The sequence below is a fragment of the Williamsia soli genome (genome assembly GCF_017377795.1).
Classification (GTDB): Bacteria; Actinomycetota; Actinomycetes; order Mycobacteriales; family Mycobacteriaceae; genus Williamsia; species Williamsia soli.
Genome location: NZ_JAFRDR010000011.1, coordinates 1 through 56,857, shown reverse-complemented (window position 1 = coordinate 56,857; position 56,857 = coordinate 1). Strand labels below are relative to the sequence as shown.

At 65.3% G+C, this 56,857-nt stretch carries 57 protein-coding genes and 3 tRNA genes (1 of these 60 cut by a window edge); 34 read left to right on the top strand and 26 right to left on the bottom strand.

What is annotated here, in order from left to right; translation table 11 throughout:
* From recF to J3S28_RS23860, 8 genes are all read left to right on the top strand, one after another.
* Positions 1-377, top strand: partial view of a DNA replication/repair protein RecF gene (recF, locus tag J3S28_RS23895; protein ID WP_207843456.1) — the 3' end only. Its footprint begins 787 nt before the window's first position; 377 of the gene's 1,164 nt are visible here — the last part of the coding sequence; its start codon lies off the left edge, out of view; it ends in the stop codon at positions 375-377.
* Between the two features lie 2 nt (positions 378-379).
* Positions 380-925 (top strand): DUF721 family protein, encoded by a 546-nt coding sequence (locus J3S28_RS23890; protein WP_207843455.1) that lies wholly within the window; start codon positions 380-382, stop codon positions 923-925.
* 398 nt (positions 926-1,323) lie between these two features.
* Positions 1,324-3,378, top strand: a complete 2,055-nt coding sequence (gyrB, locus tag J3S28_RS23885; protein ID WP_372436068.1) for a DNA topoisomerase (ATP-hydrolyzing) subunit B — start codon at positions 1,324-1,326, stop codon at positions 3,376-3,378.
* Between the two features lie 41 nt (positions 3,379-3,419).
* Positions 3,420-5,927: a DNA gyrase subunit A gene (gene gyrA, locus J3S28_RS23880; protein WP_207843453.1), complete on the top strand. Its 2,508-nt coding sequence runs from the start codon at positions 3,420-3,422 to the stop codon at positions 5,925-5,927.
* Positions 5,928-5,987: 60 nt separating this feature from the next.
* Positions 5,988-7,013, top strand: a complete 1,026-nt coding sequence (locus J3S28_RS23875; protein ID WP_207843452.1) for a DUF3566 domain-containing protein — start codon at positions 5,988-5,990, stop codon at positions 7,011-7,013.
* A gap of 66 nt (positions 7,014-7,079) precedes the next feature.
* Positions 7,080-7,153: transfer RNA gene (locus tag J3S28_RS23870), tRNA-Ile, on the top strand.
* Positions 7,154-7,323: 170 nt separating this feature from the next.
* A tRNA-Ala gene (locus J3S28_RS23865) sits at positions 7,324-7,396 on the top strand.
* A 62-nt stretch (positions 7,397-7,458) separates the two neighbouring features.
* Complete coding sequence (locus tag J3S28_RS23860) at positions 7,459-8,385, top strand: LLM class F420-dependent oxidoreductase (protein WP_207843451.1); 927 nt, start codon at positions 7,459-7,461, stop codon at positions 8,383-8,385.
* A gap of 34 nt (positions 8,386-8,419) precedes the next feature.
* On the opposite strand, the gene J3S28_RS23855 is transcribed toward J3S28_RS23860, so the two are convergent.
* Genes J3S28_RS23855 through cwsA form a run of 3 tightly spaced genes read right to left on the bottom strand, consistent with a single transcriptional unit; the run spans position 8,420 to position 9,953 of the window.
* Entirely contained in the window at positions 8,420-8,935 is a 516-nt protein-coding gene (locus tag J3S28_RS23855) for a DUF1707 SHOCT-like domain-containing protein (RefSeq protein ID WP_207843450.1), read from the bottom strand.
* Between the two features lie 49 nt (positions 8,936-8,984).
* Positions 8,985-9,608, bottom strand: a complete 624-nt coding sequence (locus J3S28_RS28835; protein WP_307797387.1) for a DUF4190 domain-containing protein — start codon at positions 9,606-9,608, stop codon at positions 8,985-8,987.
* Positions 9,609-9,611: 3 nt separating this feature from the next.
* The gene (gene cwsA, locus J3S28_RS23845) at positions 9,612-9,953 is read right to left on the bottom strand and encodes a cell wall synthesis protein CwsA (protein ID WP_207843449.1); all 342 of its coding nucleotides are present in this window, start codon (positions 9,951-9,953) and stop codon (positions 9,612-9,614) included.
* A 124-nt stretch (positions 9,954-10,077) separates the two neighbouring features.
* On the opposite strand from cwsA, the gene J3S28_RS23840 reads away from it, so the two are divergent.
* Positions 10,078-10,617 carry a peptidylprolyl isomerase gene (locus tag J3S28_RS23840; protein ID WP_207843448.1) on the top strand — a complete coding sequence of 180 codons (540 nt, stop codon included), beginning with the start codon at positions 10,078-10,080 and terminating at the stop codon, positions 10,615-10,617.
* A 10-nt stretch (positions 10,618-10,627) separates the two neighbouring features.
* Positions 10,628-11,506, top strand: a complete 879-nt coding sequence (locus J3S28_RS23835; RefSeq protein WP_307797385.1) for a rhomboid family intramembrane serine protease — start codon at positions 10,628-10,630, stop codon at positions 11,504-11,506.
* Positions 11,507-11,524: 18 nt separating this feature from the next.
* Here J3S28_RS23835 and J3S28_RS23830 read toward each other — a convergent pair whose 3' ends face one another.
* Positions 11,525-11,989: a PH domain-containing protein gene (locus tag J3S28_RS23830; RefSeq protein ID WP_207843447.1), complete on the bottom strand. Its 465-nt coding sequence runs from the start codon at positions 11,987-11,989 to the stop codon at positions 11,525-11,527.
* A 102-nt stretch (positions 11,990-12,091) separates the two neighbouring features.
* Entirely contained in the window at positions 12,092-12,382 is a 291-nt protein-coding gene (crgA, locus tag J3S28_RS23825) for a cell division protein CrgA (RefSeq protein ID WP_207843446.1), read from the bottom strand.
* A gap of 99 nt (positions 12,383-12,481) precedes the next feature.
* Between crgA and J3S28_RS23820 the strand changes: the two genes are divergently transcribed.
* Positions 12,482-13,177, top strand: coding sequence for an aminodeoxychorismate/anthranilate synthase component II (locus J3S28_RS23820; protein ID WP_307797384.1), 696 nt, complete (start codon positions 12,482-12,484; stop codon positions 13,175-13,177).
* Between the two features lie 10 nt (positions 13,178-13,187).
* Positions 13,188-13,835, top strand: a complete 648-nt coding sequence (locus tag J3S28_RS23815; RefSeq protein ID WP_207843445.1) for a TetR/AcrR family transcriptional regulator — start codon at positions 13,188-13,190, stop codon at positions 13,833-13,835.
* Between the two features lie 8 nt (positions 13,836-13,843).
* Here the strand turns inward: J3S28_RS23815 and pknB are convergent, their stop codons facing one another.
* From pknB to J3S28_RS23780, 7 genes are all read right to left on the bottom strand, one after another.
* Positions 13,844-15,751 carry a Stk1 family PASTA domain-containing Ser/Thr kinase gene (pknB, locus tag J3S28_RS23810; protein ID WP_207843444.1) on the bottom strand — a complete coding sequence of 636 codons (1,908 nt, stop codon included), beginning with the start codon at positions 15,749-15,751 and terminating at the stop codon, positions 13,844-13,846.
* A complete protein-coding gene (locus tag J3S28_RS23805) occupies positions 15,751-17,118 on the bottom strand; it encodes a protein kinase domain-containing protein (RefSeq protein WP_207843443.1) in 1,368 nt (455 codons plus the stop codon). Before J3S28_RS23805 ends, pknB begins: the two co-directional genes overlap by 1 nt.
* A gap of 4 nt (positions 17,119-17,122) precedes the next feature.
* A complete protein-coding gene (locus J3S28_RS23800) occupies positions 17,123-18,625 on the bottom strand; it encodes a peptidoglycan D,D-transpeptidase FtsI family protein (protein WP_207843442.1) in 1,503 nt (500 codons plus the stop codon).
* Positions 18,622-20,052, bottom strand: coding sequence for an FtsW/RodA/SpoVE family cell cycle protein (locus tag J3S28_RS23795; protein ID WP_207843441.1), 1,431 nt, complete (start codon positions 20,050-20,052; stop codon positions 18,622-18,624). Before J3S28_RS23795 ends, J3S28_RS23800 begins: the two co-directional genes overlap by 4 nt.
* Positions 20,052-21,530 (bottom strand): PP2C family protein-serine/threonine phosphatase, encoded by a 1,479-nt coding sequence (locus tag J3S28_RS23790; protein WP_207843440.1) that lies wholly within the window; start codon positions 21,528-21,530, stop codon positions 20,052-20,054. Before J3S28_RS23790 ends, J3S28_RS23795 begins: the two co-directional genes overlap by 1 nt.
* On the bottom strand, positions 21,527-21,991 hold the full coding sequence (locus tag J3S28_RS23785; RefSeq protein ID WP_084892605.1) for an FHA domain-containing protein FhaB/FipA: 465 nt from the start codon (positions 21,989-21,991) through the stop codon (positions 21,527-21,529). The genes J3S28_RS23790 and J3S28_RS23785 overlap by 4 nt, the downstream gene beginning before the upstream one ends.
* A 178-nt stretch (positions 21,992-22,169) precedes the next feature.
* Entirely contained in the window at positions 22,170-23,537 is a 1,368-nt protein-coding gene (locus J3S28_RS23780) for an FHA domain-containing protein (protein ID WP_207843439.1), read from the bottom strand.
* 315 nt (positions 23,538-23,852) lie between these two features.
* Between J3S28_RS23780 and J3S28_RS23775 the strand changes: the two genes are divergently transcribed.
* A tRNA-Leu gene (locus J3S28_RS23775) sits at positions 23,853-23,938 on the top strand.
* 91 nt (positions 23,939-24,029) lie between these two features.
* Positions 24,030-24,734 (top strand): hypothetical protein, encoded by a 705-nt coding sequence (locus tag J3S28_RS23770; RefSeq protein WP_237342033.1) that lies wholly within the window; start codon positions 24,030-24,032, stop codon positions 24,732-24,734.
* Between the two features lie 13 nt (positions 24,735-24,747).
* On the opposite strand, the gene J3S28_RS23765 is transcribed toward J3S28_RS23770, so the two are convergent.
* Entirely contained in the window at positions 24,748-25,386 is a 639-nt protein-coding gene (locus tag J3S28_RS23765) for a vitamin K epoxide reductase family protein (protein ID WP_207843438.1), read from the bottom strand.
* A gap of 123 nt (positions 25,387-25,509) precedes the next feature.
* Between J3S28_RS23765 and J3S28_RS23760 the strand changes: the two genes are divergently transcribed.
* Positions 25,510-26,463, top strand: coding sequence for a ketopantoate reductase family protein (locus tag J3S28_RS23760; protein WP_207843437.1), 954 nt, complete (start codon positions 25,510-25,512; stop codon positions 26,461-26,463).
* Here the strand turns inward: J3S28_RS23760 and J3S28_RS23755 are convergent.
* Positions 26,447-27,595 (bottom strand): 3-isopropylmalate dehydrogenase, encoded by a 1,149-nt coding sequence (locus J3S28_RS23755; protein WP_207843436.1) that lies wholly within the window; start codon positions 27,593-27,595, stop codon positions 26,447-26,449. The two genes, J3S28_RS23760 and J3S28_RS23755, sit on opposite strands and share 17 nt — an antisense overlap.
* A 185-nt stretch (positions 27,596-27,780) precedes the next feature.
* Here J3S28_RS23755 and J3S28_RS23750 point away from each other — a divergent pair, with 185 nt between their 5' ends.
* A complete protein-coding gene (locus J3S28_RS23750) occupies positions 27,781-28,554 on the top strand; it encodes an SHOCT domain-containing protein (protein WP_207843435.1) in 774 nt (257 codons plus the stop codon).
* 46 nt (positions 28,555-28,600) lie between these two features.
* Positions 28,601-28,954, top strand: coding sequence for a DUF2834 domain-containing protein (locus tag J3S28_RS23745; protein ID WP_207843434.1), 354 nt, complete (start codon positions 28,601-28,603; stop codon positions 28,952-28,954).
* Positions 28,955-28,977: 23 nt separating this feature from the next.
* Here J3S28_RS23745 and J3S28_RS23740 read toward each other — a convergent pair whose 3' ends face one another.
* Both J3S28_RS23740 and J3S28_RS23735 read right to left on the bottom strand, forming a co-directional pair.
* Entirely contained in the window at positions 28,978-30,342 is a 1,365-nt protein-coding gene (locus J3S28_RS23740) for an MFS transporter (RefSeq protein ID WP_207843433.1), read from the bottom strand.
* A gap of 25 nt (positions 30,343-30,367) precedes the next feature.
* The gene (locus tag J3S28_RS23735; RefSeq protein WP_207843432.1) at positions 30,368-31,258 is read right to left on the bottom strand and encodes an alpha/beta fold hydrolase; all 891 of its coding nucleotides are present in this window, start codon (positions 31,256-31,258) and stop codon (positions 30,368-30,370) included.
* A 101-nt stretch (positions 31,259-31,359) separates the two neighbouring features.
* Here J3S28_RS23735 and J3S28_RS23730 point away from each other — a divergent pair, with 101 nt between their 5' ends.
* Positions 31,360-31,866: a DUF6328 family protein gene (locus J3S28_RS23730; protein ID WP_207843431.1), complete on the top strand. Its 507-nt coding sequence runs from the start codon at positions 31,360-31,362 to the stop codon at positions 31,864-31,866.
* Between the two features lie 44 nt (positions 31,867-31,910).
* Here the strand turns inward: J3S28_RS23730 and J3S28_RS23725 are convergent, their stop codons facing one another.
* Positions 31,911-32,462 (bottom strand): GrpB family protein, encoded by a 552-nt coding sequence (locus J3S28_RS23725; RefSeq protein WP_207843430.1) that lies wholly within the window; start codon positions 32,460-32,462, stop codon positions 31,911-31,913.
* 18 nt (positions 32,463-32,480) lie between these two features.
* Between J3S28_RS23725 and J3S28_RS23720 the strand changes: the two genes are divergently transcribed.
* From J3S28_RS23720 to J3S28_RS23710, 3 genes are all read left to right on the top strand, one after another.
* On the top strand, positions 32,481-32,951 hold the full coding sequence (locus tag J3S28_RS23720) for a guanosine-3',5'-bis(diphosphate) 3'-pyrophosphohydrolase (protein WP_207843429.1): 471 nt from the start codon (positions 32,481-32,483) through the stop codon (positions 32,949-32,951).
* Between the two features lie 84 nt (positions 32,952-33,035).
* A complete protein-coding gene (locus J3S28_RS23715; protein ID WP_207843428.1) occupies positions 33,036-33,902 on the top strand; it encodes an SCO6745 family protein in 867 nt (288 codons plus the stop codon).
* Positions 33,903-33,922: 20 nt separating this feature from the next.
* Entirely contained in the window at positions 33,923-34,324 is a 402-nt protein-coding gene (locus J3S28_RS23710; RefSeq protein WP_207843427.1) for a nitroreductase/quinone reductase family protein, read from the top strand.
* Between the two features lie 24 nt (positions 34,325-34,348).
* Here J3S28_RS23710 and J3S28_RS23705 read toward each other — a convergent pair whose 3' ends face one another.
* A complete protein-coding gene (locus J3S28_RS23705; protein ID WP_207843426.1) occupies positions 34,349-34,765 on the bottom strand; it encodes a YccF domain-containing protein in 417 nt (138 codons plus the stop codon).
* Positions 34,766-34,866: 101 nt separating this feature from the next.
* Here J3S28_RS23705 and J3S28_RS23700 point away from each other — a divergent pair, with 101 nt between their 5' ends.
* A complete protein-coding gene (locus J3S28_RS23700) occupies positions 34,867-35,082 on the top strand; it encodes a hypothetical protein (RefSeq protein ID WP_207843425.1) in 216 nt (71 codons plus the stop codon).
* A gap of 1 nt (position 35,083) precedes the next feature.
* Here J3S28_RS23700 and J3S28_RS23695 read toward each other — a convergent pair whose 3' ends face one another.
* Complete coding sequence (locus J3S28_RS23695; RefSeq protein WP_207843424.1) at positions 35,084-35,728, bottom strand: response regulator; 645 nt, start codon at positions 35,726-35,728, stop codon at positions 35,084-35,086.
* On the bottom strand, positions 35,719-36,834 hold the full coding sequence (locus tag J3S28_RS23690) for a sensor histidine kinase (RefSeq protein WP_207843423.1): 1,116 nt from the start codon (positions 36,832-36,834) through the stop codon (positions 35,719-35,721). Before J3S28_RS23690 ends, J3S28_RS23695 begins: the two co-directional genes overlap by 10 nt.
* Before the next feature lie 218 nt (positions 36,835-37,052).
* On the opposite strand from J3S28_RS23690, the gene J3S28_RS23685 reads away from it, so the two are divergent.
* Together J3S28_RS23685 and J3S28_RS23680 are read left to right on the top strand one after the other, a co-directional pair.
* A complete protein-coding gene (locus tag J3S28_RS23685) occupies positions 37,053-39,200 on the top strand; it encodes an MMPL family transporter (RefSeq protein WP_207843422.1) in 2,148 nt (715 codons plus the stop codon).
* Positions 39,201-39,245: 45 nt separating this feature from the next.
* Entirely contained in the window at positions 39,246-40,562 is a 1,317-nt protein-coding gene (locus tag J3S28_RS23680) for a sigma-54-dependent transcriptional regulator family protein (protein ID WP_237342032.1), read from the top strand.
* A gap of 20 nt (positions 40,563-40,582) precedes the next feature.
* Here J3S28_RS23680 and J3S28_RS23675 read toward each other — a convergent pair whose 3' ends face one another.
* The 3 genes from J3S28_RS23675 to J3S28_RS23665 are packed head-to-tail and all read right to left on the bottom strand — an operon-like array spanning position 40,583 to position 43,219.
* Positions 40,583-41,371 carry a UbiA family prenyltransferase gene (locus tag J3S28_RS23675; protein WP_307797381.1) on the bottom strand — a complete coding sequence of 263 codons (789 nt, stop codon included), beginning with the start codon at positions 41,369-41,371 and terminating at the stop codon, positions 40,583-40,585.
* A gap of 20 nt (positions 41,372-41,391) precedes the next feature.
* Positions 41,392-42,561, bottom strand: coding sequence for an alkaline phosphatase family protein (locus J3S28_RS23670; RefSeq protein ID WP_207843421.1), 1,170 nt, complete (start codon positions 42,559-42,561; stop codon positions 41,392-41,394).
* A gap of 4 nt (positions 42,562-42,565) precedes the next feature.
* Positions 42,566-43,219: a hypothetical protein gene (locus J3S28_RS23665; RefSeq protein WP_207843420.1), complete on the bottom strand. Its 654-nt coding sequence runs from the start codon at positions 43,217-43,219 to the stop codon at positions 42,566-42,568.
* 181 nt (positions 43,220-43,400) lie between these two features.
* On the opposite strand from J3S28_RS23665, the gene exaC reads away from it, so the two are divergent.
* From exaC to J3S28_RS23640, 5 genes are read left to right on the top strand one after another with little or no spacing between them, the layout of a single operon-like run.
* A complete protein-coding gene (exaC, locus tag J3S28_RS23660; protein WP_207843419.1) occupies positions 43,401-44,924 on the top strand; it encodes an acetaldehyde dehydrogenase ExaC in 1,524 nt (507 codons plus the stop codon).
* Between the two features lie 53 nt (positions 44,925-44,977).
* Complete coding sequence (locus J3S28_RS23655) at positions 44,978-45,388, top strand: DUF779 domain-containing protein (protein ID WP_084837940.1); 411 nt, start codon at positions 44,978-44,980, stop codon at positions 45,386-45,388.
* 2 nt (positions 45,389-45,390) lie between these two features.
* Positions 45,391-45,987 (top strand): DJ-1/PfpI family protein, encoded by a 597-nt coding sequence (locus J3S28_RS23650; protein WP_207843418.1) that lies wholly within the window; start codon positions 45,391-45,393, stop codon positions 45,985-45,987.
* A 42-nt stretch (positions 45,988-46,029) separates the two neighbouring features.
* Complete coding sequence (locus J3S28_RS23645) at positions 46,030-47,262, top strand: glucose-1-phosphate adenylyltransferase family protein (protein WP_207843417.1); 1,233 nt, start codon at positions 46,030-46,032, stop codon at positions 47,260-47,262.
* A 45-nt stretch (positions 47,263-47,307) separates the two neighbouring features.
* Positions 47,308-49,179: a glycoside hydrolase family 15 protein gene (locus J3S28_RS23640; protein WP_207843416.1), complete on the top strand. Its 1,872-nt coding sequence runs from the start codon at positions 47,308-47,310 to the stop codon at positions 49,177-49,179.
* 38 nt (positions 49,180-49,217) lie between these two features.
* On the opposite strand, the gene J3S28_RS23635 is transcribed toward J3S28_RS23640, so the two are convergent.
* The gene (locus tag J3S28_RS23635; protein ID WP_207843415.1) at positions 49,218-49,709 is read right to left on the bottom strand and encodes a carboxymuconolactone decarboxylase family protein; all 492 of its coding nucleotides are present in this window, start codon (positions 49,707-49,709) and stop codon (positions 49,218-49,220) included.
* Positions 49,710-49,755: 46 nt separating this feature from the next.
* Between J3S28_RS23635 and pdxR the strand changes: the two genes are divergently transcribed.
* Complete coding sequence (gene pdxR / locus J3S28_RS23630) at positions 49,756-51,177, top strand: MocR-like pyridoxine biosynthesis transcription factor PdxR (RefSeq protein ID WP_207843414.1); 1,422 nt, start codon at positions 49,756-49,758, stop codon at positions 51,175-51,177.
* An 8-nt stretch (positions 51,178-51,185) separates the two neighbouring features.
* Here the strand turns inward: pdxR and J3S28_RS23625 are convergent, their stop codons facing one another.
* Together J3S28_RS23625 and J3S28_RS23620 are read right to left on the bottom strand one after the other, a co-directional pair.
* Positions 51,186-52,580, bottom strand: a complete 1,395-nt coding sequence (locus tag J3S28_RS23625; protein WP_207843413.1) for a glucose-6-phosphate dehydrogenase — start codon at positions 52,578-52,580, stop codon at positions 51,186-51,188.
* Between the two features lie 62 nt (positions 52,581-52,642).
* Positions 52,643-53,869 (bottom strand): MFS transporter, encoded by a 1,227-nt coding sequence (locus J3S28_RS23620; protein WP_372436067.1) that lies wholly within the window; start codon positions 53,867-53,869, stop codon positions 52,643-52,645.
* A gap of 84 nt (positions 53,870-53,953) precedes the next feature.
* On the opposite strand from J3S28_RS23620, the gene J3S28_RS23615 reads away from it, so the two are divergent.
* The 4 genes from J3S28_RS23615 to J3S28_RS23600 all read left to right on the top strand — a co-directional run.
* Positions 53,954-54,844, top strand: a complete 891-nt coding sequence (locus J3S28_RS23615; RefSeq protein ID WP_207843412.1) for a LysR family transcriptional regulator — start codon at positions 53,954-53,956, stop codon at positions 54,842-54,844.
* Between the two features lie 112 nt (positions 54,845-54,956).
* Positions 54,957-55,163 (top strand): DUF4287 domain-containing protein, encoded by a 207-nt coding sequence (locus J3S28_RS23610; RefSeq protein WP_207843411.1) that lies wholly within the window; start codon positions 54,957-54,959, stop codon positions 55,161-55,163.
* Positions 55,164-55,393: 230 nt separating this feature from the next.
* Entirely contained in the window at positions 55,394-55,696 is a 303-nt protein-coding gene (locus J3S28_RS23605) for a lipopolysaccharide assembly protein LapA domain-containing protein (RefSeq protein ID WP_207843410.1), read from the top strand.
* A gap of 167 nt (positions 55,697-55,863) precedes the next feature.
* On the top strand, positions 55,864-56,857 hold a 994-nt coding region (locus tag J3S28_RS23600), incomplete at its 3' end, for a DUF222 domain-containing protein (protein WP_207843409.1).

Here is a 56,857-nt window from a genome sequence, read left to right as displayed (position 1 = left end):
TGCGTCAGAAGGAGATCGACCGCGGCGTATGTCTGGTGGGACCCCACCGCGACGACATCGAACTGCTGCTCGGGACGGAGACGGCCAAGGGATTCGCCAGCCACGGGGAGTCGTGGTCGCTGGCACTGGCGCTACGACTCGGTTCCGTGGAACTGGTGCGCTCGGACGGGGTGGAACCGGTACTCCTGCTCGACGATGTCTTCGCCGAACTCGACGCCCGCCGACGTGAAAAACTGGCAGATGTCGCCGGAACCGCCGAACAGGTCCTCATCACCGCGGCGGTCGCCGACGACATACCCGCCTCGATCGGTGGCCGGACGGTCTCGGTGAACATCATCGAGGCAGATGGCGTCCGCACGTCGGAACTGGTGAGCTGAACATGGTTGAAGAACCCGAGTCCACACAACAGGGCAGCGGATACGACATGGCCCGCAAGGCGCTCGAAGACGCCCGCGCGGCGGCGCGCGCTGCGGGAAAATCGGTCGGTCAGGGGCGCGCGTCACCCAGTAAGAGGACATCGGCACCCCGGCCTGCCGCACGACGGGGCTGGACCGGCGCTGGTCCCGACGTCCATGATCCGCAACCCATGGGAAGGGTCGCGGGCAACCTCGCAGGTCGCCGGGGCTGGAACTCGAAGATCTCCGAAGGCACCGTGATGGGTGCCTGGGATCGCATCGTCGGGGATGAGATCGCTGCTCGTGCGCAGCCCAAGATGTTGCGCGACAAGGTATTACACGTCACTGCCGAATCGACTGCCTGGGCGACCCAGCTGCGGCTGATCCAGTCACAGATCCTGGCAAAGATCGCTGCGGTGGCCGGTAACAACGTGGTGACCAGTCTCCGGATCACCGGCCCGCAGAGCCCCTCATGGCGCAAAGGTGAACGCCATGTGAAGGGGCGCGGACCGCGTGACACGTACGGCTGAGACAGAGTGCTCCGGCGCGACGTCCCAACAGGCGATGAATCCCGTCAGAGCGGCAACGGCGTGCCGAGGGCGTCGGTCGGACTAGGTGCAAACCGAAAAAATCCGTCTGCGGAGACATCAGGGGTGTTGCAGGGGTATTCCTCGTCGCATGACCCAGTAGTATGTAGGGAGTTGCCCCGAACCGGGGTAGACCGCCACGTCGAGGGCCCCGGACTCAGCAGCCGATACCGTGCTGCCCGGTGCCTCACGCGTGCGCGACTGAAATGGCGATGTAAGGAGCGGACGCACTCGTGGCCGACAGCACCGAACCCCAGCAGCCGGAACAACCGGACAAGCCGGAACCCACCAAGAAGGTCCCGGCAAAGAAGAAGGGGAACCCCGAATACGGTGCCGATTCGATCAGCATCCTCGAGGGACTCGAAGCGGTTCGTAAACGCCCGGGTATGTACATCGGTTCCACCGGTGAGCGCGGACTGCACCATCTGATCTGGGAGGTCGTCGACAACTCCGTCGACGAGGCGATGGCGGGTTACGCCACTCGCGTCGACGTCACCCTACGGGCCGACGGTGCGGTGCAGGTCGTCGACGACGGTCGCGGTATCCCCACGGGAATGCACAAGACCGGCATCCCGACCGTCGAGGTCGTCATGACGCAGCTGCACGCCGGCGGAAAGTTCGATTCCGATTCCTACGCGGTGTCCGGCGGTCTGCACGGCGTCGGCATCTCCGTGGTCAACGCGCTGTCGAAGACGGTGGAGTTGGAAATCAACCACGCGGGCTTCGAGTGGCAGCAGACCTACACGAATGCTGTGGCGGGTGAGCTGAAGAAGGGCTCGCCGACCAAGAAGACCGGCACCACGGTCCGGTACTGGGCCGATGAGAAGATCTTCGAGACCACCACCTACAACTTCGACACCATCGCGCGGCGACTGCAGGAGATGGCCTTCCTCAACAAGGGCTTGACCATCACGCTGACCGATGAGCGGCCTGCCACCATCGAGGCGGGCGACGCCGAAGACGTCGAGGTCGCCGAAGCGCCGAAGTCCGAGGACGAACTCGCCGAAGAAGTGGCGAACACCGAACTCGCCGACGACGTCGATGTCCCGGTGGACGCCGAGGGCAAGCCCGAAGGCCGCAAGTCCAAGAGTCGTAGCCGTATCTATCACTACCCGGGTGGACTCGAAGACTTCGTGCGCCATCTCAACAACGGCAAGACCGCGAGCAAGACCGCGATCCACAACTCGGTCATCAGCTTCACGGCAAAGGGCACCGGGCACGAGCTTGAGGTCGCAATGCAGTGGAACAACGGTTACTCCGAATCGGTGCACACCTTCGCGAACACCATCAACACCCACGAGGGTGGTACCCACGAAGAGGGATTCCGCTCTGCTCTGACGGCGACGGTCAACAAGTACGCCACCGAGAAGAAGCTGGTGAAGGACAAGGGCGACAAGCTCACGGGCGACGACATCCGTGAGGGCCTGGCCGCGGTCATCTCGATCAAGGTCTCGGACCCGCAGTTCGAAGGACAGACGAAGACAAAGCTGGGCAACACCGAGGTCCGTAGCTTTGTGCAGAAGGTGAGCAACGAACACCTCGCGCACTGGTTCGAGTCGAACCCCGCCGAGGCGAAGATCATCATCCGCAAGGCCGTCGAATCCGCCAACGCCCGGATGGCTGCCCGCAAGGCGCGAGAGTTGGTGCGCCGCAAGAGCGCCAACGACATCGGTGGCCTGCCGGGCAAGCTGGCCGACTGCCGCAGCAAGGATCCCGCCAAATGCGAGGTCTACATCGTGGAGGGTGACTCGGCCGGTGGCAGCGCCAAGTCCGGTCGCGATTCGATGTACCAGGCGATCCTCCCGATCCGCGGCAAGATCATCAACGTGGAGAAGGCGCGCATCGACCGGGTTCTCAAGAACACCGAGGTCCAGTCGATCATCACCGCGTTCGGCACGGGCATCCACGACGAGTTCGACATCGCGAAGTTGCGCTACCACAAGATCGTGTTGATGGCGGACGCAGACGTTGACGGACAACACATCTCGACGTTGCTGATGACGTTGCTGTTCCGGTTCATGCGACCGCTCGTGGAGCACGGTCACGTGTATCTGGCCCAGCCGCCGCTGTACAAACTCAAGTGGCAGAAGGGTGCCGCACCGGAGTTCGCGTACTCCGATCGCGAGCGCGACGGGTTGCTCGAGGCAGGTGCGCAGGCCGGCAAGAAGATCAACAAGGACGACGGGATCCAGCGTTACAAAGGTCTCGGCGAGATGAACGCCAAGGAACTGTGGGAGACCACGATGGATCCTTCGGTTCGGGTACTGCGGCAGGTCACTCTCGATGACGCCGCCGCCGCCGACGAACTGTTCAGCGTGCTCATGGGAGAGGACGTGGTGGCACGGCGGAGCTTCATCGCCCGCAATGCCAAAGACGTTCGCTTCCTGGACGTCTGACGTCCTCGCACCCGCCGACCTGATACGACGAAAGTGAACTGATGACCGACACCTTGCCACCGGACAGTGGCGCCGGAGACCGCGTCGAACCGGTCGACATCCAGCAGGAGATGCAGCGGAGCTACATCGATTACGCGATGAGCGTCATCGTGGGCCGCGCCCTCCCCGAGGTCCGCGACGGCCTCAAGCCGGTGCATCGCCGGCTGCTCTATGCGATGAACGATGCCGGCTTCCGGCCGGATCGCAGCTATGTGAAGTCTGCGAAACCTGTTGCGGAGACGATGGGTAACTACCACCCACACGGCGACACCGCGATCTACGATGCGCTGGTCCGCCTGGCTCAGCCGTGGTCGATGCGGTATCCGCTCGTCGACGGTCAGGGCAACTTCGGTTCGCGCGGCAACGACGGCGCGGCGGCGATGCGCTACACGGAAGCTCGCCTGACGCCGCTCGCCATGGAGATGTTGCGTGACATCACCGAGGAGACAGTAGATTTCACTCCGAACTACGACGGTAAGACCCAGGAACCGACGGTCCTGCCGTCGCGGGTGCCCAACCTCCTGATCAACGGCTCGAGCGGTATCGCCGTCGGCATGGCGACCAACATCCCGCCGCACAACCTCGGTGAGGTCGCCGACGCGGTCTTCTGGGCGCTCGACAATTACGAGGCCGACGAAGAGACCACCCTCGCGGCGTGCATGGAACGGGTCAAAGGACCCGACTTCCCCACGCATGGACTGATTGTCGGCGGCCAGGGTATTCGCGACGCGTACACCACCGGCCGCGGCAGTGTCCGTATGCGCGGTGTGGTGCGGATCGAGGAGAACAAGGGTGCGACCACCCTCGTGATCACCGAATTGCCGTATCAGGTGAACCCGGACAACATGATCCAGTCGATCGCCGAGCAGGTGAACGAGGGAAAACTCAAGGGCATCAGCAGGATCGACGACGAGTCCTCGGACCGGGTCGGTATGCAGATCGTTGTCACACTGCGCCGCGACGCCGTGGCCAAGGTGGTGCTGAACAACCTCTACAAGCACAGCCAGCTGCAGACCAGTTTCGGTGTCAACATGCTGTCGATCGTCGACGGCGTGCCCCGCACCCTGCGGCTCGACCAGATGATCCGCTACTACGTGGAGCATCAGATCGACGTCATCATCCGGCGCACCCGCTACCGGTTGCGCAAGGCAGAAGAGCGGGCGCACATCCTGCGCGGTCTCGTCAAAGCCCTTGACGCACTGGACGAAGTGATCGCCTTGATCCGCCGGTCTCAGACCGTCGACATCGCCCGCACGGGATTGATCGACCTGCTCGACGTCGACGAGATCCAGGCAGACGCCATCCTGGCGATGCAGTTGCGCAGACTCGCGGCCCTCGAGCGGCAGAAGATCGTCGACGAGTTGGCCGAGATCGAGATCGAGATCGCGGACTACAAAGACATCCTCGCCAAGCCAGAACGTCAGCGCGCCATCGTGCGTGACGAGTTGGCCGAGATCGTCGAGAAGTTCGCCGACGAGCGTCGCACCAAGATCATCGCCGCCGACGGTGATGTCTCCGACGAGGATCTGATCGCCCGCGAAGACGTGGTGGTCACGATCACCGAGACCGGATATGCCAAGCGCACCAAGACCGACCTGTACCGCAGCCAGAAGCGGGGCGGTAAGGGTGTGCAGGGAGCAGGGCTCAAACAGGACGACATCGTTCGGCACTTCTTCGTCTGCTCCACCCACGACTGGATCCTGTTCTTCACGACCAAGGGCCGCGTGTACCGCGCGAAGGCGTACGAACTGCCCGAGGCGAACCGGACCGCCCGCGGCCAGCACGTCGCCAACCTGCTGGCCTTCCAGCCGGAGGAGCGGATCGCGCAGGTCATCCAGATCAAGAGCTACGAAGATGCGCCCTACTTGGTGCTCGCCACCCTCGGGGGCCTGGTGAAGAAGTCGCGTCTGGTCGACTTCGACTCCAACCGGTCCGGCGGCATCTTCGCGATCAACCTGCGCGGAGAGGACGAACTCGTCGGTGCTCAGCTGTGCAGCGCCGAAGACGATCTGCTGCTGGTCTCGACCAAGGGCCAGTCGATCCGATTCTCCGCGACCGATGACGCGTTGCGTCCGATGGGCAGGCAGACGTCGGGTGTCCAGGGCATGCGATTCAACGACGAGGACCAGTTGTTGTCGCTGAACGTCGTGCGAGATGACACGTACCTGCTCGTCGCGACGTCCGGTGGTTATGCGAAACGCACTGCGATGACCGACTACCCGGTTCAGGGTCGCGGGGGCAAGGGCGTACTGACCATCCAGTACGACAAACGCCGCGGAGCACTGGTCGGAGCCCTGATCGTCGACGACGACAGTGAGCTGTACGCCATCACCTCCGGAGGCGGTGTGATCCGCACCGCCGCGAAGCAGGTCCGCAAGGCCGGTCGCCAAACCAAGGGCGTCCGCCTGATGAACCTGGGCGAAGGAACTACGCTCTTGGCTATCGCCCGTAACGCCGACGAACCGGATGAACTGGTCGAGACGGACAACGGGCCTGCCGGCAAGAAGTAGCACCAAGCAAGCGGAGCCCGATCAACGCTCCTCCTCACCGGAGGCGAGGCAAAGGAACGCATGAGCACACCCAACGAGCCGAACAAGCCGACTCAGACCCCCGGGGGTCAGGCGCCCAACGGGCAGCCTGGGAGTGGCGACCAGGAATCCGGTAACGGATCCCGGCCCACGGTCTCCGTGCAGGAGTCGGCCGCGCGTTCCGGTGACAGCACGCCTCCCGCGGGACAGGCAGGCCCCACCCGCCCTGTCGGCAACGGACAGGGTCCGGGCGGGGTGCCGCCCTGGCAGCGGGCGTCGGGTCCAGGCAGTCAGGGTCCTGGCAGTCAGGGTCCTGGCAGTCAGGGACCGGGCAATCAGGGACCCGGCAACGCGGGCGCCCAGGGACCGCAGGGCGGACCGGGTAAGCCGCCCCCACCCGCGGGTAGCCAGCCGCCCCCGGGATCGGGTGGGGGGCAGCAGCCCGGTGCGCCGGGGCCCGTCCGGGGTCCCTCGGGTCCGCCGCAGGGTCGCGGTCAGGGGCCGGGGAACGTGTCGACGAGTAAGCGCCCGGTGATCACAGGCACCGCCGCCCCGAAGCCGATCGACGGACCCACGCGGAACATCGATCGCCGGGACCTGCCCCAGGAAGAACTGCCGGATCTCGACGCCATCCATCACCCCGAGGTGGCCGCGAGTGGCCCGTCACGGTCGATCGAGGCCGTCCCGTCGCCAGGTGCGATGGGGGCGCTCCGGGCGTCGGTGCAGTTGCGCCGCATCGACCCGTGGTCGGCTTTCAAGGTCTCCGCCGTGCTGTCGGTGGCCTCGTTCTTCATCTGGATGATCGCTGTCGGTGTGTTGTATCTCATCCTCGACGGTATGGGTGTGTGGGATCAGCTGAACAACTCGTTCGGGACCCTGGTGTCGAGTGACACGACCACCGAGTCGTCGTTCGAGATCAGTGCCGGGGGAGTGTTCGGGATCGCGGCCCTCATCGGCGCGGTCAACGTGGTGCTGTTCACCGCACTCGCCACTGTCGGATCCTTCATCTACAACCTCTCCTCCGACCTCGTCGGCGGAATGGAGATCACCCTTGCGGACCGCGATTAGAGCCCGATCTGACCAGGCGTTTTGTCGCCTGGGCATGCGGTCGGGTAATCTCTGACTTCGGTTCACGGGCCTATAGCTCAGGCGGTTAGAGCGCTTCGCTGATAACGAAGAGGTCGGAGGTTCAAGTCCTCCTAGGCCCACCGTGACGACGAGCCAGAGAGCAGCAAAACCCCCCGAAAGGAGGGCGCGATGAAGACAGGTCTGATCATCGCAGCCGCACTCGCACTCATCGTCGCAGGCTTGCTCACAGAGTCTCGACGCAATATCGAGGTGTGGCACGGCCTACCCGAAGACCAGTGAGAACTGGCACGGGGCCTTAGCTCAGTTGGTAGAGCGCTGCCTTTGCAAGGCAGATGTCAGGAGTTCGAATCTCCTAGGCTCCACAAGTTTTTCCTTGTTCCGGGCGCGTTTGGCAAACGTGAGCCCGCCGCGCCAGAGTAGTTGCATGGAACTTCGCATTTTCGTCGAACCCCAACAGGGTGCCACCTACTCAGACCAGCTGGCGGTCGCCCGCACGGCAGAGACCGCAGGATTCGGAGCCTTCTTCCGGTCGGATCATTATCTCGCCATGAACGTCGAGGGAAGCCCGGGACCGACGGACACCTGGACGACGCTCGCGGGTCTGGCCCGCGAAACCAGCACGATCCGACTGGGCACACTCGTCACCTCGGCTACCTTTCGGTATCCGGGACCGCTGGCGATCGCGGTCGCCCAGGTGGACGAGATGTCGGGTGGCCGCGTGGAGTTCGGATACGGCGCAGGTTGGTTCAGCGCAGAGCACGAGGCCTATGCGATCCCATTCCCCTCGCTGGGGGAGCGATTCGACAAGTTGGAGGAGTCGCTCGCAGTGATCACCGGGCTCTGGAAAACGCCTCTGGGAGAGACGTTCTCGTACTCAGGTGAGCACTACACCGTGAAGGACTCCCCGGCGTTGCCGAAGCCGGTGCAGACACCGACGCCGCCCATCGTCCTCGGCGGGCAGGGCAAGAAGCGGACCCCGGCACTCGCCGCGCACTATGCCGACGAGTTCAACGTCCCGTTCATCTCCGCGGGAGAGGCCCAGCAGGCCTTCGATCGGGTGCGCCAGGCCTGCGAAGTCCGTGGGCGCGACGCCGAGGACATGGTCTACTCGGCCGCGCTGACGGTGTGCGCCGGCGTCGACGACGCGGAGGTCGCCCGTCGCGCGACGAACATCGGACGTGACCTGGCTGATCTACGCAAGGACGGCCTGGCGGGGTCGCCGGCCGAGATAGTCGACAAGATCGGCAGCTACCGCGAGATCGGGGCGTCGAGGATCTATCTGCAGGTGCTCGACATGTCCGACCTCGGGCACCTCGAGTTCATCGCCGACAAGGTGATGCCCCAGCTCTGATGCCCCAGCTCTGATCGGAGCAGTCGGTGAACTCTCAGTAGCCGAGTTCGCCCCGGCGGCGTGATTCGATGTCACGTCGTCGCTGCTGCTCGTCGGCGTCGAGCCCCGGGGCACCGGTGTTGCCCGGGCCTGCCCAGATCCGGATGGCGCCGAACAACAGCGGGAGCACGATGAACACCAGCCACGCCATCGGTACTCCGAGTGCCAGGAGCAGAAGGAAGACCAGCACCGTGCCGCCGGAGGCGAACAGGTGCAGCGTCCGCATCACCTTGTCCCGGCGTCCGGGAATGGGAACCGGGGCAGACGCGGCCCGGGCGGCAGGGGTCATCGCAGAGCTGCCGTCACCGGGACCGAACGGCGTCGGCTCCGGCAGATCCATGAACAACTCCGACAACTCTGATCGCGTGTGTGCCGTGGTGACCGCATCGACGCGCTCTGAATACTCGGCGTTGTCGAGTCGCCCGCTGGTGTAGTGCTCACCCAGCGCCTCGAGTGCCGAGGTGCGCTCGGCATTGCCTATCCGGATCTCGCGAGGCTTTTCTGAATCCATGGGTCAATTCGACCACGGACGGGCGGTTGTCGACAGACGTGCGGCGGGTTCAGCTTCCCTTACCGACGATGTAGAGGTATCCGCCGAGAACCAGGACCCCCGCCGCGAGATAGAGATAGCCGACCCAGAGGGCGGCCACCGCGAACGATGCACCCTGCTCGCCGGTACGACGAATCTGTGCGCGGGCGACGTGACCGCAGACAATGCCAATCAGAAAGGTCAGTCCGATCACCGACAGGATCAGAGCGACGATCGCGGTGACGTTGGTCTTGTTGGTCCGGCGGGCCGGTGCGGGACTCATCTGCGCTCCGGACTCCTCATCATGGCCGTATGCGTGCTGCGGCTCGTCGTTGCGGGTGTCGGCGGGGTCCGCGGTCTGAGAGTAGGCATTCGAATTGGTGGAGGGACCGGGGTGTGCTCCGATTCCGGCAGCGGGTCCACTCAGTGGTGCGGGCGAGTACGGCGGCGGTGGCCTGCGCACAGGGGGAGCCCCCGGCCCACCGCGGCCGGGAAATGGCGATTGGCCGCCTGGCCCCTGTGGTGGGAGACCGGCCGGACCTTGCGGGGCAGGCCGGTACGCGGGGGCAGGCCCGGTGGACCCGCCCCGCTGCTCCCAGGCCGGAATCGGTTCGACATCTCGCCGCCGGCGGCCCTCACCACTGTCATAACTCACGAGTCACACGGTACCTGCCGCCTGATCCGGCGTTCTGGCCTCTTCGCCGGCCACGGGCACGTCCGCCAGGCGCGGCGGGGCTGCGGCGACGCTCGGCGGTTGCGGCCGGGTTCGCCGGGTGATGGAGAAGGCTGCGGCCCCCGCGGCGAGCACTCCGACCGAGACCAACGCGATCTTGAGCCGGCGCCGTGATGCAGGCCGGGTGCGGACCGGGAGGAGGTCGGAGCCCTGAGCGGTGAGGTTCTTGGCGCCGGACCAGAACGTCGTCGCTGCGCTCTGTGCCGCGGCATTCAGCGCGACGGCCCGGTCGCGTACTACCTTCAGTTCGGATTCGCTTCTACTCACGTATGCCTCCTTGTGTGGAGCGCCGACTCGCTCGCGCCCGGGTGGTCTGGGCTCAGATGACTCCACCCTAGTGCCCCCGAGTGCCTATACCCGATGGACCGAGGTCCTTCGACCAGGTGGCACCATGGAGGTCGTGACCACAGCATTGAAAACCGCAACCGCGATCCTGCACACCAACAACGGTGACATCAGGATCGCCCTGTTCGGAAACCACGCACCCAAGACGGTTGCCAACTTCACCGGCCTGGCCGATGGCAGCAAGGACTACTCCAAGCCGAACGCTTCCGGCGGCGACGCGGGACCGTTCTACGATGGCGCGATCTTCCACCGCATCATCTCGGGCTTCATGCTCCAGGGCGGCGACCCCACCGGCACCGGCATGGGCGGCCCGGGATACGAGTTCGAAGACGAGTTCCACCCCGAGCTGACCTTCAGCCAGCCGTACCTGCTGGCCATGGCGAACGCGGGGCCCGGCACCAACGGCTCGCAGTTCTTCATCACCGTCGGCCCGACTCCGCACCTCAACCGCAAGCACACCATCTTCGGTGTGGTCGAGGACGACGAGTCCAAGAAGGTCGTCGACAAGATCGAGGCCGTCTCGACCGACCGTCGTGACCGCCCGCTCGAAGACGTGATCATCCAGAAGATCACCATCGAGTCCTGATCGGTTCTATGTGACATTCCAGCCCCCGGTGCCCGGGCGTCCGTCGCCCCCGGCCCAGGTGTGTGTCCGGCATCCCGACCGCCCGACGGGTCTGTCGTGCAGCCGGTGCGGCCGTCCGGCCTGCCCTGAGTGTCTGCATCCGGCCGCAGTCGGCCAGCATTGCGTCGACTGCGTCCGGGCGGCGGGGAACCGGGTCCCGCGTGCCCGCACCATCGGTGCAAGCAGGCCGTATGCCACCTACACCCTGCTCGCGGTGAACCTCATCATCTTTGCGATCACCGCCCTCCAGGCCGGCAGCGTCACGGAACTGCGTTCCTCGGAGGTGTTCACCGAAGGCGCCCTCTGGGGGCCCTTCATGGCCTCGGGCGAATATTGGCGTGTGCTCACCGCCGGGTTCCTGCACTTTTCGTTGATCCATGTCGCGGTCAACATGTTCTCGCTCTACATCCTCGGCCGCGATGTCGAGATCACCCTCGGCACGGCACGATTCGTGGGGATCTATATGACCTCACTGCTCGGTGGCAGCGCGCTGGTGATGCTCTTCGAGAACCCACTGGCGATCAACGCCGGCGCTTCGGGTGCGATCTTCGGTCTGATGGGTGCGACCCTCGTGGTGGTTCTCAAGGCGAAGATCCCGGCCGGCATGGTCCTCGGCGTCATCGGTATCAACGTGGTGCTGTCGCTGACCATCCCGAACATTTCCTTGTGGGCCCACATGGGTGGCCTGTTCTTCGGGGCGGCCGCCGCCGCCGGAATCCTCTACGGCCCCGAACTGCTGCCTGCCGGCAAGAAAACCGCCCGCAACGCCGCAGCGATCGGATGGATCGTGATGGGCGGCCTCATCCTGCTTGCGCTGGTGCTCAGTGTCGCCCGCGCCCAGACCCTGTAGATCCCGAAACCGGGATGGTCACTTCCGTTCCTGTATCGCCAGCCCGGCCTCCCGGAGCGTGTCGGCGACGTCGAGTGGGTTCGCCCCGAGATCCCAGCGCCCGAAGATCACCAACCGCTCGCCGTCGTGGGCGGTCGCGTCGTCGATGTCGAACTCCAGATGCGGCACCCGCCTGCCCAGTCGTGGGTAGCTGATCACCTGGGCTCGGCGCACCTCGTCAAACGCATAGCGCCGGACACCACCGGTGAGCGTCCTGATCGCCAGGGTGTGGGTGTCGACCACCGCCAGTCGCGGGCGGACGCGTAGTCCGATGGCGCCGAGTACGAGCAGCAGCACCGCGGCGATGACCATCAGCAGGACACCTGCCGGATCGGGCCCCGCGATCAGCGCAGCGCCGCCCAAGAGGACTCCGCCGGCGACCATGACGCCCGCCATCGCGGGAGGTGTCGACCACGACAGGGTCGACGAAGCAGAGTTATCCACAGGCCTTATCCACAATGGGGACTAGTTACACACATGTTGTTCCACAGCTGTGGATGAATTACACACATGTAGTTCGGGTGTTCACAGGTGTCGAGGAGGAGGTCAGCGCCACTTCATGGTCATCAGCAGTCCGGCGACCATGAAGCCGAATCCGATGAGGAAGTTCCACGGACCGAGCTCGTACATCCAGTTCAGGATCTTGCCGTCGGCGCCGAGCGATTCGGGGGTGGCGACCAGGTAGAAGACGATCAGCCACAGCAGTCCGAGCAGCATCAGGCCGAGCATCGTCGCGACGTAGACCGTGCTCGACGGTCCGGTTTTCACCTTGACCGGAGTGCGGCTCGCCGGGTTGATCGTGTAATCGGTCTTCTTGCGGACCTTTGACTTGGGCATAAAATTCCTCGGTTCGCGGGCAAAACGTGTCACTACAACCTAGCTCACCAGGCAATAGAGATGTGAAGCCGCAGCGTCGTCCCAGGTAGCCTGATCGTTGTGACCGACCCGATCCACGCCTCGACCGAAACGATCGACCAGGGGCAGGCCCCCGCCCGCATCCTCGTCGTCGACAACTACGACAGCTTCGTCTACAACCTCGTCCAGTACCTCGGACAGTTGGGGGTGCATGCCGAGGTGTGGCGCAACGACGACGCCAGGCTCGCCGACCCGACCACCGCGATCGTTGACTTCGACGGGGTGCTGCTCTCGCCCGGACCCGGCACGCCCCAACGGGCCGGTGCCACGATGCCTCTGGTCGGGGCGGCCGCCACGAGCGCAACACCGTTGCTCGGGGTCTGTCTCGGGCATCAGGCGATCGGCGCGGCGTTCGGTGCCACTGTCGATCGTGCCCCGGAGTTGCTGCACGGCAAGACCTCCCTCGTCTCACACGACGACGACGGTGTCCTGGCGGGTCTGCCGAATCCGTTCACAGCCACCAGGTATCACTCGCTGACCGTTCTCCCGGAGACGATCCCGGCCGAGTTGGTGGTCACCGCTGAGACCGGCACCGGCATCGTGATGGCCATGCGCCACCGCGAACTGCCGATCCACGGGGTTCAGTTCCACCCAGAGAGTGTGCTCACCCAGGGCGGGCACCGGATGCTGGCGAACTGGCTGACGGTCTGCGGGATGATCGTGCCCGATGGTCAGGTACGCATCCTCGAAGACCAGGTCGCCGCCGCACTGGGCTGAGGAGTACGTCATGGGTTCGGACACCGAGCGGTCCACCCGGTCGGCTGCGACCCGCGACCTGATACTGGTCGCGGCAGAGCGGTTGTTCGCCGAACACGGGTTGTACGCAGTGTCGAATCGCCAGGTGAGTGAGGCGGCCGGACAAGGGAACAACGCCGCCGTCGGTTACCACTTCGGGACCAAGACCGACCTGGTGCGCGCGATCGTGACGAAGCACGCGGAGCAGATCGAGAAACTGCGCGCCGCGGCGCTGCGCTACATCGAAGGTTCGACTGACGTCCGCGATTGGGTCGCGTGTCTTGTGCGTCCGTCGACGGAGCATTTCGCAGCGCTCGGCACCCCCTCCTGGTACGCCCGCTTCAGCGCCCAGGTGATGACCGATCCGTCGTTGCGCGTACTCGTGTACACGGAGGCGTCCGCCGCCTCGCCGAGCCTGGCGAAGTTGGTGTCCGGGCTCGGGAAGACCCTGGACGATCTGCCCGAGGGTATTCGTCGCGTGCGGGCCGACATGGGCCGGTCGCTGATGGTCCACATGTGTGCCGAACGAGAGTTGCGGCTCGCCGGCGAAGGCGATCCCGAAACCATCGGCTGGCACGATTTCGGGACCGACCTGATCGACGCGATCGTCGGTATCTGGACCGCGCCCGTGACCCGCTGACCCTGCTACTAGGGCAGCAGGCTTGCCCGGCCCACGGTGATCGAGACCGATCCGTCCTTGCGGACGAGACCGCCTGCGGCGGGTGTCTGGTCGAGGATCTTCTCGTCGTCCGGACTGCCGAGGGGAACATTGCGGGGAACCGTGGTCAGCGTTGACCTCTCCCACCCGGCGGCGACCAGCGCGGACTGCGCCTGCGCGGCCGTTTGCCCCCGCAGATCGGGCATGGTGAACATGTTGCCGCGGCTGATGGTGATCTGGACGATGCTGCCCTCGTCGACCTCCACGCCTGCCTCGGGCGAACTGCTGATGACGGTGCCCTCGGGTAGTTCGGAGTCCGCCGCGACCACCGCTGGATTCAGTTTGAGCTGATCGAGGTTGGTACGCGCCTGCGACTCCCGCTGCCCGGTGAGGTCGGGGACGGAGACCCGGCGAGGGCCGGTACCGACCTGAATGGTGATCAGCGCTGTCACCGGTTGGGTGCTGCCCGCAGCGGGTGTGGTGCCGACGACTTTGCCCTTGAGCGCGGCCGTCGACGCGACGTCCACCGGACGTACGTTCCCGAAGCCCAGATTGCTGAGCTCGGTGGTCGCATCCTCCGGTGTTTTGTTCCTCAGGTCCGGCACCTGCTGTCGTTGCGGTCCCGCAGAGACGTACAGGGTCACCCGGGATCCCTTGTCCACCTTCACGCCTTCGCCCGGCGTCGTCCTGGTCGGCGCGCCGGCGGGAACGGTCGGACTGGGTTCGTCGAGCTGGTTGACGCGGAATCCCATCTTCTCCAGCTCGGCGCGGGCCTGTTCCGTCGACATCTCGGTGACCTGAGGTATCGACACCTGTGGGGTCGCCTCGGACGCCCAGGGACGTACGAGCAGCAGGGTCACCCCGACGATCAGCAGCAGGGCCAAGGCTCCGAATCCCGCGACCTTGAGGGCGGTGCGGTTCTTGGGCGGTGGATCGTCGTCGTTGTCATCGCGACGATGCGAGCCCGACGGGCCGACGCGAGCGACCCGGGCGCGGGGCCCGGTGTCGATGAGGGCGGTACGGTCCTCGTCACTCATCACCATCGGCGCGCTCGGCTTGCCGCCGGCGAGCACCTTCATCAGATCCGAGCGCATCTCCGCCGCGGACTGATACCGGTTGGCGGGGTTCTTGCTCATGGCCTTGAGGACCACGGAGTCCAGTTCGGCGGGCACTCCTGCGAGCACCGACGACGGCGTCGGAGGGTCCTCCCGGACGTGTTGATACGCCACCGCCACCGGTGAATCGCCGGTGAATGGAGGTTCGCCGGTGAGCAGTTCGAACAGCACGCAACCCAGCGAGTAGACGTCGCTGCGGGCATCGACGCTCTCGCCGCGGGCCTGCTCGGGCGAAAGGTACTGCGCGGTTCCGATGACGGCCGCCGTCTGGGTGACGGAGTTGCCGGTGTCGGCGAGCACCCTGGCGATACCGAAGTCCATCACCTTGACGGCACCGGACTTGTCGATCATCACGTTCGCCGGCTTGACGTCCCGGTGAACGATGCCGTTCTGATGGGAGAAGTGCAGAGCCGCAGCCACGTCGGCGATCCACGTCATCGCCTGACGCGGCTTGACATGACCTTCCGCACGCAGCACGTCGCGCAGCGTCTCGCCGTCGACGAACTCCATCACGATGTACGGCAGCGGGCCCTCGGGGGTGGTCGCCTCGCCGGTGTCGAAGACCTGGACGATCGTCGGGTGGTTCAGCGCCGCCGCGTTCTGTGCCTCACGCCGGAAGCGGAGGTAGAACGTCGGGTCGCGCGCGAGGTCGGCACGCAGCACCTTGATCGCGACGTCGCGGTGCAGGAGGAGGTCCCGCGCGAGGTGGACCTCGGACATGCCACCGAAACCGAGCGTCTCGCCCAGTTCGTAACGGTCAGAGACCTGTCGGGGGTCAGCCATCAACCACCGTCCTGGGGTCCGGGCTGTTCGCTTTCGCTCAGCTCGTTGTCGTTGCCCTGATCATTGTCGCTCTCGCGCGCCGGCAGGCCCGGAATCTGGATGCTCGGCAGCGTCGGGAACGTCGGACCATCGTTTGTGGTGGTCGTCGTGGTCTCCGGGGTGGTGGTCGTGGTCGTTTCCTCGGTCGTCGTGGTGGTCGTCCGAGTGGTGGTCGTGGTCGTTTCCTCTGTGGTCGTCGGAGGCGGAGTGGTGGTCGTGGTGGTGCTCCGCGTGGTCGACGACCTCGGCGTCGGCGTATCCGAGTCACCGGTCGAGCGCATCAGCAGGAAACCGACGAGCACCAGTGCGCCGATCAGCAGGATCACCGCAGCGGCGGCCAGTGCTTTCTGTCCCGCGGACCAGCCCTGCTGATCGTTCGGAACCGGCGGTTGCGGCCGGGGCTGCGGCGCCGGCGCCGGGCGTGGCGCGACGACGGGCGCCATCATGGCGGTGGCCGGTCGGGGCCCGGTCGCCGAACCGGGCTGGGGAGGGCGCCGTCCGGCGCGGACCGCTGCCACGGCGTTGGCGAACTCTCCTCCATCGGAGTATCGCTGCGTGGGGTCCTTGGCCATCGTGATCTCGATGAGCTCGCGCACGTTCACCGGCAGATCCGTCGGCAGGGGCGGCGCCTCTTCGCGGATGTGTTTCATCGCCACGGTGATCGCCCCATCACCGAGGAACGGCCTCCGGCCCGCGATGGCCTCGTAGCCGACAACACCGAGCGAGTACACATCCGACGCGGCCGTGGCGTCCTCACCGAGGGCCTGCTCCGGCGAGATGTACTGCGCTGTCCCCATGACCATGCCGGTCTGCGTGACGGGCGCGGCGTCCACCGCCTTGGCGATACCGAAGTCGGTGATCTTCACCTGACCGGTCGGCGTGATGAGGATGTTGCCCGGTTTCACGTCGCGGTGCACCAGACCGGCGTCGTGGGCGGCCTTGAGCGCGCGGCCGGTCTGTTCGAGCATGTCGAGGGCATTGTTCAGGGAGAGCCTGCCCACCCGGGTGAGCACAGCGTTGAGCGGCTCTCCGTTGACGAGCTCCATGACGAGGTAGGCGACGTTGCCGGCGCCTGGGTCCTGGGCCTCGCCGTAGTCGAAGACGTTCGCGATGCCGGGGTGATTGAGCATGGCGGTGGTACGGGCCTCGGTGCGGAACCGTTCGAGGAATTCGGGGTCGTCGGAGAATTCGGCCTTGAGGGCTTTGACGGCGACGCGACGATCGAGCCGGGTGTCCATGGTCTCCCACACCTGGCCCATGCCACCGGTCGCGATCAGTCGCATCAGCCGATACCGGCCTGCGATGGTCGTGCCTCCCTGCAAAGTCACCCGGTCACTCCTCACCTGCGAGCGCGTTGATCACTGCGCGCCCGATCGGAGCGGCTGACGAGCCGCCCGTTGCCTGTAGTCCTCCATCGCCGTTCTCGACGATCACCGCGACCGCCACCTGGGCGTTGCTCGACGGACCGAACGCGATGTACCACGCGTACGGTGTCTCGTCGGTGCCCTGGGTATCGGAATGTTCGGCGGTACCGGTTTTCGACGCGATGGGTACCGGGCCGCCGGAGCCACGAGTGTTGCGTTCTGAATCGATCATCATTCCGGTCAGCGTCGCGGCAGTCTGGGAAGAGATCGGCTCGTTCAACGACTCGGGGCGGGTCGTGTTCAGTGTCTTGAGATCGGGACCCTGCAGTTTATCCACGAGATAGGGCTGCATGCGAACTCCCCCGTTGGCGATGGTCGCCGCGATCATCGCGTTCTGGATCGGGGTGAACCGCACGTCGCGCTGTCCGATGGAGCTCTGGCCGAGGGCGGCCAGGTCGGGGACCGGGCCCATGGTCGACTCCGACACCGGCAGCGGGATGTCCGGGAGTTGGGTGTCGACGCCGAACGCGTTCGCCTGGTTCTTGACCGAGTCGATGGGGTTCTGCAGCTTCTCGGTTGCGAGTTGGACGAAGGCGGTGTTGCACGAGTACTCCAGCGCCTGGTGCATCGTCACCTGTCCGCCGCTCGAATCCGGGCAGGTCTCGCCGCCGTAGTTGGTGAGGCCGGTGGTGGTCTGCGGGAGGTCGATGCTGCTGGCCGCGGTCAGCCGGACGTCTTCGGTGACCCCCTGCTCGAGGGCCGCAGCGGTGGTGATGACCTTGAATGTCGAACCCGGAGGGTACGTCTCGTTGAGCGCGCGGTTGAGCATCGGCTGGAAGCCGGTCGAGGTCTCGGTGGGATTCCACTGGGCCCAGGCGTCTTCGCGGACGGTCGAGTCGTGATTGGCCAGCAGGTTGGGGTCGTAGCTCGGGGTCGAGACCATCGCGAGGATTGCGCCCGTACTGGGCGCGATGGCGACGACGGCACCGCGGCAGCCACCGTTGCATCCCTTGCCCATCTCGTCGAATGCCACCTTCTGCAGCTTCGGGTTGATGGTGGTGATGACGTTGCCGCCACGGGGATCCCGTCCGGAGAACATGTCGGCGAACCGCTGACCGAACAGCCGGTCATCGTTGCCGTTGAGGATCGAGTCCTCGGCCTGCTCGAGTCCTGAGCTCGCGTACTGGAACGAGTAGAAACCGGTGACCGGGGCGAACGCATCCGCCCATGGGCCGGGATAGGTACGCAGGTACTTCAGCCGGTCGTCGGTGGGCACCGATTGCGCGATGACCTCTTGGCCGGCGGTGATCTGCCCACGCTGACGGGAGTACTCGTCGAGCAGCACCCGCTGGTTGCGTGGGTCTGCGCGCAACTCATCGGCCTTGAACACCTGGACGTAGGTGGCGTTCAGCAGCAGGGCAAGGATGATCACCATCACCGCGATGACCACACGGCGGATCGGAATGTTCATGTGCGCTTGACCATCTCGGTGGGTGCGTCGGCGATGGGCGTCGGCTTCTTCTTCGTGGGGTCTGGTTCGCGCGCAGAGTTGGAGACGCGGATGAGCAGCGCCACCAAGATGTAGTTCGCGAGCAAAGAGGAACCACCGTACGACATGAACGGGGTCGTCAGACCTGTCAGCGGGATCAGTTTCGTGACGCCGCCGACCACCACGAAGATCTGCATCGCGATGGTGAACGCCAGGCCGGTGGCCAGCAGTTTGCCGAAGCTGTCGCGCACCATGATGCCGGTCCGCAGCCCTCGCACGATGAGGATCAGGTAGAGCAGCAGGATTGCGGCCAGGCCGACCAGGCCGAGCTCTTCACCGATGGTGGCGATGATGAAGTCGGTGTTGGCGAACGGCACGATGTTCGGCCGGCCCGAGCCAAGACCGGTGCCGAACAGACCTCCGGTGGCCAGCCCGAACAGACCTTGGCCGACCTGATAACCCTGGCCGTAGAAGTCGTTGAACGGGTCCTGCCAGATGCTCACGCGCACTTGCAGATGCGAGAACAGCTGATAGGCGACGATGGCGCCGAGGGCGAACAGACTCACACCGATGATGAGCCAGCTGACCCGTTCGGTGGCGACATAGAGCATCACCAGCATGGTCGAGAAGATCAGCAACGAGGTTCCGAGATCGGCCTCGAACGCCAGTACGCCGATCGAGATCACCCAGGCGGCCAGCAGGGGTCCCAGGTCGCGGGCCCGCGGTAGGTCCATGCCGAGGAAGTGTTTGCCTGCCGTGGTGAACAGATCGCGCTTGGACACCAGCAGCGACGCGGTGAAGATGATGATCAGGATCTTCGAGAACTCACCGGGCTGGATGTTGAACAGCGGGGTTCGGATCCAGATCTTCGAGCCGTTGATCTCCGACATCGACGCCGGCAGGATCGCCGGGATCGCCAGGAAGATCAGACCGCCGAGTCCGAGGATGTAGCTGTACCGCGACAACGTGCGGTGGTCGCGGATCAGGATCAGTACCGCCGAGAACGCGACGATGCCGAGCACCGCCCACAGGACTTGCTGGTCGGCGTCGTGGGTGCGTTCGATCGGGTTCGCGGTCTCGCCGTTCTGGCCGGTGCCGAGGTCGAGGCGATGGATGAGGACCAGGCCGAGCCCGTTGATGGTCGCGACGAGCGGAAGGATCAGCGGGTCGGCGTAGGGAGCGAACCGGCGCACCACGAGATGCGCGAGCCCGAACAGCACCATGTACGCGACGATGTATTTCGCCAGATCCCAGGTCAGACTCTGTGATTGAGCCATCTGCACCAGGATCAGGGCGACGGCGACGATGATCGTCGACAACCCGAGCAGCAGCAGTTCGGAGTTGCGGCCGGTATAGCTGCGGGCCGGTCCGGCGGCCGGGGCCTGTGGGGTGACCGCTGCCTGTGACATCAGCGCCCCCGACAGTTGGCCGGTTGGGTGACCGGTGGGGTGGTGGTGGTGCTGGTCAACGGCGGCTGCGTGCTCGCGGTCCCGGATTCCGGGGGTGGTGCGGGTTGGCCTGACGTGGCAGGAGGCGCAGGGGATCCGGGCGGTGCGGGGGTGGCCGGGGCGGGCGTGACGCCCTGCGCCGACGCCGAATCCTCTTCGGGACACAACGGCAGCAGATTGTTCATGAGGGTGCGGACCTGGCCCTCGGCGTCGTCGAGCGGCACCGGGTCGCGTCCCTCGAGGGACGCGGGAGCGGTTCCGGTCAGGTCGGACACCTTGAGGGGAACGCAGTCGGCGGGCCGGTTGTCGAAGTCGACGAGGTCGACGGTCGGTTGATCGGTGTCCATCCCGTGGGTACAGGTGATCTTGCTCAGCTCTTGCAGGTCGAGTCCGAGGAACGAGCCCTGCATGCCGCGGTAGAGCACCACTTCACCGTTGTTGCTGCTGACGTAGTAGTTGGACCGGACGATCGCGCGACCGACGAACACGCCTGCCACCAAGATCACGATGATCGCGATCGCAACACCGCCGATGATCCACTTGCGCCGCGGATGTGCCTGCGGCGGTTCGGGTTCGGGGGTGTTGATCGTCGGCCTGCGAGGCGACTGCGCGGGAGGACGCAGGGCCGCTGCCCTCCCCGCGGAGGTGCGCGGGTCCGGGACGTACTCCTGGTCGTCGCCACCGGCCGCCCCGCCCAGGATGGGCTGACTGTCTCCGTAGTCGACATCAACGACGTCGGCCACGACGACGGTGACGTTGTCGGGCCCACCGCCGCGCAGCGCGAGCTCGATCAGTCGATCGGCACAGTCCTTGTGGTTGGCGACCGACGACATGGTGTCGGCGATTGTCTCCTCGCTGACCACGTCGGACAGCCCGTCGCTGCAGAGCAGGTACCGGTCTCCGGCGCGCGCTTCGCGGACGGTCAGGGTCGGTTCGACCTCGGTCCCGGTGAGCGCACGCATGATCAGGGATCGCTGGGGGTGGGTGTGCGCCTCTTCGGCGGTGATGCGGCCCTCTTCGACGAGGGTCTGCACGAACGTGTCGTCGCGGGTGATCTGCGTGAGCTGGCCGTCGCGGAGGAGGTAGCCGCGGGAGTCGCCGATGTGGCACAACCCGAGGCGCGAGCCGGCGAAGAGGATGGCGGTGAGGGTGGTGCCCATACCGTCGAGTTCTGGTGCCTCGGCCACCTGATCGGCGATGGCCTCGTTGCCATGGCGGGTCGCGGCGTCGAGCTTGGCGAGCAGGTCGCCGCCTGGTTCGTCGTCATCGAGGGGGCGCAGCGCCTGGATGACCAGCTGGCTGGCGACCTCGCCCGCCGCGTGGCCGCCCATGCCGTCGGCCAAGGCCAGCAGGCGGGCACCGGCGTAGACGGAGTCCTCATTGTTGGCGCGGACCAATCCGCGGTCGCTACGCGCGATATAGCGCAACACCAGGGTCACGGGCGCAACTCAATCACGGTTTTGCCCACGCGTACCGGAGTTGCGAGCGGGACGCGAACAGCAGTGGTCACCTTTGCGCGATCAAGATAGGTGCCGTTCGTCGAACCGAGGTCTTCGACGTACCAGTCGTCGCCTCGGCGCACCAGGCGAGCGTGTCGTTCGGAGGCGTATTCATCGGTCAGCACCAGCGTGGAGTCGTCGGCACGGCCGAGTAGTACCGGCTGGGTGCCGAGTGTGATGCGGGTGTTCGCCAACGCTCCGTGCGTGACTATCAGATATCTCGGGCCACCTTTGACCCGCGCGGGGGTCCCGCCCCTGTTACGGCGTTCGTACCGCGTGAGCGGCCGCTGGCCGGTCGCGGCGTACACATCGCTGCGGATGACACGCAGGACGGCCCAGATCATCAGCCACAAGAGCAGCAAGAAGCCGACACGCGTCAGCTGCAGCACTATGCCCTGCACGTATTTTCACCTCCCGGGCCAGCCAACAACGTCCTGTGCATCTTATGGCCCAGTGGCGGCCCGATAGGTATTCGGATGTGTCACTTGTGTATCGGACACCCGATTCTGGGTGGATCGAATACCTCTGGGTGACACCTGGGCGGGTGGGCCTACCTGGCGGTGCGGTCCGCGGGAGACGTCACTGGAACCGGACGGTGATATCGGAATGTCCTACGCGGATCCGGTCCCCGTCGGCGAGTTCCCAACTGCTGACCTGGACGTCGTTGACCGTGGTGCCGTTCGTCGAGTTGAGGTCGTTGAGCAGCGCGCTCGAGCCGTCCCACCGGATTTCCACGTGTCGGCGCGAGACGCCGGTGTCCGGCAGCCGGAACTGGGCATCCTGGCCGCGGCCGATCACGTTCGAACCATTGCGGAGCTGGAAGGTCCGGTTGCTGCCGTCCTCGAGCAGAAGGGTGATGGCAGTCGGTGCGTAACCGGCGGGCGCCGCGTAACCGCCGCCTGCGGCGTAGCCGCCCTGGTCGTAGCCGCCGGGCTGGTCGGCGTAGGCGCCTTGCTGGTCCGCGGCGTACGCGCCCTGGTCGTATCCGCCACCACCCTGCTGGTAGCCCTGGCCGTAGCCGGGCTGCTGCTGATCCGGGGCGTAAGCACCACCCTGGTTGTAGGCCGCGGGTTGCTGGTCGTACCCGCGGTCGTAGCCGCCCTGCTGCTCGGGCGCGTAGCCACCCTGGTTCTCGTAGCCGCCCTGCTGGTAGCCCTGGTCGTATCCGCGCTGGTCGTAGCCCTGCTGATCCGGTGCATAGCCGGGTTGCTGGTAGCCGCCCGCCTGGTAGCCGGCTGGGTCGTACGCGCCCTGCTGGTCGTATCCGCGCTGGTCGTAGCCCTGCTGGTCGTAGCCCTGCTGGTCGTAACCCTGTTGGTCGTAGCCGCGCTGATAGTCCGATCCGCCCTGCTGGCTGTACGCCTGGGGCGGTCCGTCCACCGGAGCCTGATTTTGACCGTCGTACGGCTGCTGGCTGTACGCGGCCGCCGGTGGGTAGGAGCCCTGGTCGTATCCTCCGCGCTGGTCATATCCGGAGTTCTGCGTCATGGGGGTGGCTCCTGCTTCTCGGTTGCTTGGTGATGCGGGGGGCGGGGCGTTGGGCGGTTGCGGAGGCGGAACAGGCATCGGACGTGCGTCCGGGTTGATCGAGCCGCGAGCCCGGAACTGTCCGGTGTGCAGCGTCGGAGAGTGCGCGAACTCCACGACCACGTCACCGTATGTTTGCCAGCCGTTGTCGCGGATGAAGTTCTCGAGATGCTTCGAGAAAGTCTTGCGATTCAGCTCGTACTCGGCGGCCATCTCCTGGTGGTCGGTCGAGCTGACCACCAGCGTGTAGGCGTTGGGGGCCAGCTTTCCGCCGTCGCCGAGGTCCTCGAGGCTGTCTTCGGCCTCACGCTGGAGAGCGTTTTCGACCTCCTGCGGAGCCACCTTGCCGCCGAACACCCGGGCAAAGCCGTCGTCCACAGCGCCCTCGAGTTTGCGCTCGATTCTCTGAAGTATTCCCATGGCCAGACGACCTCCCTCCGGATTGTCAGCGTGTCGGCGTGCCAATCGTGCTGTTTGATGATAGCGACTCCGGCCCTGCGATGGCACTCCAGGGAGAACTTCTGCAACGCCAGCCCCAGTCGTCCCAGGTGACGTGAGTCGAAAGTCGTCTGAATGAACGGTAGGCCAGTGACGCCCGATTTCAGAATGACGGTGGTGGTTACAGGGAGCCGACCAGCTCTAACGTGGGGGCCGGATATGGATTTCAGGACCCACGGGTGCTCGTGTTACCGTTTTCCGGTTCCGTTTCGAAGCACTTCGACGCGGAGCAGCCACGGGCGAGTGGCGGAATGGCAGACGCGCTGGCTTCAGGTGCCAGTGTCCTTCGGGACGTGGGGGTTCAAGTCCCCCTTCGCCCACCACGAGCGGTACAGCTCACATGCGAGACAAAGGTCAGGTTGCAGATGCGCAGCCTGACTTTTTTGTATTCGATCGGGAGACGGAACCCCTGGCATGCTGGAGCGGGTGGATGCCTTTTGGGACTTCGTCGGCAACTACTGGTGGCTGGTGTTCGTCTTCGGCGGCACGGTCGGCGGTGCGTTCAAGGCGGTCGGCGCCGCCAACGAGCGGCGGGCGCAGCGCCGGCAGGAGCGGTACCGGCTCAAACAGCAGGCAAAGATCGCCGAAGCCGAGGCTGTGGGCAAGCGCCGCGTCGACGTCGCCGCGGTGAAGCGGGACATCGCCAAGTCGATGGATGAGCACAATCAGACCGACGCGCGGTGGTTCGCCTACGAGACCGATGCCGCGACACTCTTGGACTATCCGATGATGATCGATCTGCGCGACCCGTTGACGATCGATTTCCACCGGGCCAAACGTCGCGCCGATCTGTTGCGGCCGGAGCAGGTCGACGACCTTGTGGACGACCACGAACGCCAACGCGAATATCGAGATGTGGTGCACGACTACGCCACTGCTTTCGATGTCGCCGAGACCGAGGCGAAGAGGCGCCGTAGATCCGGCTTCAGCGTCGACGAGCAGGAACGCCTACTGCGCGCTCAGCGTCTGATCAATCTTGCGCAGGACCCGGGTGCCAGCCCAGGGGAGCGGCGCAGCGCGTACGCGAAAGCGCGCAAAGAACTCGACGGCCTGATCGTGTTGCCGGTGGCCACCACCGAACAGCTGGAACAGCGCGTCGCCGGCCAGCTGGAGAGATGACGGCGCCCGAGCGTCAGAGCAGCGTCGACCAGTAGTACCAGAACCGTTCCGTGATCAACGCGATCACGACGAGTACCCACAGCACCGGGATGACGGAGTGGACGGAGATCAGTCGGTCGACCACTCGCCGGGCACGTTCCGTCGTCGCGAAATGGTCTGCGGTGCGCAGACTCACGTACCAGAAGGCCAGCACCACCGCGACCCACACCGCCATGCAGTACGGGCACAGCGCACCGATGCGGTAGAAGCTCTGGAAGATGAGCCAGTGGACGAATACGAGGGCGGCGGTCAACCCGACCTGCAGGCCGATCAACACGAATCGCTGCGGGGTCCGGCCCATCATGACCGCGACAGCGAGCAGCGCGGCAAAGCCGGCGATACCGAGCAGTGAGTTCGGGAATCCGAACACCGCCGCCTGGGAGGTGTCCATGATGGAGCCGCAGTTGACGACCGGATTGATACTGCACGACGGGACGTAGTCCGGGTCTGATGCCAGCTCGAACTTCTCGACCGTCAAGGTGAAGGACGCGATCAACCCGATCGTCCCGCAGATCCCGAGCAGCCATGGCAGGAGTTTCGGGAACAGGACCGGGGTGTCGAGGTCGACCGGCGCCCCCGAATCGGGCGTCTCCGAGTCGAGCACTGCCGCCATCTACTCCTCCTGAACTGCCCCTACTTCGCCCCAGTAGTTTACGCGGGCCCCGGTCTGCCTGAGCTGAGCGATTGCTTAGTGTGATCCACTGGATGCCTCTCCGGTGCAAAGAAGGACACGAGCATGGCCAAGGTGGCAATAGTCGGTTGTGGCGCAATGGGTTCGGTGTATGCCGGCCTGATGCAAGAGGCGGGCCACGAGGTGCACGGCGTCACTCTGTGGACCGACCACGTCGCTGCGGTGAACGCCGACGGGCTGCGCGTGTATGGCGATTCCGGCGACCGGACCGTCCGGCTGGCGTCCATGTCGACGACTGCCGGCGAGATCGGCGTATGCGACCTGGTCATCATCGCGACCAAGTCATTCGACGCCGAGGCGGCCGCGAAGTCGGCCGTAGCACTGATCGGGCCCGACACCGTGGTGCAGACGATTCAGAACGGCCTCGGTTCGCCGGAGGTCGTCGCGCATTCCATCGATCCCGACCGGATCGCGGTGGGGGTCGTCGGCGGTTTCGGGGCGTCGGTCCCGACTCCGGGTCAGGCGCACCACAACGGCCGGGAGATCACCCGGTTCGGGGCCTATCGCGGACTGCCGCGCGAACGCCTCGAGTTCGGGGCACAGGTGTGGTCGAGCGCTGGTTTCAAGGTCGCGCTGTTCGACGACATCGATCAGATGGTCTGGGAGAAGCTGCTGATCAACGTCGCATTCTCGGGATCGTCGTTCCTGACGGGGCTGACGATCGCGCAGATCATCCACGACCCCAAGGCGTGGCGGGTGGCTTCTGCGTGCGCCCTGGAGGCACTCGACGTCGCGAACGCTCTGGGTGTGACGATCGACGTCGGTGACCCGATCGAGTACATCCGCACGCTGGGCCTGCGCATCGGTGACGCGAAGCCATCGATGCGTCTGGATGCAGAGCTCCGCCGCCGCGCCGAGGTCGATGCCATCAACGGGTCGATCGTGCGTGTCGGGGCGCAGGCCGGTGTGCCGACGCCCGTGAACTCGGTGGTGGTCGATCTGGCGCACGCAGCAGAGTCCGCGTACATCCACGAAGCGGACGTCACCCGGATCGGCTGAGGCGGCTTCCCGCTGAGGCGTGCTGCGGAGCCAGTGACGCGAGGGTCTGCATCAGCGATCCGCTCGTGGTCGGGACATCGATCTCGGCCACCCGTGTCGCGATGCGGGCACTCACGTCCGCTGTGTTCACCTGTTGTCCGGCCTTGTCGCCGCCCTCGGCCAGCACGGAGGCCGCTGCGGCCTCGAGCGTCAGAGCAGCTTCGCGTTCACCGAGTCCGGCCAGGCACAGCGCCGCGGACAGCACTGCGGCGGTGGGATTCGCCCGGCCGGTACCGGCGATGTCCGGTGCCGAACCATGCACCGGCTCATACATACTGGGCGCCGATCCGGAGACGTTGAAGTTCGCACTCGCGGCCACGCCCAGGCCGCCTTGCACGACGGCTCCGAGGTCGCTGATGATGTCGCCGAACAGGTTGGGTGTCACCACCACGTCGAATCGGCCCGGGTCGAGGATCAGGTGTTGGCACATCGCATCGGCGTGAACGTAGTCGTGTTCGACGTCGGGGTAGCGCTCGGCGATCTGGTCGACGATCTCTTGCCACAGCCGGCCGGTGTAGAGCAGCACGTTCTTCTTGTGACACAGGGTCAGCCGCTTCCTCCGCGCCGAAGCCATCCGGAAGCCGAACTCCACGATCTCCGACGTCGCGGGGACGGTGGTGATCGAATGCTGGATAGCGATGGCGTCGGGCGTTCCGTCTTTGACCATCACGCCGCCGCCTGTGTAGATGCCCTCCGTGTTCTCCCGCAGGATCACCAGGTCGCAGTTGTCCGAGCTCACCTCGGTCACCGGGCTGATGACACCCGGGTAGAGCCGGACGGGGCGGATGTTGACCGACTGATGGAACAGGGTGCGTAGGGCCACGATGAGGCCTCGCTCGAGGACTCCGGGATCCACGCGCGGATCCCCGACGGCACCGAGCAGGATGGCGTCGTAATCACGCAGTTGCCCCGCGACCGCGGCCGGGAGGGCCTCACCGGTACGCAGGTACGCCTCGGATCCGAGGTCGAAATCCGTTGTGAGAAGCTCGAATCCGAACCGATCGGCGGCGACGTTCATGGCCGCCAACGCCGACGCCGTCACCTCGGGTCCGATTCCGTCGCCGCCGATGACTGCGAGATTGTGTGTGCTCAAGCGAGTGTCCTTCTACGACTGGCTGCCGACCACCGGAAGCTCATTCTCAATTGTTGCAAACATCATTTACGTTGGCCAGGGTGGTTCTGTTACGGTCGGCGCGGAGGGCGGTTTCTCGAGGCCACCAGTGGCGCCGGGGTGCGTTAGGCTGCGGTCATATCCGCCACGACGAAAGATCCACGACTATGAGGGCAGCGGTCACCCCCGAAGCCGAGCGGGCCATCGCTGACATCGCGCAGCGCTACTCGCTATCCCAGGATGCTGTGTCCACCATGCTGGTCGCCGTCAACAACGGCGGCGGCACGATGGCGCAGTTCTCCATCCCCGAACTGGGTGGGTCAGGGCAATGGATGCGCGGCGGCATGACGATGGTCGGCAACATGTTCGACAACGGACTCAAGGCCCGGGTCGACGGCCTGTGCCGTGAGCTCTCGCAACTCCTCGCCACCACCACGGTCTTTCCCCCGATCACCACCGACACCCAAGGCGGCTTCTCGTCGAACAACTGGTGGCCCGCCGACCTGGGCAACCCCAGTTCCTCCGGCGCGCAGAACGACACGCGCTACGCGATCTTCCCGAACGCACGACGGCTCGCGATTCACGCCGGGGGCGTGACCAAGGTTTACGACACCGGCGATCACCGTATCGGTGGGGTGCAGCAACAGCAGGGTGGTCCATCCGGCTCCGTGAACTTCACCAGCCAATTCGGGACCTTCGACGTATCGAGTCTGTCTGAGATCGGCTCGCAGCCGGCCCCCGCGCACGCTCCGGAACCCTCATACGCGCCGCCCCAGACGCCCCAGTCGCTGCAGACGCCTGAGCAGCAATCCTCCGGCGCGATCGGCGACGCCGACGCCATCGTGGCAGCCATCGAGGCGCTGGCGGGCCTGCACCAGCGCGGTATCCTGTCCGACGAAGAATTCTCCTCGAAGAAGGCGGAGTTGCTCGGCAGGCTCTGACTGACGGGGTTGACTGGGCTCACACCCACCAACCCGAGGAGCAGCCATGCCGGAAACCACGATCGATACCTGGCGCCGCCGATCACTGGCCGCGACGTTCGTCGCCGCGTTCGTGACGCAGAACGCCATCGCCGTGCCGTACGTCAAGGAGAACGGTCCGAAGTCGGTGCTGGACTTCTTCGTCGGAGACATCCACAAGACCGTCCCCGGCCGATTCGCGATGGTCGATCTGCTGTATGTGGTTGTGGCGTTTCATCTCTGGGCGGTTGTGGAAGCCAAGAAGCTCGGCATCATCCGATGGTGGGTCGCGTCGTTCGTGATGACGTTCGGCGTAGGGATCGCCACCGCCATACCTTTCTTTCTGCTCGCCAGGGACCTCGCGGTCGAGCGACGCGGCTGAAGGTACGACGCAGTAGACGGGCCTCAGCGCACTTCGCGCGGCGTCAGGATCCACGCCCCGACGCCCGCGAGCGCAAAGACCGACGACATCGTCAGCAGCGTCAGGACGAAGCCGTGATCGCCGCCGCCGTAGACCGCCACCAGGGCGACACTGGCTGCGCTGCCGACGCAGAAGCCGAGATACCGCAGCACGGTGTTGAATGCCATCGCACTGCCGGTCTCCTCCTGCGGGATGTGGGGCACGATCAGAACGGCGAGTGAGGAGAAGGTGAAGCCGCTGCCGAGCCCTCCGACCCCGGTCCAGATGAGCACCAAGACGATGCTGCTGTGGGAAAGCGCCAAGCCGACTGTCGAGCAGATGAACACCGCGCAGCCGATCGGCAGGATGATCCTGGGGCCGAGTCGTCGTGCAGCGGCGAGTGCGAATCGGCTCCCGGTCACGCTCATGATCGAGTAGGGCAGCAACGTCAGGCCGGCCATGATGATCGACCGCCCCAGTCCCCATTCCTCGTTCTGCACCATGACGATGGTCAGGGTCACCAACGTGTACATCGCGAGCCCGGCACCGAATGCGATCAGATTCGGTGCAGCGACTCCGGGCTTGACGGACAATCGGAGGTCGACGAGCGGATGACTGCTGCGCAGGGTCCAGATGACGAAGACCACGACCAACAGCACCCCGGCCACTGCGAGTCCGATGGTCAGGGCCGATGCCCAGCCCCAGTGATCTCCCTGACTGACGGCGAGCAGGACCCCCACCATCCCGAGCGACAGCAGCAGCGCGCCCCACCAATCAACGCGCATGCGGGTTGCCGCGGTCGATGCGGGGATGAAGCGAAGCGCCATCACCAGGGTGAACGCACTGAGTGCCGCGCCCATCCAGTAGGCCACCGACACGCCGAGATATTGAGCGACGGTGGCGGTCAGCGGATAGCCCAGACCCGCACCGGCGACCACCGCGACCGAGAGCATCGAGACCGCGGACGGCAGCCGGCTCGCCGGAAGTACCTCCCGCGCGACGGCCAGTGCCAACGGAACCAACGCGAGGCCCACACCCTGCATGGTGCGTCCCACCACCATCACGACGAATCCGACCTCTACGGCGGACAGGACGGATCCGATCGTGACGATGACAAGGCCTGCCAGGATCGTGGGCCTACGCAGCGGGCCGGCGCCCAGACGCCCGATGATGGGCGTGGCCACCGCAGCCGTGAGAAGTGTTGCGGTCAAGGCCCACTGAGCCTGAGTGATCGCGATGTCGAAGTCGTCCGCGATCGCGGGGATGAGTGGCGCGCCGAGGCTGCTCACGATGGCTGTGATCGTGGTCAGCAGGCCCAGCGTGAAGAGCAGGATCGGGTAGCGTGGCGGCCGGGCGGCGTCCGGTGTCATCAAAGTGCCGGCGCGAACACGATGTTCACGTCCGACTGTCCCACTGCGCCAACACTGTTCGTAGGGTCGCGACCAACGGCAGGGGCTGATCCATCATGGGATGGTGACCGGCATCTGCGAGTTCGACGACGGTCGCAGGCCGCCCGAACAGTCCGGCGATCTCAGCGCTCATCTCGGGACTGACCATCCCGAGTTCGCAGCGGATGTAGATGGCAGGGACCTGTACGTCGGGGAGCAGCTTGCGTAGTTGTACGCGGTCCCCGCTCTCGTGACGCTTGCGAAACATGTCCGGATCGAACTTCCAGATCCACCCCGCTTCGGTCTGGCGCACCGATTCTTCGGCAACATGCCGTGCTACATAAGGCAGGAGAGTGTCCTGCCTCGGTTCTGTCCGAAAGCGGCTCAGAATCTCGTCTCTGGTCGGGTGAGCCCGGGATTTGCGGTTGAGTTGCCGAAGGATGACCTCCTCCGGTGGTTCGTCGAACAACGGTGAGTCGATGATCACCAGGCCTGCCGCGTCGGTCGCCCGTAGCGCCCCGACGGCAGCGGTCACCCACCCGCCCATGCTGTGCCCGACGACGTAAGGTTTGCCCGAGATACCGCCTGCCTCTGCGGCCGCGACGACCTCGTCGGCCCAGACGCCCAGCGGATACCGTGACCGCACATCGCTGTCCCCGTGCCCCGACAGATCGAGTGCCACCACGCGGTGCGACGCCGCGAGCAGCGGCGCGATGTGGTCCCACCAGCCAGAATGAGCCGATCCGCCGTGAACCAACACGACGCCGGGAGTGTTCTCGCGGCCCCAGCAACGCAGTCGAATCGACGCCCCGGCGACCTCGACCTCCAGGCGCTCGGGCGCCTGCTCGATGGCGGCCCGGAACCACCGGGGTGCCGTAGCAGCCACGTCCGCTGTCATCACCATCTCCTCGTCCGCCGGCTCGTCCCTCTCCTTGGACCATATCCATCACCGATCTCCGGTCGCTTGCCAGTGGGGTCGAACGAGAAGACGATGATCAGGTGGAATACAACCTCGGCGACGATGACTGGGATCGACGCGAGCGCAACGAGACTCCGACCCAGCGTCTCGACCGCAACTGGTCTGGCCTCCTGCAGGAACTCCGGGTGGTGCAGACCGGTGTACAGCTGCTGACCGGATTTTTGCTGACGGTACCTTTCCAGGACCGATTCTACATGCAGGACAACATTTTTCAGTCGATCTATCTCGTGACCGTGAGCGCTTCGGTAGGGGCGACGGTGCTGTTGCTGGCGCCTGCCTCCATGCACCGGATCCTCTTCCGGCGACATCGACTGAAGACCCTCATCGACGCGTCCCAGCGGTGTGCCCTCGGCGGGCTCGTACTCCTGGGGATCGCACTGACCGGCGTGATGATGTTGGTGTTCGAACTCGTCATCGGACGAACAGCGGGCTGGATCGCCGGCGCCGTGACGGTCGTACTCTTCGTCTCGTTCTGGTTTGCGATCCCGTGGCGCTATCGCGAGCTCGGCCCCGCCGAGGAGACGTGAGACGAACCGTCCTGAAACGGCATACCCGCGTTGCTTGGCGCAGATCAGACCCGCCAGCCGGTGCGCTGAGCCCACTGCTCGGCCCGGTCGGTGATCTCCCCGATGAGTGGACCTTTTGCGGCGGCGTACTCGTTCATGTCCGACCATTCCTGCGCGGCCAGGCACTTCTTCAAGGCTTCATACGTGGCACGGTCGGCGACGTTGTGTCGCAACCAGTCCCGGAACAGCAGATGTCGGCGTTGCCAATCGCTGCCAGGAGCGCACACGTGCACGTGTACATCGAGTTCCGGGGTCCGGACCATGCGATGGCCGGGCTCGCGAACCCGCAGCCGGTACCCGGCGGACTCCAGGGCGGGTAGGTAGGCGACCTCGTCGTCGGGATCGCGCACGGTGAGATTGATGTCGATGATCGGTTTGGCCGACAGACCGGGAATCGAGGTGGAGCCGATGTGGTCGATCCGGATCGCCGCTTCGCCCAGAGCAGACTCGATCCGGCGCTGTTCGCGAGCGAAGTCCGCGGGCCACGCCGGTTCGTAGGGCACCAGCACGATCGCCCGCTGCTCGATTCCACCGATCAACTCGACGCCGGGATCCATGTGTGCCAGCCTAAAACCATGACAGCTGCCCTGAGCGGTCAAGAGTTGATCGGCGTTGCCGACGCCATCGCCGAGCGCGCGCACAGCGGCCAGGTCGACAAAGTCGGTGGGGAATACATCGTCCACCCGCGGTCGGTCGCGGCCCGGGTCGCGCCGCGCGAGCCCGAGTACATCGCGACGGCACTGCTGCATGACGTCATCGAGGACACGTCGTACACCGCCTCAGACCTGCTGAAGGCGGGGATCCCGGAAACGGTCGTCATCGCGGTGACACTGCTGACCCGCAGGGACGACGTGGCGCCCGTCGACTATTACGCCGGTATCAGGACCGATGAGATGGCGCTCGCTGTGAAGCTCGCCGACCTCGCGGACAACACCGATCCGGTACGCCTGGAGCGGCTGCCCACCGACACGCAAGATCGGCTTCGCTCGAAATACCGGCAGGCGTACTGCGAGCTGGGGGCCGCGGAGCTCGCTGCCGCTCTGTAGAAGCCGACGCCAGGACGCGCCGACATCGGATCCGCCGTCGCGCAACCATGTCGTGACCACAGCAGCAGTGGCATCCTCGAACGCATGGCCATCGACCTGCCCACCGCGCGGCGCCTGTGGAAGCTGCTGGAACCAATCCACGCCGTCACGTACTTCTCCGACGAGACCCGCGAGGCACTGTCGGCGGCCGGTTACCGCGGCTTCTGGATGGGTTACTTCGCCGGGCGGTCCGCGCCACTCGGCCCGGTGGGGCCGGAGATCGTCACGGCACTGTTCTACAACTTTGCGCCCGACCACATCGCGCGGGCGATCCCGGACGCCTGGACATGTGCACCGCCGGAGACAGCGTTGGTCGTGCGGCAGGAGGCGGCGGTCGCAACCCTGCAACGCATGCTTCCGGCGCACATCGAGACCATCGACCGGGTCGTGGCCCGGCTTCGTCCGGTGGCACAGTCGGCAGATGTCGGTGGACGTGCCCTGTTCGCCGCGAACGCGGCCCTGCCGTGGCCCCGCGGGGGCCACGGAGCGCTGTGGCACGCGGCCACCCTGTTGCGAGAACATCGTGGAGATGGGCACGTCGCCGCGCTCACCGTCGCCGGGGTGACGGGCCGTGAGGCAGGAGTGCTGCATGCCGCTGCCTCGGCTCTTCCCCGTCAGTTGCTGGAGACCAGCAGGAAGTACACCGAGAACGAATGGTCGACGCTCACAGCCGACTTGGCGCGGCGCGGTTTCCTGGAGGAGTCCGGCGCCATCACGCCGGCGGGGCGAGCCCTCAAGAGCGACATAGAGATCACCACCGATCGTCTGGCGGCGCCGGCGTACGGGTCCCTGACCGATCAGGACGTCGCCGAGTTGATCGCAGACCTCACAGAACTCGCGAAGGTCGTGATCGCCAGTGGCGAGATTCCCTCCCAGACCCCGATGGGTCTCGATCTCGATAGTGTCGGCTGATCAGGGATTAGGATCGCACCATGGGTTTCAACGACGACATCATCGCGGAGTTCCGGGCCAACAACGGCAAGGTCGGTGGCAATTTCGAAGGCGCCCCGCTGTTGCTTCTGCATCACAAGGGCATCAAAAGCGGCAAGGACTACGTGGCGCCGCTCGTGTATCTCGAATCCGACGGCAAGCGATACATCTTCGGCAGCTACGCCGGCGCTGACTTCGACCCACAGTGGTTCAAGAACATCAAGGCCGAGCCGTCCACCACGATCGAGGTCGGTTCCGAGACCGTGCCGGTGACGGCCACCGAGGTCACCGGCGCCGAGCGCGACCGGCTGTTCGCAGCGCAGGTCGAGGTCATGCCGGGATTCGCCGATTACGAGAAGAAGACCTCGAGGGTCATTCCGGTCGTCGAACTGGTCCCGGCCTGACCTGCCACGTGGCGCCGGACCGGCTCAGTACGCGGTCTGGCGGGGCGGCGGCGCGTAGATCCCGCCGCCGTCGGTGTCGATGATCTCTGCGCCCAGCGGGAGCAGTGACACGGGGATCATCTTGAAGCTCGCGATGCCCAGCGGGATTCCGATGATGGTGAGGCACAGAAGGATTCCGGTTGTGATGTGACCAATCGCGAGCCAGATCCCTGCGAAGATCAACCAGATGACGTTGCCGATCGCTGAGCCGACTCCCGCCGTCGGCTTGCGGACCACGGTGCGGCCGAATGGCCACAGCGCATAGGCGGCGATGCGGAATGACGCGATCCCGAAGGGGATCGTGATGATCAGGATGCAGCAGATGATCCCGGCGGCGATGTATCCCAACGCCATCCAGAAGCCGCAGAGCACGAGCCAGATGACATTCAGAATGGTCTTCATTCGTTCATTCTGCCAAATGTGACGCGAGACGCACGGATGAATGGTTTTCGCACCCATGTTTGTTTGACAAGGTGGGGATTTATCACATTTGAGGTGCAGAGATGAAGTTCGGACTTCGCGAGACGCTGTGGTCGGTCGGGGTCACGTTGATCGTGGTGACCAGGGTCGTCACGACCCTGAGCACGGCGCTGTTGGTGATGGGGTGGGTTGTGGTCGCATTCCGGTCGGATCTGCTCAACGACTGGCTGTGGCCGACCGTGATCTCCGGCGTGTTGCTCGCGGGCAGCACCCTGCTCTACAACGTGGCCAGAGGTTGACTCAGACCCCGAGGTAGGCGAGCACGGCGAGTACCCGGCGGTTGTCGTCCGCCGAGACCGGTAGATCGAGTTTGGTGAAGATGCTGTTCGAGTGCTTGCTGACGGCCTTCTCCGACACGAACATCGCTTCTGCGATGGCCGCGTTGGAACGACCTTCCGCCATGAGCGCCAACACTTCTCGCTCGCGGGCAGATAGGCGTTCGAGTGGCCCGTCGGCTCGTTGCCCGGTCAGCAACTGCGACACCACCTCCGGATCGAGCACCGTACCTCCCGCGGCCACCTGCCGGACCGCGTCGATGAACCCGGCCACGTTCGCGACCCGATCCTTGAGGAGATACCCGATCGCACCCTCGCCGCTCTCCAGCAGTTCCCGCGCATACAGCTGCTCGACGTACTGGGACAGCACGAGGACGGGAAATCCTGGCCGGCGGCCGCGGATCTTGATGGCAGCGCGCAACCCCTCGTCGGAGAATGTCGGCGGCATCCGGACGTCGAGCACTGCCACGTCCACTGTCTTGTCCGTGAGGGCGACGTCGAGTTCGGTCGCATTGTCGACCGCCGCGACGACCTCCATCTGGTGCGCGGTGAGGATTCTGGTCAGGCCGTCGCGCAACAGCGCGTGATCTTCACCGATGACTACCCGCACGGGACCTCCATCGACACGATGGTGGGGCCACCAACGGGACTGTGTACGAACATCTTCCCGTCGAGGGACGCGAGCCGCTGGGAGACGCCGTGCAGGCCGGATCCCGACGCCGCCGCGCCGCCTATCCCGTCGTCGCCCACCTCTACGCGCAGCACGCCGTCGAAGATACCCATGGCGATCCAGGCGTTGCGTGCGCGGGCGTGCTTACCGACGTTCGCGAGGGTCTCGGCCACCGCGAAGTACACCGCATTTTCCATCGCCGCCGGAAGCCGCTCCCGGACACCGAGGTTCAGTGTGATGGGAAGTGGCATATCGAGTGCCAGGGCCTCGACGGCAGCACCGACCCCGCGGTCGGCAAGGACCGGTGGATGGATACCGCGCACGACCGAACGCAATTCGCTGAGCGCAGCAGTCGCAGACCCCCTCGCCTCGGCCATCAGTTGCTTGGCGGCGACGGGATCGCTGTCGATCTGACTCTCTGCCAGGCCGATGGTCATGCCGAGAGCCGCCAGGCGGGCCTGTGTTCCGTCGTGCAGATCCCGCTCGACCCTGCGCAATTCGGCTGCTGCGGAATCAACTATTGCGGTCCGGGATTCGGTCACCTGCTGTACACGCGCCTCCAGCATTTCGGTGTGGCTTCGGTTCAATGCCCAGAGATCCATGGTGGCGCGCGCTTTCATGAGAGGTTCGACGAAGGGGATGAGGACCAGCGTCGCGGTGAAGATGACACCGACGAGCGAGACCGCGAAGCCGACGGTCGACGCCAGGAACAACCATCCGAGGTCGCGCCACCGCAGTGAGTCGGAGGTCCATACGTAGAGCAGGTGCAGAATGCTCCTGCCGTCGCCTGGTGTGTAGTCGCCTCGTTGCGCGGGCCGGTCGAGCATGCCGGCCGCCATCCGCCGATGCAGATCGCAGAGGGCAGCGGTCAGTGGCACGAACAACCACAGGACCAACGCCCCGACCGTCACCAGCACCAGCGGGATCGCCACCACCACCACGACGAACAGCACCAGCGTCAGCGGAAAGGCCAGGGTGGTGACGAGCGCGTACATCGCCGCCCGCAACCAGCGGATGGCGAGGCTCGGGCGCTCGTCGGGGTTCACAGTGGGCCTCTCTCGATGGGGATGAGGACTTCATGATGACCGCATCTGCCGGGAGAGAACAGTAGTGCCAGGTCTACCCCCGCGGTCGGATTATTCACCTATAGGTGGGGGGCTGACGCTCCTGACCGGCGCCGCCGCACCGAGCAGCCTTGAGCACAGCCCGGAGTCCACCGGGTGTCCCACCGAGGCGGACACCGCCTCATGCACGAGGAGCTCACATGGGAAGAATGACGCGGGGACCCCAGGCGGTGGCCCGGTGGAGCGCGCGCAACCCTTGGCGCGCAATTGGTTTGTGGCTGGCGCTGGTCATCGTGGCGGTGGGGTTCAGCGCACTGATTCCCACCCAGAACGCCGGCGACGCCGACTACCGGGTCGGTCAGTCCGGCCGAGCGGATCAGATGATCCACGAGGCGGGGCTCGCCGCGCCCGACACGGAGTACGTACTGATCACCGGGGACCGCGAGGAAGCAGTGGCCGCCGCGGACCAGCTCGAAGCGGAACTCGCCGGTTCGGTGGAGGTGCAGGAAATCTCGGCGCCTGTGTTCTCACCCGAGGGAACGCTGTTGTCGTCGATATCGCTGCGGGCACCGCCGGGTGACGAAGAACCGGCCATCATCGACATCAAGGCTGCGGTCGAGACAATCGCGGCCGATCACCCAGAACTCACCGTCGGTCAGTTCGGCGATGTCTCGGCCGACGAGGCCATCAACGAACGCGTCGCGGAAGATCTGCTCTCGGCCGAGATGATCAGCATCCCGATCACGCTGGGCATCATGCTCTTCGCCTTCGGTGCGCTCATCGCAGCCGGTATCCCCGTGCTGCTGGCGATCACCTCCGTCGTCGCAACGATCGGGATCTACGCGCCGATCTCCTACCTGGTGCCGTCCGAGATGACCGCGTCGTCGGTGGTGATGCTCATCGGTATGGCTGTGGGGGTGGACTATTCGCTCTTCTACCTCAAACGTGAACGGGAAGAACGTCGTAAGGGCCACGACACGATCGACGCGGTCGAGATCGCCGCGGCAACGTCGGGCCACTCGATCATCGTCTCCGGGGTTGCCGTCATCGCGTCGCTGGCCGGTGTCTATGTGCTCGGCAGTGCCACCTTCAACTCGCTCGCGACGGCCGCGATCATCGTCGTCGCAGTTGCGGTGGTCGGATCGCTGACCGTGCTGCCGGCCCTGCTCGCCAAGCTGGGCAGGTGGGTAGACCGCCCACGGGTGCCCGTGCTGTGGCGGGTCAACAACCGGATCGGGGAAGGTGGCATATCCTCACGCATCATCGGGCCCGTCATCCGCAGGCCGATGACCGCGCTGCTCGCCGGACTGGTGGTGATGATCGCCCTCGCGGTGCCCGCCTTCTCGATGACGTTGCGCGGCGCCGGACTCGACACCCTGCCTCAGGACTTGCCCGAGGTCCAGGTGGCCCAGCAGATGAACGAGCAATTCCCATCCGAAGGCCCCTCTGTGCGGGTCGTCGTCAGCGGGGGCGATACCGCCGCGGTCTTCGAAGCCCTCAGTTCCGTCGGCGCCGACGCCACCGAGACCGGTGCCTGGACCGTCACCGGACCTGTCACCACCTCTGCCGGCGGCACCACCAGCGTGCTCGACCTGGCCAGCACGTATCCGCCCAACGATCCGAAGACCGACGACGCGCTGCTTGCACTTCGCGACTCGGTGGTGCCCGACCAGGTCGACGTCGTCCCCGGGGCGGAGTTCGCAGTCGGCGGCGACGTGGCCGAGCAGTACGACACGACGAAGGTGCAGGCCGACGGTCTGCCGGTCGTCGTCGCGGTGATCCTGACACTGACCATGTTGATGCTGGTCGCGACCTTCCGGAGTCCGGTGATCGCGGTGGTCTCCACGGCACTGAACCTGATGTCCGTGGGAGCCGCGTTCGGAGTGCTGGCGCTCGTGTTCCAGCACACCTGGGCGGAGGGCTTCCTCGACTTCACCTCCAACGGCACGGTCGTCGAGTGGATCCCGATGTTCATGCTGGCGGTGCTCGTGGGCCTGTCGATGGACTACCACGTGTTCGTCCTGAGCCGGATCAAGGAAGGCATCGACAAGGGACTGCCGCCGACGGTCGCGGTGCGGGCTGGGGTCACCCAGACCGCCGGGGTCGTCACCAGCGCGGCGTTGGTGATGGTGTCGGTGTTCGCGCTGTTCGCGGCGCAGAGCATGGTCGAGATGAAGCAGATGGGGGTCGGGCTGGCGGTTGCGATCCTGATCGACGCGACCATCGTCAGATTGCTGCTGCTGCCCTCGATTCTGGTGCTCCTCGGCAACCACGCCTGGTGGCCGCTGCGGACCCGGAGCGATCAACCGATCGCACCGGAACGACAGGTCGTGCCTGCCCAGGTGTGAGGTGGTGCACAATTGAGGTAGGACACGGCTCGAAAGGAAGCACCGATGGGCGAGACCGCACCCACGCGGGACTTCTGGACCGCGCTCGGCCCCGGTGAAGATCCCGCGACCAGGCTTGCGCAGGTCCGCCGGGCACACGAGTTGTTCGTGCAGACCGGAACTCTCGCCCCCGCCACCGGCCCGACCTCGGTGCGGTCCGTGGTCCGCGATTCGTGGATGCGCTCGGTCAAAGGCGGCGTCAACCCGTCGGGCATGGTCGACGACGGCGACATGTCGTGGAACGACTTCCTCGAGTACCGCGCTCGCCATCCCATGGCGGCCGCCTACCCGTTGGTGCGGTCTCTCATGCTCGATGAGGTCTCCGACTCCGGCGTGGTGGTGGCGCTCACCGATGACGTGGGTCGACTGTTGTGGGTAGAGGGTGACCACACAGCGAGGGACCAGGCAGGCGACATCAACTTCGTCGAAGGAGCGTTGTGGGCCGAGCGTGTTGCCGGCACCAACGCTCCTGGTCTGGCCCTCGAGGTCGATCATGGCGTGCAGATCTTTGGCGCCGAACACTTTTCGGTTCCGGTTCAGGAATGGAACTGCGTTGCGGCGCCGGTGCACGATCCGGTGACCGGCGCGGTGATCGGGGTCATCGATGTGACCGGTGGTGAGCGAGTGGCGGCGCCGTTCGCCCTGTCGATGGTGAAATCGGTGGTCGCGGCAGTCGAAAGTGAGCTGAGGATCCGGACCCTCACCGCGCCCGGACTGGCGATCCCCGCACCCGCAGGTCCGACGTTGCTGGTCCTCGACGGTGACCGCTACTACTGGCGCACCGGCGACGGCCCCGCCTTGCGTTTGTCGCGTCGGCACGCTGAGATCCTGGTGCTTCTCGGCGAGTACCCGGACGGCCTCGGCACCGAAGAGATCGCCACCATGCTCGCCGAGGACGGGATCGATCCGGTCACCGTGCGCGCCGAGATCTCCCGCCTACGCCGTGACCTCGGCGCCGACCTCGTCGCGTCCAGGCCGTATCGGTTGACGCTGCCGGTCGACTCCGACATCAGCCAGGTCCGCCGCATGCTCCGGACCGGGGACGTCTCCGGAGCGATCGAGAAGTTCGGCCGTGGTGGTCTGCTCTCGGCGTCGCTGGCCCCGGGTCTCGGTGACCTCTTCGAAGAACTCAAAGAAGACCTGCGGTCGGCTGTGCTGACCGCCCGCGATCCGGAACTGTTGCGGGCCTGGACGGCGTCCGTTCACGGCCGAGAAGATCTCGCCGCCTGGCGGCGCTGGGCACAGACCCTGACCCCGGGGCACCGCGACGAAGCCCTCGTCAAAGGTCGCGTCCGACTCCTCGACCGCCGCTTCGGTATCTGACGTCCCCAGCCGCTCCGAGGTCAGGCGAGGAGCAGCATCGCCACATTGATCGCTGCGACGACGATGGCGCCATAGAACGGTGCGCGGCGGCCGGGTACCCGCATCGAGACGCCTGAGATCACCACGACCACCGCCAATCCCACCCACAGCCACCAGGTCGATGAGTTGGCGACGACGAGAATCCCTGTCGCGGCGATCATCAGCGCGGCAGCAACCATCGGTATCCGCCGCGCGCCGAGACGGTGGGGGAGGCCCTCGATGCCGGTCGCGGCGTCGTCGTCGAGGTCGGGCAGGGCGTTGAGCAGATGTGCTCCCACGCCCAGCAGCGCCGCCACTGCCACCATCCAGGCGGGCGGCAGCTCTCCGGGGTGCGCTGCGAGCGAGGCGACGACGGGCAGTGAACCGAACGCGATGAAGTACGGAACCCAGGACAGCACAGTCGCTTTGAGGACCGCGTTGTAGGCGAGCCCGGATCCCACACCCAGCACGAGGTGGACCGCGCCTGCGGCCCATCCACAGGCAAACGAACTCACCACGCAGATCGCGGCCGCGGCCGCGATCGCCACGACCACCGTGCGGGACGTGAGTTCGCCTGTCGCCAAGGGTTTGTCTGTTCGGCCGACCCGACGATCCCGACTCCGGTCGAGAAAGTCGTTGCTCCAGCCGATGACGAGTTGGCCACTGAAGATGGCCACCACGATGGCGATCAGCGTCCACACGTCGGCGTTCTCGGCGACAGCGAGCAGTCCGGTGAACAGGGTGACCGCGACTGCGGGGACCGCGTGTCCGGCGCGGACCAGTGCGATCACGCTGGTGGACCGTCGCGGATTCACCGGGTGCCGCGGATGACGATGGCCGGTACGAGTTGTTCGGCGGTATCCCAGGAGCCGTGATTGCCGATGAGCGCGGATTCGAGGGGTTCGGCCACCGAGCGGACCATGGCGGTGTCGCCGCGGGCGGCAGCGACCACATCGCCGATCCGAACCCGATGGTCCCCGGCCACGGCATTGCCGAACCACCCGGCGTCGATGGCGTCATCGCGACCCAGCACCGTGGCCCGGTCGCCGAGCATGGTCGTCCAGGTGTCGAGGACGTCGCCGGCGGCGCCTGCTTCGGAGTACACGTGCCGGACCCGGGCCTCTCCGGCGATGGCCGTCACGCCGGCCGCCAGTTCATGGTGGAGATCGAGGTCGAAACGGCCTGCGGACGTGTCGATCATGCCGTGGTCGCCGGTGACGATCACCTGCCGACCCGCGGGCATTGCGTCCGCGAGGGCGCCGACCATGGTGTCGATGAGGCGCAGCTGCTCGCACCACGCCTGCGAACCCGGACCCTCGAGGTGGCCGGCGAGATCGAGGCCTCCGTAGTACGCGTAGGCCAGGGTCGGCGCCGGCGTCATCATCTCCGCGAGGATCGACGCCTGCAGTTGACCGAGGTGATCGGCCGGGGTCGTCCTGTTCGCGCCGCGCCACGAGGCGCGGGTGAGCCCGGATCCCTCGTGGTACCCGGGCACGATCGCGACGGTGTCGAACCCTTGGGCCCGGCACCGCTCGAAGATTGTCGACTGCGTCTGAAAGTCTTCGGGAACAACGACTTTGCGCAGGTCATGATCGTGGTTGCCGTGCATACACCAGCGGAGCGTGTTCAGAACAGGCGTCGCGACACCGCTACCCCCCGCTCGGAATGTGTACCCCATGATGCCGTGGGTGCCTGCGGACCGACCGGTGGACAGGCTGGTGATGCTGACGGCTGTGGTGGCGGGAAACCCCGCGGCGACCGTTGTGGAGTCGGCGAGACCCGCCGCATTGAGGTGAGGTGCATCGTGAGGATGGGACGCGACCAGCTCGGCTCCGAGGCCATCGATCAGCAGGACGGTTGCCGACTGGGCAGGTACCAGTTGCAGCCGATTGTCGAGGTCGGCGGCACCGAGGGAGGCAGCCACCGATTCCAGGACACAGGACAGAGGCGGCAGGCTGTTGCGCGGATCTAGTTCACTCATCGTCCTACGACGCTAGCGCGCGTACCGATTCTCGGGGCAGAGAAATGAGTGAGGCGGCCAAGAAGCAGAGTGCCCCGATGAAGGTTCCCGCCTGGTCCACGAACGGCGCGACGAGCTTTCCGGTCTCGGGGTCGATGTACGCGGCAACGGCGGAGAAGCCGAAGGCGATGGAGCCGGCGGTGTTCAGGACCGTGGCCGTCCAGCCGGGGGCGTCGGGCTCGTCGCGGCGACGGTAGAGCTCCGTGGCGAACACGGCCAGTCCGGAACTGATGAGAAAGGCTGCAGAGCCGTAGACGTCGGGGCGCCAGGAAAAGCGATCGGCGTCGACGACGGAATGCACGATGAAGACCGCACCCGTGCTGATGTTGAAGGCGATGGTCCCGGCGAACTGCACCATCGCCGACCACCACTCCGACCGGTGGACCTCTCGCCCGACACGTACCGACCCCGCGATCGACGTGGTCGGCCCATGCAGGGAACCGCACAGTTGTAGCTGGACGAATGCGGCGAATGTGAAGAACCACGAGCCGACGAAAAAAGAGATGTTCGCGGCAGGCGCTCCGGCCCAGTGTGCGAAACCGGGCGCCGAGCCGAGTGCGAACAGCGAAGAACCCACCGCGAAGCCCCAGCACTCGGTCCGGACGTTGTGGCGGATCACGGGATGAGACTAGCCCGGCGACCTGCTCCACTGCAGGTGGAGCTGATCTGTAGGACCGGGATCGCAGTTGCAACTGTGATGCAACGACTCCACTCGTACTGTGTGCCTTACGTCACACGTGACCGCCCGGACAGGGGTGGGTCACGAGAGGGCCAACACAGGCACTGAAGGAGCACCGAACATGACCGTTTATGCCAATCCCGGAACACCCGGCGCAGTGATGAACTTCGAATCACGGTACGAGAACTGGATCGGCGGCAAGTGGACGCCGCCCGTGAAGGGTCAGTACTTCGAGAACCCGTCGCCGGTGAATGGCAAGACCTTCACCGAGGTCGCCCGCTCGACCTCTGAGGACATCGACCTCGCACTGGACGCTGCCCACAAGGCCGCTCCGCTGTGGGGCCGCACCTCGGTCGCGGAGCGTTCGCTCGCCCTGTTGCGTATCGCCGATCGCATGGAGGCAAACCTCGAGAAGATCGCCGTCGCCGAGTCGTGGGACAACGGCAAGGCCGTCCGCGAGACCCTCGCCGCCGACATCCCGCTGGCGATCGACCACTTCCGATACTTCGCCGGCGCCCTCCGCGCCCAGCAGGGTGGCATCTCCGAGATCGACGAAGACACCGTGGCGTACCACTTCCATGAGCCCCTCGGCGTCGTGGGGCAGATCATTCCGTGGAACTTCCCGATCCTCATGGCCGTATGGAAGCTCGCTCCCGCCCTCGCGGCCGGCAACGCGGTGGTCCTCAAGCCCGCCGAGCAGACCCCGGCATCGATCCTGTTCCTGGTCGACCTGATCAAGGATCTGCTCCCGGCCGGTGTGCTCAACATCGTCAACGGATTCGGCGTCGAAGCCGGCAAGCCGCTCGCCTCGAGCAACCGGATCCGCAAGATCGCCTTCACCGGTGAGACCACCACCGGCCGCCTGATCATGCAGTACGCCTCCGAGAACATCATCCCGGTCACCCTCGAACTCGGCGGCAAGAGCCCCAACATCTTCTTCGCCGACGTGATGGCGCAGGATGACGGCTTCCGTGATCGTGCGCTCGAAGGTTTCACCATGTTCGCCCTCAATCAGGGTGAGGTCTGTACCTGCCCGAGTCGGGCACTGATCCAGGAATCGATCTACGACGATTTCATCGATCTCGCCGTGGCGCGCACCAAGAAGATCAAGCAGGGCAACCCGCTCGACACCGACACCATGATGGGTGCGCAGGCCTCCAACGATCAGTTCGAGAAGATCACCTCGTACCTGTCGATCGGTAAGGAAGAGGGCGCTCAGGTGCTCACCGGTGGTGAAATCGTCGAGCTGGAGGGCGATCTCGCAGGCGGTTACTACATCCAGCCGACGATCTTCGCAGGCACCAACCGGATGCGTATCTTCCAGGAAGAGATCTTCGGCCCAGTGCTGTCGGTGACGAAGTTCTCCGACTACGCCGAGGCGCTCTCGATTGCCAACGACACCCTCTACGGCCTCGGCGCCGGAGTGTGGACGCGGGACGGCGCCACCGCCTACCGCGCCGGCCGCGAGATCCAGGCCGGACGCGTGTGGACGAACACGTACCACGACTACCCGGCCCACGCGGCGTTCGGTGGCTACAAGCAGTCCGGTATCGGACGCGAGAACCATCTGATGATGCTCGAGCACTACCAGCAGACCAAGAACCTGCTGGTGGGTTACGCTCAGGAGGCCAAGGGCTTCTTCTGATCGGAAGCCGCTAGCCAAGAGCGACAAGAGTTTTCACCAGAAAAGAGACCGTGATGACTGCTACTGACAGAGTCGTCGCAACTGACTCCGCCGTGGAGCTCCTGACCAAGTTGTCGGAGCTCCACGGCGGCCTCATGATCCACCAGTCCGGTGGATGTTGTGACGGATCCGCGCCGATGTGCTACCCCGCGGGTGAGTTCCGGGTGGGAAGTCGCGACGTCCTCCTCGGCGAGATCGAGCTCCCCGAACTCCTTCCCGCGGTGCGGGTGTGGATTCAGGGCGACCAGTACGAGCTGTGGAAACACACCCAGTTGATCCTCGACGTCGTCAAGGGACGCGGCGCGGGCTTCAGCCTGGAGGCGCCCGAAGGGGTGCGCTTCCTGGCCCGGTCACGAGTCTTCGACGAGGCCGAGAACACCTGGCTGGACGCGTGCCCGCCCCGCAAGGGTGCAGACGTCACGTAGACATGCGCGACGTATCGGTGGTGCTGTTCGACGGCTTCGAATTGCTCGACGTCTTCGGTCCCGTAGAGATCCTCAGTGTCCTGCCCGAGCAGTTCCGGGTCACGATGGTGGCTGCGGAGGCGGGGCTGGTCGCGAGTTCTCAGGGAACGCGTGTCGAGGCGACCGATGGATTCGTCGGCGCAGCGACCCCCGACATCGTCATGGTCCCCGGCGGCATCGGATCACGACCCCTGGTGGACGACGACGTCTATCTGGCGCAGCTTCGGAACTACGTGAGGGGCGCGAATCTGGTGACCTCGGTGTGTACCGGTTCGGCGATTCTCGCCGCCGCCGGACTGCTCGACGGATATCGGGCCACGTCCAACAAGCGCTCATTCGATTGGGTTGCCACACAGGGTAGTTCGGTTATCTGGGAGCGGCAGGCCCGCTGGGTGCAGGACCGCGATCGCTGGACGTCGTCGGGTGTGGCGGCCGGCATCGACATGACCGCCGCCTTGATCGCGGACCTCGTCGACACCGAGACCGCGGAGCATGCCGCTGCGATCATCGAGTACGAGCCACAGACCGACCCGGACAACGACCCCTTCGCAGCCAGATAGGCGCCTGCGACCCGATCCGGACAAAACGGGCACACTGGGTCCATGGGCAGATCTGATGTGGTGGCAATCGTGCAGGCCGGTGGCAAGGGCTCGCGAATGGACGTGTTGACCGACTGCCGGGCAAAACCGGCGTTGCCTTTCGGCGGAAACTATCAACTGATCGACTTTCCGCTGTCCACCCTGCATCGCAGCGGGATCGACGAGGTCTGGTTGTGCGTGCAGTACGAGGCGCACTCGCTGCTCGAACAGGTGGCGGGAGGCCGTCCGTGGGATCTCGATCGCACCGGCGGAGGCCTTCGGTTCGTCCTGCCGCAGGAGACGAGTGAGGTCGACACCGAAAGTGGATTTGCGACCGGGAACGCCGATCTCCTGTATCGGATCCGAGGTCAGATCGCCGACCGCGCGCCGGAAGCTGTGATCGTCATGAGTGCTGATCACGTGTACTCGTTTGACCTCGAAGACGCACTACGGACCCATCGGTCCGCTGATGCCGAATGCACGATCGTCACCACCACGTGCTCCCGCGAGGAGGCCTCTTCTCACGCTACGGTCACCGCCCGGAAGAACGGCACCGTCACCGGGTTCGCATACAAGCCCGAGCAGCCGACGACCACCGTGATCGCGGCAGAGATCTTTGTGTACGACCCCAAGCTTCTCGTGAAGGCACTGGAAGAGCTGATCTCTCAGACGAACAAGGTGCCGGGTGACGGCGACACCGGGCTCGGAGATTTCGGCGAGCATCTGGTGCCCTGGTTCGTCGACCGGGGCAAGACTGTCGCGCACAAGATGCCCGGGTACTGGATAGATGCCGGACGCCCTGAGACCTATATGCAGGCCCACCGCGATCTCATCGATGGCACCATCGACCTGGCCGACTCGCGTTGGCCGATCCTGACCCGGCAACCACAGCGCTCCGCGGCGCGGATTGCCGCGAGCGCCACCGTGGTAGACAGCATGATCAGCAGTGGCGCACACATATTGGGCGACGTCAGGCGCAGCGTGATCGGGCCCGGCGTGGTGATCGAGCAAGGCGCTTCGGTCAACGACTCCATCGTCTTCGCCGATGCCGTGGTGAAAAAAGGCGCCTCAGTCGATTGGTCGATCATCGACGAGCGTGTGGTCATCGGCAACGGCGCATCGGTCGGCGGGCGTCCGCGTACTCGTCCGGTGCCGAGCGAGAAGATCACGATCATCGGCATGAACGCGGCGGTGACCAAGCGGGCCCGAGTCCCGCTGGGTGATCGGGTGTCACCGTCGGGTCGGGTGACGCGCTGACAGAATTCGGTGCCTGCGCGAAAGGGCCGTACGTACCGTGGAGGGATGAGGCGGAAACGGAAGGACAGCGCGTCGGGCGGTGCCGAGTGCGAGGCCGGAAATACTGCGGTCGACTACTTGCCGATAGCCGATCATGGCGTCATCGGTGACCTGAGGACCGCCGCGGTCATCGGCATCGACGGCCGTATCGACTGGTTCTGCTGTCCACGCTTCGACTCACCGAGTGTGTTCGGGTCTCTTCTCGACGCCGATGGCGGTGGCGTGTGGTCGATCCAGCAGATCGATGGTGACGTCACAACGCGCCAGTTTTACCTTCCGGACTCGAACGTCCTGGTCACCCGCTTCATGAGCGATGACGGGGTCGCCGAGGTGCAGGACCTGATGCCGCTGGTGGAGGCAGGCCGCACCGACCATCGCACCCGGATCGTCCGGCGATTCGAATGTGTCCGGGGTGCGGTCAGTTTCCGAACAGTGGTGGCGCCGCGTCTGGACTATGGACGCGCTGAGCACAGCCTGGAACTCGACGGTGATACCCGCGCCCGGTTCATCGGTGCGGATCTGACGCTGCACCTGGCGGCGACGCGGCCGTTGATCCAGAGCGACGACGGCTCCGTCACCGCGGAGTTCGACATGTCCGTCGGGGAGAGCGCCACGTTTGTACTGGCTGCTGAGCCGATCTCCGACGAGTGCTTCGAGCTCGACAGTTCGCCGGACATCGTGCATTCGACGGTCGACTTCTGGCAGAGCTGGGTGTCGCAGTCCGACTACACGGGCCGGTGGCGCGAGATGGTTCACCGCTCGGCTCTGGTGCTGAAGTTGCTCACCCACGAGCCGTCGGGCGCGATCGTGGCGGCGGTGACGATGGGTTTGCCGGAAGAGATAGGTGGCGAGCGCAACTGGGACTATCGGTACGTCTGGATTCGGGACGCGGCCTTCTCGCTGTATGCGTTGCTGAGACTCGGATTCACCTCCGAAGCAGCTGAATTCATGAAATGGCTGACGCAGCGGTTCTGTGGAGAGACCGATGAGTCGGACAGCCGGGGACCGCTGCGACTGATGTACACCGTCGACGGTGAGATGCCACCTGCGGAGACGGTGCTCGACCATTGGGAAGGCTATCGAGGATCGTCGCCGGTCGTGTTCGGCAACAACGCTTCTGATCAGCTACAGCTCGACATCTATGGCGAGCTCATCGATTCGGTCTATCTGTTCAACAAGTACGGGGCGGGGATCTCCTTCGAGTCGTGGGACCAGCTGTGTGCCGTGGCCGGCTGGCTCACCGAGAACTGGGACCAACCCGATCAGAGCATCTGGGAGCCCCGCGCCGAACCGCAGAACTACGTGTATTCACGGCTGATGTGCTGGGTGGCGCTCGAACGGATGATCCGGGTCAGTCGGCAGCGGGGGTTGCCCGGAGATGTTGTCGGCTGGATGTCGACCCGCGATGAGATCTTCGCGCAGATCATGGATCGTGGCTGGAATGACAAGCTCGAAGCCTTTGTCCAGACGTTGGATTCGGATCAACTCGATGCCTCACTTTTGCTTATACCTGCGGTCAAGTTCCTTTCGCCGACCGACGACAGGTTTGTGAAGACACTGACGGCGCTGGAGCAGCACCTGGTCAGCGACTCGCTGGTGTTCCGCTACGACGCAGCCGAAGGCTCCGATGGTCTCGCGGGCAGCGAGGGCACCTTCTCCCTCTGCTCGTTCTGGTACGTCGAGGCGCTCACGCGTTCGGGGCGGGTCGCCGAGGCCAGGCTGGCGCTGGAGAAGATGTTCACCCACGCCAACCACCTCGGTCTCTATGCCGAGCAGATCGGCGTCAACGGCGCTCAGCTGGGCAACATTCCGCAAGCCTTCACCCATCTCGCCCTGATCAGTGCGGCCATCAACCTCGATCGGCAGCTGGGGGACTGAGAGAACCCGAAGGTGCCGGCCGTGCGGCCGTCACGCGATCAATGCCCGGCCGGCGTGTACTCCCCGGGAACCATACGCGTGCTGACAGCCAGTCGGTTCCAAGCGTTGATCACCGTGATGGCCGCGATGAGATGGGCCAGTTCTTCCGGCTCAAAATGTTCGGCGACCCGGTCGAAGACCTCGTCGGGAACGAATCGGTCGGTCAGCACGGTGATTGCTTCGGTCAGTTCGATCGCCGCCACCTCTTTTGCGGTGTAGAAGTGCTTGGATTCCTCCCAGGCCGACAGCTGGACGATGCGATCGACTGATTCACCGGCGGCGAGAGCATCTTTGGTGTGCATGTCGATACAGAACGCACAGTGATTGATCTGCGAGGCACGGATTTTGACGAGTTCGGCGATCACGGGGTCGAGTCCGCTGCGGGCGGCTCCATCGAGGCGGACCATCGCCTTGTAGACGTCGGGCGCCAAGCCGGCGAGTTGTAGACGAGGCGCGTGGGCGGGGAGCCGGGTGGTCTGTGTTGTGGTCATAGGCTCAGGCTACGACCACAATGGTCCTTTGCTATGGTCCAATTCAATGTCAGATTCGTGGTCCAATTCAGAGGAGGAAACGCCGGCCTCGATCGGCGGGGTCGACCTGCATCTGGATCTGCACACCGGCCGCGTGCGAGAGGCCCTGGTGGATGCACTCAGGGATGCTGTCCGGAGCGGCCGCCTGGCACCGGGGACCTCACTGCCGCCGACCCGGTCACTGGCGGCGGATCTGGGAATGGCCAGAAACACAGCGGTGCAGGCATATTCGGAGCTCGTCGCCGAAGGTTGGCTGATCTCGAGGCAGGGTGCCGGAACCGTGGTCGCGCAGCGGGCCCCGGACCGGCCGCGCCCGGTGCCGGCCGGTGCTCGGGCGTCGGTGCCGCACCGACATCTGCACGATCTGCGGCCGGGCCGGCCGGATGTGTCGGCCTTCCCGCGCACGGAGTGGATCCGGGCGGTCCGGCGGGCGGTGTCGTCGGCGCCCGACTCCGCGTTCGGATACGGAGATCGCCTGGGCCGACCCGAACTCCGAGCCGCGGTCTCGACCTACCTTGCCCGAACGCGCGGTGTCGACGTGACGCCCGAACGGGTCATCGTCTGTTCCGGCGCATCGCACGGATTCGCACTGTTGGCCCAAGCGCTTCGCGCGCAGGGTGTCAGCGAGCTGGCGGTCGAGTCGTACGGACTCGGTATGCACCGGAAGGTCTTTCACGACAACGGTGTTCGGACGCGACCGATCGGTGTCGATGGCGTCGGTGCCCGCATTGTCGATCTCGAGGCGCTCGGGTCGCGAGCTGTCCTCTTGACGCCGTCGCATCAGTTTCCGACCGGTGTCGCTCTGGATCCGGAACGCCGAACCGCGGTCGTCGAGTGGGCGCGGCGGACCGGGGGGATCGTGATCGAGGACGACTACGACGGGGAGTTCCGATACGACCGTCGACCGATCGGTGCGCTCCAAGGTCTTGATCCCGATCACGTTGTCTACGTGGGTACGACAAGCAAGTCTCTGGCGCCTGGACTGCGACTGGGATGGATGGTGCTGCCCGAACGCATGGTGCCCGCCGTGGCTGAGTTCAAGGGTGGGCACGAAGTGGTGGGTGTCGTCGACCAACTCGCCATGGCCGAGCTGATCGAGACCGGGGCGTACGACCGACATGTTCGCGCGATGCGACTGCGCTACCGGCGCCGTCGCGACCAATTGGTGGATGCCGTGGCGGACGCGGCCCCGGACTCCCGCATCACCGGTATGAGCGCAGGACTCCATGTCCTGTTGGAGCTGGCATCAGGGAACGAGAGTGCCGTGGTCGAGGGGTCTGCGTGGCAGGACCTGGCGGTGTACGGATTGGCTCAGTTCCGTCATCCGGACATCACCGAACAGCGGGACGCGTTGGTGATCGGCTACGGCACCCCGTCGGCGAGCGGCTGGCCAGGCGCGCTCGAGGCCCTGTGCCGGGTGTTGCCCTGATTCTCCCGTCAGGCGGAGACCCACCCACAGGCCCCGGGCAGATCCCTCGCAGCGGCCGGCCCGGATGAACCCGCTGCATACGGTTGCGGCGCAGGCGGATCGGCGAGAAGCGGTGCCGCGACATCCCAGACGTGGGTGAGCCCATCGGGCCTGGTGAACAGCGATCGGTCACCGCGGAGTACGTCGTTGATCAGCCGGGAGTACGGCGCGAGGCCGTCGGCGACGGAATCGAGGGGCAGGGACAGATGACCGGTGGACAGCTTGGTCCCCGACCCTGGTTCTTTCACCGTCATCGTCATGTCGATCGCGCCGTCACCACTGAGGTCGAAGGTCAGGACCGTGCCGTCTGCGGGCGCGTCCGTGATGGGCCCGTCGGCGGGTCGCCGGAATACGAGACTGACGCGCTGCGCGCTGTGATCGAGCATCTTGCCGGTGCGCAGGATGAACGGGACGTCGCGCCAGCGGTCCGTGTCGACCCAGAGGCGGGCTGCCACAAAGGTTTCCCGGGTCGAGTCGTCAGCGATTCCCTTAGTCTCGCGGTAACCGTCGTATTGGCCGTAGACCACCTCTTTCGGGTCCAGCGGCCGGAACGCAGCTATCACCGATTCGCGGGCGTCTTGCAGATCGTCTGCATCCAAGCTGATTGGTGGCTCCATCGCGACCTCTGCTGCGACCTGGAACAGGTGAGTCACCACCATGTCGAGAAATGCTCCGGTCGCGTCGTAGAACTCGGCACGATCGTCGATGTCGAGGGTCTCGGGTACATCGATCTGGACCTGCTCGACGTGTTCGCGGTTCCAGACGCCGGAGACCATGCCGTTGGCGAACCGCAGTACATGGAGGTTCTGGGTGCTCTCCTTGCCGAGGAAGTGGTCGATCCGGTAAACCTGCTTCTCGTCGAAGACCTTGTGGACGGCGACGTCGAGCTCGCGGAACTTCTCGGGCGACGTGCCGAACGGCTTCTCGTAGACGACGCGGGCATCAGTGGCGAGTTGATGCGCTCCCAGCGCATCGGTGTAATCGATGAACGTCGTCGGCGGAAGCGCGATGTAGTGGACCAGTTGAGCACTGCCGCCAAGCTTCTCGCGCAGGGTGTCGATGACCGAGGGGAGATCACCCGGGTCGTCGACGGTGAACCCGCCGCCGGCGAAATGAACGTTCTCTGCGAACGCCTCCCACTCGGCGTCGTCGGGTGCGGTGGCGAACTCGGCGAGCGAGTCCTTGATGTGGTCCCTGAAGTCGTCATCAGAACGATGACCCCGGCCGTTCCCGATCAGGGCCCAGGACTTCGGCAGCAGATTCTCCACGGCCAGCTCGTAGAACGAGGGAAGCACCATGCGCTTGGCGAGATCCCCGGTGGCGCCGAACAATACGAAAATTACTGCCGGGGACTCATCGGGCATGTGCTGGCTCCTTGATGTCGGTGATACCTGGCTACCGAACAGTCTAGGTCAGCGATGCCGCGTCAACGGTGAGTCGCACGAACGAGAATCCAGGTCAGGATCACCGCGGCCAGCATGAAGATTCCGACATATCCGGCGACACCGATCCAGCCGGCGAGGGTGAACGCGACGCCACCGAGCGCGCCGACGATCGAACTGCCGAGGTAGTAGCCGAGTAGGTACAGCGACGAGGCTTCCGCGCGATGTGTGGTTGCCCGAGCGCTCACCCAGCCGCTCGCGACCGAGTGGGCGGCGAAAAAGCCTGCGGTGAAGAGCAATATGCCGATGAGGACGGTGGGCAACCAGTCGGGCAGGCTCACTGCGAGACCGCCGACCATCAGGATCATGGCGCCGATCAGGACGCGACTGCGGCCGAGTGAGTCGGACATGCGGCCCGCCGTAGCCGACGACACGGTGCCGGCCAGGTAGAGCAAGAAGACCAGCCCGGCGAGGGTGGCGGGCAGGTTGAAGGGGCCGGCGATGAGTCGGTAGCCCAGGAAGTTGTAGACGGTGACGAAGCCGCCCATCAGTACGAACGCCAGGCCGAACAGGCAGAGCAGCGGGGTGTCGCGCAGGTGGGCGGCGAGGTTGCGCACAGTCTGCATCGGCGCGACCGGTCTCGGCTCGAACTGCCGCGACGCCGGCACCTGTCGTGCGAACCAGACCGCGAACACCAAGGCCACCACCGAGGCGATCTCCAATGCCCACTGCCAGTCGGTGATGTCGATCGCCAGTGTCGGGATCATGCGGCCGACCAGACCGCCGATCGTGGTTCCGGCGACGTAGGTGCCCATCGCTGTACCCAGCGACCTCGCGTCGATCTCCTCGGCCAGGTATGCCATCGCGACGGCGGGCACGCCCGCACACAAGAGTCCTTGCAGCGCCCGGCCTGCCAGTAGCACCTCGAAGGTCGGACTCCAGGGCAGCACCACGCCCAGGAGCGTCGCGGAGACCGCCGAGATGGTCATCACCCGCACCCGGCCGTACCGTTCCGACAGCACGCTCGCCGGAACGATCGCGAGGGCGAGCAGTCCGGTCGCCACCGATACCGCCAGCGCGGACGTGGCGGGTGAGACGCCATAGTGCTCCGAGAACACCGGAAGGAGACCCTGAACGTAGTACAGGGTCATGAAGGTGGCCAGGCCGGCTGCGAACAGCGCCAGGCTGGCGCGCTTGTACCCGCGTTCGCCGGCGCGATGACCGGCTGGTGCGGGCAGGCAGCGCGTGGTTGAGGTATCGACTGCGCTCACTGTGTCCACAGTTCCAGCCCGACGCCATTGGCGGAAATGAATAAAACGAAGGAAACTTATACGCTGACGACATAAGGGGGCGCTATGGACAACACCTGGTTTGTCACACTGGCCGAGCTCGAGAACATGTCCGCGGCCGCTGACGAGTTGCACGCCACCCAACCGACACTGTCGCGACAGCTCGGTCGCCTCGAACGCGATCTCGGGGTCGAACTGTTCGACCGTAAGGGAAAGCGCCTGGTGCTCAACGCTGCCGGGCGCGTCTATCTCCGCCGCGTTCGGCGGGCGGTGGCGGAGATCGACGCCGCGCGATACGAACTCGCCGAACTTGCCGATCCCGTCGCGGGCCGGATCGATCTCGGATTCCTTCATTCGTTCGGTATGTGGCTGGTGCCGACGTTGATCCGAGAGTTCCGGCGTGAGTCCTCGCAGGTCGTGTTCGGCCTGGCGCAGGGCGCCGCAGAGGACATCCTGCAGCGGGTGCTCAGTGGTGATTCAGACGTTGCCATCGTCTCGCCGAGGCCGAACAACGTGGACGTCGGATGGGTGCCCATCATGCGGCAACATCTCGGGGTTGCGGTTCCGGACGGGCACCGGCTGGCCCACCGAGACAGGGTGACGATCGCCGACGTGCGCGAGGAGAGCTTCGTCGCGATGGAAACCGGCTTCGGGATGCGCAGGATTCTGGAAGAGCTCTGTGCCGCCGAAGATTTCCATCCGAAGATCACCTTCGAGTCGACCGAGCTGGCCACCGTCGCGGGGCTCGTGGCGGCGGGGCTCGGTGTCGCGGTGATGCCGGTCGAGCACGATCCGCAGCTTCCCGCGGGCGTGGCGTTGATCGTCCTGGACGGCCCAGCGAACATCCGAGAGGTGGGGCTGATCTGGAAGCGTGACACCGCGATGAGTCCGGCTGCGGCCAGGTTCCGCGACTTCGTGTCCAGCTGGGCCGGCGGCAACGACCGGACACTGCTATGAGACCGCGGGCCGCTGTAGACGCCGGTCCACCGATTACTTCTGTCGGCGAGCCCGGTCATGATGGGCGAACGCGGCGCACACGGCGCCCGTATCAGTACGAGAAGGACATCTCATGACCGCGCCCAAAGGACCGGCCTCCTACTTTCCGTCGATCGAGAAGAAATACGGTCGACCCGTTGACGAATGGCTGACGTTGATCAGGAGCTCGTCCCTGACCAAGCACAGCGAACTCGTCACCTGGTTGAAGACCGAATACGAGTTGGGGCACGGACACGCCAACGCCCTCGTCGCGTACGTCCGACAGGAAGACAAGGCCTGACGTCGCGGTGGCCCCCATCCCGGATCGTCTCCGCTGCTCCAGGGTGTGGTCAGCGGTGGGACGGTCGGCAATCCTGCGGCCGCCGGGCTGGACCGATCAGAAGACCGAACAACTCCTGCCACTGTTGTCGCGGGACTGACGGGCTACACGCTGGCAGGTAAGACGGTTCGAGTTTGCGAAATGAAACGGTGGGGTAGCTATCGGTCATCACGACGCGAGAGGACCTGAAAATGACGAATCCGAACCCGATCAACGGGACGGGCACGGACACGACGACCACCACCACCGCCCCCAACAAAGGCCGTCGAGTGTCGACGATCATCGGCCTGATCCTCGCCGCGGTCCTGGTGGTCGCGTTCATAGTCTTCGTCACCCAGAACACCGAACAGGTGCAGATCGAGTTCTTCGGTCTCAACCTCGACCTCGCGCAGGGCGTGGCGTTGTTACTCGCCGCAGTGGTCGGTTTCCTCATCGCCGTTTTGGGTGCGGGCGTGCTGCGTCTGCGCAGCAAAGTGCGCCGTCGTCGCGGCTGATCGCCGCTACCTCCCTAGCGAACTCGAGTCACCGCAGTTCCCAAAGATGTTCGAACAAACATTCGACATGTTCGTGTTTTCGCGGTAGAGTCTTTTGTAGAGAAACTTCCTGACGACGAATCCGTAATTGTTGTTGTCTGCGTGTGTTTCTGGGCTGGGGGGCCTGTATGTCTGATGGTGTTGTCATTGATTCGCCGGTGGTGGGTGCGGTTGCGGGGTTGGATGCTGCGATCGCTCTGGTGGCTGGGTTGGATCTGACGGCGTTGTCTGATTCTGAGTGTGTGCGGTTGACTGAGCGGTTGGAGGTCGCGGCGCGGCGGTTGCAGTCGGCTAGTTTGCCGGTGTTGCGGGATGTGGCTGTGCGGCGGGCGTATTCGGTGGTGGGGTGTTCGTCTCCGGCGGCGGTGTTGACGTCGTTGACGCGGATGCGTCCGGGTGCGGCTAGGGCCCGGGTGGAGGCGATGGACGCGTTGACGCCGTCTGTGACCCCGAGTGGTGAGGTGATCGGTCCACGGTTCCCGGAAACAGCGCAGGCGTTGGCGGCGGGGGTGATCGATCTCGATCATGTCGGGGTGGTGCTGGAGGTGATGGCGTCGATCCCGCACAAGGTTGACGCGGTGGCGCGGGCGAACACTGAGGTGGCGTTGGCGGATCTGTGCCGCAAGTACCCGCCGGGGCAGGTGAAGACGATCGGTGAGCGGATCGTGGACTATCTCGATCCCGACGGACGCTTGGCTGACGATGTGGATCGGGCCCGCAAGCGGGGTTTCGGTCTGGGTAAGCCGGCGACGGATTTTATGGCGAAGGTGTCCGGGCATCTCGATCCGACGACGACAGCGTTGATGGACGTGATGCTGGGGGTGTGGGCGGCGGAAGGGATGAACAACCCCGACGACGAGCTGTCCCCGTCCGGGGCCGCGGACGATCCCGCGCTCGACCCGGCCATTCTGCAGGCGGCGGCGGACAGGGACCTGCGGACTCAGTCGCAGCGCAATCATGATGCGCTCAAGGCGATGCTGTTGTATCTACTCGAGTCGGGGCAGTTGGGTAAGACCCACCGTGGGTTGCCGGTGCAGCTGATCATCACCATGACCAAAGACCAACTCGACGATGCCCTGCGCCAGCAAGAAGCAGAAGCTGAGTCCGAGGCCGAGTCTGAAC

Coding starts and splice junctions, on each gene's coding strand:
- J3S28_RS23890 (WP_207843455.1), top strand. CDS start 380: ATGGTTGAAGAACCCGAGTCCACACAACAGGGCAGCGGATACGACATG.
- gyrA (WP_207843453.1), top strand. CDS start 3,420: ATGACCGACACCTTGCCACCGGACAGTGGCGCCGGAGACCGCGTCGAA.
- J3S28_RS23875 (WP_207843452.1), top strand. CDS start 5,988: ATGAGCACACCCAACGAGCCGAACAAGCCGACTCAGACCCCCGGGGGT.
- J3S28_RS23860 (WP_207843451.1), top strand. CDS start 7,459: ATGGAACTTCGCATTTTCGTCGAACCCCAACAGGGTGCCACCTACTCA.
- J3S28_RS23855 (WP_207843450.1), bottom strand. CDS start 8,935: ATGGATTCAGAAAAGCCTCGCGAGATCCGGATAGGCAATGCCGAGCGC.
- J3S28_RS23840 (WP_207843448.1), top strand. CDS start 10,078: ATGGAGGTCGTGACCACAGCATTGAAAACCGCAACCGCGATCCTGCAC.
- crgA (WP_207843446.1), bottom strand. CDS start 12,382: ATGCCCAAGTCAAAGGTCCGCAAGAAGACCGATTACACGATCAACCCG.
- J3S28_RS23815 (WP_207843445.1), top strand. CDS start 13,188: ATGGGTTCGGACACCGAGCGGTCCACCCGGTCGGCTGCGACCCGCGAC.
- pknB (WP_207843444.1), bottom strand. CDS start 15,751: ATGGCTGACCCCCGACAGGTCTCTGACCGTTACGAACTGGGCGAGACG.
- J3S28_RS23800 (WP_207843442.1), bottom strand. CDS start 18,625: ATGAACATTCCGATCCGCCGTGTGGTCATCGCGGTGATGGTGATCATC.
- J3S28_RS23795 (WP_207843441.1), bottom strand. CDS start 20,052: ATGTCACAGGCAGCGGTCACCCCACAGGCCCCGGCCGCCGGACCGGCC.
- J3S28_RS23780 (WP_207843439.1), bottom strand. CDS start 23,537: ATGGGAATACTTCAGAGAATCGAGCGCAAACTCGAGGGCGCTGTGGAC.
- J3S28_RS23770 (WP_237342033.1), top strand. CDS start 24,030: ATGCTGGAGCGGGTGGATGCCTTTTGGGACTTCGTCGGCAACTACTGG.
- J3S28_RS23765 (WP_207843438.1), bottom strand. CDS start 25,386: ATGGCGGCAGTGCTCGACTCGGAGACGCCCGATTCGGGGGCGCCGGTC.
- J3S28_RS23760 (WP_207843437.1), top strand. CDS start 25,510: ATGGCCAAGGTGGCAATAGTCGGTTGTGGCGCAATGGGTTCGGTGTAT.
- J3S28_RS23750 (WP_207843435.1), top strand. CDS start 27,781: ATGAGGGCAGCGGTCACCCCCGAAGCCGAGCGGGCCATCGCTGACATC.
- J3S28_RS23745 (WP_207843434.1), top strand. CDS start 28,601: ATGCCGGAAACCACGATCGATACCTGGCGCCGCCGATCACTGGCCGCG.
- J3S28_RS23740 (WP_207843433.1), bottom strand. CDS start 30,342: ATGACACCGGACGCCGCCCGGCCGCCACGCTACCCGATCCTGCTCTTC.
- J3S28_RS23735 (WP_207843432.1), bottom strand. CDS start 31,258: ATGACAGCGGACGTGGCTGCTACGGCACCCCGGTGGTTCCGGGCCGCC.
- J3S28_RS23725 (WP_207843430.1), bottom strand. CDS start 32,462: ATGGATCCCGGCGTCGAGTTGATCGGTGGAATCGAGCAGCGGGCGATC.
- J3S28_RS23720 (WP_207843429.1), top strand. CDS start 32,481: ATGACAGCTGCCCTGAGCGGTCAAGAGTTGATCGGCGTTGCCGACGCC.
- J3S28_RS23715 (WP_207843428.1), top strand. CDS start 33,036: ATGGCCATCGACCTGCCCACCGCGCGGCGCCTGTGGAAGCTGCTGGAA.
- J3S28_RS23710 (WP_207843427.1), top strand. CDS start 33,923: ATGGGTTTCAACGACGACATCATCGCGGAGTTCCGGGCCAACAACGGC.
- J3S28_RS23705 (WP_207843426.1), bottom strand. CDS start 34,765: ATGAAGACCATTCTGAATGTCATCTGGCTCGTGCTCTGCGGCTTCTGG.
- J3S28_RS23700 (WP_207843425.1), top strand. CDS start 34,867: ATGAAGTTCGGACTTCGCGAGACGCTGTGGTCGGTCGGGGTCACGTTG.
- J3S28_RS23685 (WP_207843422.1), top strand. CDS start 37,053: ATGGGAAGAATGACGCGGGGACCCCAGGCGGTGGCCCGGTGGAGCGCG.
- J3S28_RS23680 (WP_237342032.1), top strand. CDS start 39,246: ATGGGCGAGACCGCACCCACGCGGGACTTCTGGACCGCGCTCGGCCCC.
- J3S28_RS23670 (WP_207843421.1), bottom strand. CDS start 42,561: ATGAGTGAACTAGATCCGCGCAACAGCCTGCCGCCTCTGTCCTGTGTC.
- exaC (WP_207843419.1), top strand. CDS start 43,401: ATGACCGTTTATGCCAATCCCGGAACACCCGGCGCAGTGATGAACTTC.
- J3S28_RS23655 (WP_084837940.1), top strand. CDS start 44,978: ATGACTGCTACTGACAGAGTCGTCGCAACTGACTCCGCCGTGGAGCTC.
- J3S28_RS23650 (WP_207843418.1), top strand. CDS start 45,391: ATGCGCGACGTATCGGTGGTGCTGTTCGACGGCTTCGAATTGCTCGAC.
- J3S28_RS23645 (WP_207843417.1), top strand. CDS start 46,030: ATGGGCAGATCTGATGTGGTGGCAATCGTGCAGGCCGGTGGCAAGGGC.
- J3S28_RS23640 (WP_207843416.1), top strand. CDS start 47,308: ATGAGGCGGAAACGGAAGGACAGCGCGTCGGGCGGTGCCGAGTGCGAG.
- J3S28_RS23635 (WP_207843415.1), bottom strand. CDS start 49,709: ATGACCACAACACAGACCACCCGGCTCCCCGCCCACGCGCCTCGTCTA.
- pdxR (WP_207843414.1), top strand. CDS start 49,756: ATGTCAGATTCGTGGTCCAATTCAGAGGAGGAAACGCCGGCCTCGATC.
- J3S28_RS23625 (WP_207843413.1), bottom strand. CDS start 52,580: ATGCCCGATGAGTCCCCGGCAGTAATTTTCGTATTGTTCGGCGCCACC.
- J3S28_RS23615 (WP_207843412.1), top strand. CDS start 53,954: ATGGACAACACCTGGTTTGTCACACTGGCCGAGCTCGAGAACATGTCC.
- J3S28_RS23610 (WP_207843411.1), top strand. CDS start 54,957: ATGACCGCGCCCAAAGGACCGGCCTCCTACTTTCCGTCGATCGAGAAG.
- J3S28_RS23605 (WP_207843410.1), top strand. CDS start 55,394: ATGACGAATCCGAACCCGATCAACGGGACGGGCACGGACACGACGACC.